General features: G+C 67.7%; 52 protein-coding genes and 1 tRNA gene (1 of these 53 running past the window's edge). 32 read left to right on the top strand and 21 right to left on the bottom strand.

Going from position 1 to position 56,441, the window contains the following annotated elements:
- The 3 genes in view from ACZY1G_RS09555 to ACZY1G_RS09545 are tightly spaced (each overlapping or abutting the next) and all read right to left on the bottom strand, a layout consistent with a single transcriptional unit that may run on beyond the window.
- A protein-coding gene (locus ACZY1G_RS09555; protein WP_463814051.1) for a sulfurtransferase crosses the window boundary here: on the bottom strand, positions 1-664 show its 5' portion. The gene continues 155 nt to the left of window position 1, outside the view; 664 of the gene's 819 nt are visible here — the first part of the coding sequence; the start codon lies at positions 662-664; its stop codon lies beyond the left edge, outside the window.
- Complete coding sequence (locus ACZY1G_RS09550) at positions 661-3,795, bottom strand: helicase HerA domain-containing protein (RefSeq protein ID WP_463822278.1); 3,135 nt, start codon at positions 3,793-3,795, stop codon at positions 661-663. Before ACZY1G_RS09550 ends, ACZY1G_RS09555 begins: the two co-directional genes overlap by 4 nt.
- The gene (locus ACZY1G_RS09545; RefSeq protein WP_463822277.1) at positions 3,795-4,421 is read right to left on the bottom strand and encodes a hypothetical protein; all 627 of its coding nucleotides are present in this window, start codon (positions 4,419-4,421) and stop codon (positions 3,795-3,797) included. Before ACZY1G_RS09545 ends, ACZY1G_RS09550 begins: the two co-directional genes overlap by 1 nt.
- 38 nt (positions 4,422-4,459) lie before the next feature.
- Between ACZY1G_RS09545 and ACZY1G_RS09540 the strand changes: the two genes are divergently transcribed.
- From ACZY1G_RS09540 to ACZY1G_RS09530, 3 genes are read left to right on the top strand one after another with little or no spacing between them, the layout of a single operon-like run.
- Positions 4,460-5,143: a TVP38/TMEM64 family protein gene (locus ACZY1G_RS09540; RefSeq protein WP_463822276.1), complete on the top strand. Its 684-nt coding sequence runs from the start codon at positions 4,460-4,462 to the stop codon at positions 5,141-5,143.
- Positions 5,143-7,479 (top strand): AAA family ATPase, encoded by a 2,337-nt coding sequence (locus ACZY1G_RS09535; protein WP_463822607.1) that lies wholly within the window; start codon positions 5,143-5,145, stop codon positions 7,477-7,479. The genes ACZY1G_RS09540 and ACZY1G_RS09535 overlap by 1 nt, the downstream gene beginning before the upstream one ends.
- 11 nt (positions 7,480-7,490) lie before the next feature.
- Positions 7,491-8,540 carry a threonine aldolase family protein gene (locus tag ACZY1G_RS09530; RefSeq protein WP_463814047.1) on the top strand — a complete coding sequence of 350 codons (1,050 nt, stop codon included), beginning with the start codon at positions 7,491-7,493 and terminating at the stop codon, positions 8,538-8,540.
- Here the strand turns inward: ACZY1G_RS09530 and ACZY1G_RS09525 are convergent.
- Positions 8,506-9,393, bottom strand: coding sequence for an Lrp/AsnC family transcriptional regulator (locus tag ACZY1G_RS09525; protein ID WP_463814046.1), 888 nt, complete (start codon positions 9,391-9,393; stop codon positions 8,506-8,508). The genes ACZY1G_RS09530 and ACZY1G_RS09525 overlap by 35 nt on opposite strands.
- Before the next feature lie 185 nt (positions 9,394-9,578).
- Here ACZY1G_RS09525 and ACZY1G_RS09520 point away from each other — a divergent pair, with 185 nt between their 5' ends.
- From ACZY1G_RS09520 to ACZY1G_RS09505, 4 genes are all read left to right on the top strand, one after another.
- Positions 9,579-11,102: a purine-cytosine permease family protein gene (locus ACZY1G_RS09520; RefSeq protein ID WP_463814045.1), complete on the top strand. Its 1,524-nt coding sequence runs from the start codon at positions 9,579-9,581 to the stop codon at positions 11,100-11,102.
- Positions 11,103-11,105: 3 nt separating this feature from the next.
- Positions 11,106-12,053, top strand: coding sequence for an agmatinase (speB, locus tag ACZY1G_RS09515; RefSeq protein WP_463822275.1), 948 nt, complete (start codon positions 11,106-11,108; stop codon positions 12,051-12,053).
- Positions 12,054-12,425: 372 nt separating this feature from the next.
- Entirely contained in the window at positions 12,426-13,727 is a 1,302-nt protein-coding gene (locus ACZY1G_RS09510; protein ID WP_463814043.1) for a DEAD/DEAH box helicase, read from the top strand.
- 51 nt (positions 13,728-13,778) lie between these two features.
- Positions 13,779-14,924: an NAD(P)/FAD-dependent oxidoreductase gene (locus ACZY1G_RS09505; protein ID WP_463822274.1), complete on the top strand. Its 1,146-nt coding sequence runs from the start codon at positions 13,779-13,781 to the stop codon at positions 14,922-14,924.
- 11 nt (positions 14,925-14,935) lie between these two features.
- Here ACZY1G_RS09505 and ACZY1G_RS09500 read toward each other — a convergent pair whose 3' ends face one another.
- Genes ACZY1G_RS09500 through fdh form a run of 4 tightly spaced genes read right to left on the bottom strand, consistent with a single transcriptional unit; the run spans position 14,936 to position 20,689 of the window.
- On the bottom strand, positions 14,936-15,478 hold the full coding sequence (locus tag ACZY1G_RS09500) for a YceI family protein (RefSeq protein ID WP_463822273.1): 543 nt from the start codon (positions 15,476-15,478) through the stop codon (positions 14,936-14,938).
- A gap of 47 nt (positions 15,479-15,525) precedes the next feature.
- The gene (nrfD, locus tag ACZY1G_RS09495; protein WP_463822272.1) at positions 15,526-16,530 is read right to left on the bottom strand and encodes an NrfD/PsrC family molybdoenzyme membrane anchor subunit; all 1,005 of its coding nucleotides are present in this window, start codon (positions 16,528-16,530) and stop codon (positions 15,526-15,528) included.
- A complete protein-coding gene (locus ACZY1G_RS09490; RefSeq protein ID WP_463822271.1) occupies positions 16,530-17,429 on the bottom strand; it encodes a 4Fe-4S dicluster domain-containing protein in 900 nt (299 codons plus the stop codon). The genes nrfD and ACZY1G_RS09490 overlap by 1 nt, the downstream gene beginning before the upstream one ends.
- The gene (fdh, locus tag ACZY1G_RS09485; RefSeq protein ID WP_463822270.1) at positions 17,426-20,689 is read right to left on the bottom strand and encodes a formate dehydrogenase; all 3,264 of its coding nucleotides are present in this window, start codon (positions 20,687-20,689) and stop codon (positions 17,426-17,428) included. The genes ACZY1G_RS09490 and fdh overlap by 4 nt, the downstream gene beginning before the upstream one ends.
- 117 nt (positions 20,690-20,806) lie before the next feature.
- Between fdh and ACZY1G_RS09480 the strand changes: the two genes are divergently transcribed.
- Positions 20,807-21,844, top strand: coding sequence for a TerC family protein (locus ACZY1G_RS09480; protein WP_463822269.1), 1,038 nt, complete (start codon positions 20,807-20,809; stop codon positions 21,842-21,844).
- Here ACZY1G_RS09480 and selB read toward each other — a convergent pair.
- The 3 genes from selB to ACZY1G_RS09465 all read right to left on the bottom strand — a co-directional run bounded on the left by selB (position 21,801) and on the right by ACZY1G_RS09465 (position 24,938).
- A complete protein-coding gene (gene selB, locus ACZY1G_RS09475; protein ID WP_463822268.1) occupies positions 21,801-23,483 on the bottom strand; it encodes a selenocysteine-specific translation elongation factor in 1,683 nt (560 codons plus the stop codon). The two genes, ACZY1G_RS09480 and selB, sit on opposite strands and share 44 nt — an antisense overlap.
- Entirely contained in the window at positions 23,471-24,781 is a 1,311-nt protein-coding gene (gene selA / locus ACZY1G_RS09470) for an L-seryl-tRNA(Sec) selenium transferase (protein WP_463822267.1), read from the bottom strand. Before selA ends, selB begins: the two co-directional genes overlap by 13 nt.
- Positions 24,782-24,843: 62 nt before the next feature.
- A tRNA-Sec gene (locus ACZY1G_RS09465) sits at positions 24,844-24,938 on the bottom strand.
- Between the two features lie 40 nt (positions 24,939-24,978).
- Here ACZY1G_RS09465 and selD point away from each other — a divergent pair.
- Positions 24,979-25,968, top strand: coding sequence for a selenide, water dikinase SelD (gene selD, locus ACZY1G_RS09460; RefSeq protein ID WP_463814034.1), 990 nt, complete (start codon positions 24,979-24,981; stop codon positions 25,966-25,968).
- Positions 25,969-26,056: 88 nt separating this feature from the next.
- Here selD and ACZY1G_RS09455 read toward each other — a convergent pair whose 3' ends face one another.
- The gene (locus ACZY1G_RS09455) at positions 26,057-26,629 is read right to left on the bottom strand and encodes a TetR-like C-terminal domain-containing protein (protein WP_463822266.1); all 573 of its coding nucleotides are present in this window, start codon (positions 26,627-26,629) and stop codon (positions 26,057-26,059) included.
- Between the two features lie 39 nt (positions 26,630-26,668).
- On the opposite strand from ACZY1G_RS09455, the gene ACZY1G_RS09450 reads away from it, so the two are divergent.
- Positions 26,669-27,124 carry a nuclear transport factor 2 family protein gene (locus ACZY1G_RS09450; protein ID WP_463822265.1) on the top strand — a complete coding sequence of 152 codons (456 nt, stop codon included), beginning with the start codon at positions 26,669-26,671 and terminating at the stop codon, positions 27,122-27,124.
- Positions 27,117-27,947, top strand: a complete 831-nt coding sequence (locus ACZY1G_RS09445) for an NAD(P)H-binding protein (RefSeq protein WP_463822264.1) — start codon at positions 27,117-27,119, stop codon at positions 27,945-27,947. The genes ACZY1G_RS09450 and ACZY1G_RS09445 overlap by 8 nt, the downstream gene beginning before the upstream one ends.
- A gap of 20 nt (positions 27,948-27,967) precedes the next feature.
- Here ACZY1G_RS09445 and ACZY1G_RS09440 read toward each other — a convergent pair whose 3' ends face one another.
- Positions 27,968-28,603 carry an NADPH-dependent F420 reductase gene (locus ACZY1G_RS09440; protein WP_463822263.1) on the bottom strand — a complete coding sequence of 212 codons (636 nt, stop codon included), beginning with the start codon at positions 28,601-28,603 and terminating at the stop codon, positions 27,968-27,970.
- A gap of 81 nt (positions 28,604-28,684) precedes the next feature.
- Between ACZY1G_RS09440 and ACZY1G_RS09435 the strand changes: the two genes are divergently transcribed.
- Positions 28,685-29,239, top strand: coding sequence for a TetR/AcrR family transcriptional regulator (locus ACZY1G_RS09435; protein ID WP_463814029.1), 555 nt, complete (start codon positions 28,685-28,687; stop codon positions 29,237-29,239).
- On the opposite strand, the gene ACZY1G_RS09430 is transcribed toward ACZY1G_RS09435, so the two are convergent.
- Complete coding sequence (locus ACZY1G_RS09430) at positions 29,205-29,582, bottom strand: nuclear transport factor 2 family protein (protein WP_463822262.1); 378 nt, start codon at positions 29,580-29,582, stop codon at positions 29,205-29,207. The genes ACZY1G_RS09435 and ACZY1G_RS09430 overlap by 35 nt on opposite strands.
- A gap of 117 nt (positions 29,583-29,699) precedes the next feature.
- Here ACZY1G_RS09430 and ACZY1G_RS09425 point away from each other — a divergent pair, with 117 nt between their 5' ends.
- From ACZY1G_RS09425 to ACZY1G_RS09410, 4 genes are all read left to right on the top strand, one after another.
- Positions 29,700-30,593, top strand: coding sequence for an NAD(P)H-dependent flavin oxidoreductase (locus tag ACZY1G_RS09425; RefSeq protein ID WP_463822261.1), 894 nt, complete (start codon positions 29,700-29,702; stop codon positions 30,591-30,593).
- 242 nt (positions 30,594-30,835) lie between these two features.
- Complete coding sequence (locus ACZY1G_RS09420) at positions 30,836-31,399, top strand: hypothetical protein (RefSeq protein ID WP_463822260.1); 564 nt, start codon at positions 30,836-30,838, stop codon at positions 31,397-31,399.
- A gap of 93 nt (positions 31,400-31,492) precedes the next feature.
- Entirely contained in the window at positions 31,493-32,050 is a 558-nt protein-coding gene (locus tag ACZY1G_RS09415; protein ID WP_463814025.1) for a CsbD family protein, read from the top strand.
- Positions 32,051-32,076: 26 nt separating this feature from the next.
- A complete protein-coding gene (locus tag ACZY1G_RS09410) occupies positions 32,077-32,748 on the top strand; it encodes an IF2 family translation initiation factor (protein ID WP_463822259.1) in 672 nt (223 codons plus the stop codon).
- 18 nt (positions 32,749-32,766) lie between these two features.
- Here ACZY1G_RS09410 and ACZY1G_RS09405 read toward each other — a convergent pair whose 3' ends face one another.
- Positions 32,767-33,513 carry an alpha/beta fold hydrolase gene (locus tag ACZY1G_RS09405; RefSeq protein ID WP_463822258.1) on the bottom strand — a complete coding sequence of 249 codons (747 nt, stop codon included), beginning with the start codon at positions 33,511-33,513 and terminating at the stop codon, positions 32,767-32,769.
- Positions 33,514-33,576: 63 nt separating this feature from the next.
- Between ACZY1G_RS09405 and ACZY1G_RS09400 the strand changes: the two genes are divergently transcribed.
- Positions 33,577-34,320 (top strand): SDR family oxidoreductase, encoded by a 744-nt coding sequence (locus ACZY1G_RS09400; protein ID WP_463814022.1) that lies wholly within the window; start codon positions 33,577-33,579, stop codon positions 34,318-34,320.
- Positions 34,317-35,246 (top strand): NAD-dependent epimerase/dehydratase family protein, encoded by a 930-nt coding sequence (locus tag ACZY1G_RS09395; RefSeq protein ID WP_463814021.1) that lies wholly within the window; start codon positions 34,317-34,319, stop codon positions 35,244-35,246. The genes ACZY1G_RS09400 and ACZY1G_RS09395 overlap by 4 nt, the downstream gene beginning before the upstream one ends.
- Before the next feature lies 1 nt (position 35,247).
- Here the strand turns inward: ACZY1G_RS09395 and ACZY1G_RS09390 are convergent, their stop codons facing one another.
- Entirely contained in the window at positions 35,248-35,955 is a 708-nt protein-coding gene (locus ACZY1G_RS09390) for a DUF1345 domain-containing protein (protein WP_463822257.1), read from the bottom strand.
- A 110-nt stretch (positions 35,956-36,065) separates the two neighbouring features.
- Between ACZY1G_RS09390 and ACZY1G_RS09385 the strand changes: the two genes are divergently transcribed.
- Genes ACZY1G_RS09385 through ACZY1G_RS09375 form a run of 3 tightly spaced genes read left to right on the top strand, consistent with a single transcriptional unit; the run spans position 36,066 to position 41,543 of the window.
- Positions 36,066-37,499 (top strand): DUF3375 domain-containing protein, encoded by a 1,434-nt coding sequence (locus ACZY1G_RS09385; RefSeq protein ID WP_463822256.1) that lies wholly within the window; start codon positions 36,066-36,068, stop codon positions 37,497-37,499.
- A complete protein-coding gene (locus ACZY1G_RS09380) occupies positions 37,496-38,191 on the top strand; it encodes a DUF4194 domain-containing protein (RefSeq protein ID WP_463822255.1) in 696 nt (231 codons plus the stop codon). The genes ACZY1G_RS09385 and ACZY1G_RS09380 overlap by 4 nt, the downstream gene beginning before the upstream one ends.
- Positions 38,184-41,543: an ATP-binding protein gene (locus ACZY1G_RS09375; RefSeq protein WP_463822254.1), complete on the top strand. Its 3,360-nt coding sequence runs from the start codon at positions 38,184-38,186 to the stop codon at positions 41,541-41,543. Before ACZY1G_RS09380 ends, ACZY1G_RS09375 begins: the two co-directional genes overlap by 8 nt.
- Here the strand turns inward: ACZY1G_RS09375 and ACZY1G_RS09370 are convergent.
- Positions 41,491-42,219, bottom strand: coding sequence for an aspartate/glutamate racemase family protein (locus ACZY1G_RS09370; RefSeq protein ID WP_463822253.1), 729 nt, complete (start codon positions 42,217-42,219; stop codon positions 41,491-41,493). The two genes, ACZY1G_RS09375 and ACZY1G_RS09370, sit on opposite strands and share 53 nt — an antisense overlap.
- 293 nt (positions 42,220-42,512) lie before the next feature.
- Here ACZY1G_RS09370 and ACZY1G_RS09365 point away from each other — a divergent pair, with 293 nt between their 5' ends.
- The 3 genes from ACZY1G_RS09365 to ACZY1G_RS09355 are packed head-to-tail and all read left to right on the top strand — an operon-like array spanning position 42,513 to position 45,255.
- The gene (locus tag ACZY1G_RS09365; RefSeq protein ID WP_463822252.1) at positions 42,513-43,106 is read left to right on the top strand and encodes a TetR/AcrR family transcriptional regulator; all 594 of its coding nucleotides are present in this window, start codon (positions 42,513-42,515) and stop codon (positions 43,104-43,106) included.
- The gene (locus ACZY1G_RS09360) at positions 43,103-43,678 is read left to right on the top strand and encodes a TetR/AcrR family transcriptional regulator (protein ID WP_463822251.1); all 576 of its coding nucleotides are present in this window, start codon (positions 43,103-43,105) and stop codon (positions 43,676-43,678) included. The genes ACZY1G_RS09365 and ACZY1G_RS09360 overlap by 4 nt, the downstream gene beginning before the upstream one ends.
- Complete coding sequence (locus ACZY1G_RS09355) at positions 43,666-45,255, top strand: MFS transporter (RefSeq protein ID WP_463814848.1); 1,590 nt, start codon at positions 43,666-43,668, stop codon at positions 45,253-45,255. The genes ACZY1G_RS09360 and ACZY1G_RS09355 overlap by 13 nt, the downstream gene beginning before the upstream one ends.
- On the opposite strand, the gene ACZY1G_RS09350 is transcribed toward ACZY1G_RS09355, so the two are convergent.
- Complete coding sequence (locus ACZY1G_RS09350; RefSeq protein ID WP_463822250.1) at positions 45,247-45,780, bottom strand: TetR/AcrR family transcriptional regulator; 534 nt, start codon at positions 45,778-45,780, stop codon at positions 45,247-45,249. The two genes, ACZY1G_RS09355 and ACZY1G_RS09350, sit on opposite strands and share 9 nt — an antisense overlap.
- Before the next feature lie 95 nt (positions 45,781-45,875).
- Between ACZY1G_RS09350 and ACZY1G_RS09345 the strand changes: the two genes are divergently transcribed.
- Positions 45,876-46,145, top strand: a complete 270-nt coding sequence (locus tag ACZY1G_RS09345; protein WP_463814013.1) for a hypothetical protein — start codon at positions 45,876-45,878, stop codon at positions 46,143-46,145.
- A gap of 10 nt (positions 46,146-46,155) precedes the next feature.
- Positions 46,156-47,181, top strand: coding sequence for a TIGR03617 family F420-dependent LLM class oxidoreductase (locus ACZY1G_RS09340; protein WP_463822249.1), 1,026 nt, complete (start codon positions 46,156-46,158; stop codon positions 47,179-47,181).
- Here ACZY1G_RS09340 and ACZY1G_RS09335 read toward each other — a convergent pair.
- Positions 47,168-48,100 (bottom strand): mechanosensitive ion channel family protein, encoded by a 933-nt coding sequence (locus ACZY1G_RS09335; protein ID WP_463822248.1) that lies wholly within the window; start codon positions 48,098-48,100, stop codon positions 47,168-47,170. The two genes, ACZY1G_RS09340 and ACZY1G_RS09335, sit on opposite strands and share 14 nt — an antisense overlap.
- A 229-nt stretch (positions 48,101-48,329) precedes the next feature.
- The gene (locus tag ACZY1G_RS09330; protein ID WP_463822247.1) at positions 48,330-49,475 is read right to left on the bottom strand and encodes a PE-PPE domain-containing protein; all 1,146 of its coding nucleotides are present in this window, start codon (positions 49,473-49,475) and stop codon (positions 48,330-48,332) included.
- A gap of 224 nt (positions 49,476-49,699) precedes the next feature.
- On the opposite strand from ACZY1G_RS09330, the gene ACZY1G_RS09325 reads away from it, so the two are divergent.
- The 6 genes from ACZY1G_RS09325 (at position 49,700) to ACZY1G_RS09300 (ending at position 54,167) form a co-directional block, all read left to right on the top strand.
- On the top strand, positions 49,700-50,002 hold the full coding sequence (locus ACZY1G_RS09325; protein WP_463814010.1) for a WXG100 family type VII secretion target: 303 nt from the start codon (positions 49,700-49,702) through the stop codon (positions 50,000-50,002).
- Complete coding sequence (locus tag ACZY1G_RS09320) at positions 50,002-50,289, top strand: WXG100 family type VII secretion target (RefSeq protein WP_463814009.1); 288 nt, start codon at positions 50,002-50,004, stop codon at positions 50,287-50,289. The genes ACZY1G_RS09325 and ACZY1G_RS09320 overlap by 1 nt, the downstream gene beginning before the upstream one ends.
- Before the next feature lie 3 nt (positions 50,290-50,292).
- Positions 50,293-52,773 carry a WXG100-like domain-containing protein gene (locus tag ACZY1G_RS09315; protein WP_463822246.1) on the top strand — a complete coding sequence of 827 codons (2,481 nt, stop codon included), beginning with the start codon at positions 50,293-50,295 and terminating at the stop codon, positions 52,771-52,773.
- Positions 52,773-53,036, top strand: coding sequence for a hypothetical protein (locus tag ACZY1G_RS09310; RefSeq protein ID WP_463822245.1), 264 nt, complete (start codon positions 52,773-52,775; stop codon positions 53,034-53,036). Before ACZY1G_RS09315 ends, ACZY1G_RS09310 begins: the two co-directional genes overlap by 1 nt.
- Positions 53,037-53,169: 133 nt before the next feature.
- Positions 53,170-53,607 carry a hypothetical protein gene (locus tag ACZY1G_RS09305; RefSeq protein WP_463822244.1) on the top strand — a complete coding sequence of 146 codons (438 nt, stop codon included), beginning with the start codon at positions 53,170-53,172 and terminating at the stop codon, positions 53,605-53,607.
- Entirely contained in the window at positions 53,604-54,167 is a 564-nt protein-coding gene (locus tag ACZY1G_RS09300; RefSeq protein WP_463822243.1) for a hypothetical protein, read from the top strand. The genes ACZY1G_RS09305 and ACZY1G_RS09300 overlap by 4 nt, the downstream gene beginning before the upstream one ends.
- Positions 54,168-54,393: 226 nt before the next feature.
- Here the strand turns inward: ACZY1G_RS09300 and ACZY1G_RS09295 are convergent, their stop codons facing one another.
- Entirely contained in the window at positions 54,394-55,290 is an 897-nt protein-coding gene (locus tag ACZY1G_RS09295; protein ID WP_463822242.1) for a hypothetical protein, read from the bottom strand.
- Positions 55,291-56,441 lie beyond the last annotated feature (1,151 nt).

Raw genomic sequence — 56,441 nt, 5'->3', positions numbered from 1 at the left:
CGGACCCGAACCGAGAGGTGAGATCGTCGGCCAGCGTCCCGTCGGCGGCGAGCAGGCTGGTGCTGGGGACGTTGCGTGCGCCGGGGATGTGTCCGGCCACCGGGTCGACGGGCTCGCTGTCGCCGCGGAACCGCTCGGGCGCGCGGGCATCGATCAGCACCGGCGCCGCGGCCGCCTCGTCGGCGGTGACCGTCGGCAACGCACCGTCGTACAGGTCGTCGTGGGCTACGGTGACGTCACCGGGCTCGACGACCTCGGTGCCCGAACGTAATTCACCGCGCCAGGCGGACAGGCCGCCGTCGAGGATGCGGACGTTCGGGATACCGGCGGCGGTCAGCACCCACCAGGCCCGCGCCGATCCGGCCCGGTTCCAGTCGTCGTAGACCACCACCGGAACGCCGGTGCGGACGCCCCAGCGCCGCGCGGCGGCCTGCAGCGCCGCGCCCGACGGCAGCGGGTGCCTGCCTCGCCCGGTGACGCTGTGGTCGGACAGCTCGTCGTCGAGCGACACGTATACCGCGCCCGGCAGGTGAGCGTGCCCATAGGCCTCGGTCCCGTCGGGTTCGGGCAGCGACCACCGGACGTCGAGCAGCGTGACGGGCTCGCCGCGCTCGAGCATCCCGGCCAGTTCCGCGGTACTGATGAAGACGTCCGTGCCGCTCATCGCTGCGCCGCCAGAGCGAGGACCTCGTCGGCCGACGGCGGGCTCGACGGATGGTAGGACAGGCACCACGGTTCGACGACGCGGTGGAACGACTCTCCTTCGGTCGCGACGTAGAAGTTGCCCGCCCGCAGCCGGCTGATGTCGTCGACGAGTCCACCCTTGGCCCTGGCCATCTCGCGCGCCGTCTCGATCTGCGCGGGCGCGTTGAGCAGCCCGTAGAACTGGGTGGCCGCGTTGCCGGGGATGTTCAGGTTCAGCCCCTTGGGCGCCTGCGTGGCGAACACCAGCCCCAGACCGTATTTACGGGCCTGGGACGAGAGAGCCAACGTGCTGCGGGTGCAAGCCGTGAAACCCCGTGCGGGAGCGAAGTTCTGCGCCTCGTCCATCACGAGCAGGCCACCGAGCGGCCGGTCGCCGGCGGGGTTGCGTTTGATCCACGCGAACAGCGCCATCTGCAGCTGGTTGACGAAGCTCTGCCGCTGCTCGTCGGACGGCAACCCGATCATGCTGATCACCGATACCCGCGCGCGGTAACCGTCGGAGGGGGTGAGCAGAATCCCCGGGTCCACAGGGGTGCCCGCGCCGCCGAACAGCGGGTCGTTGACCATCGCGGCGCGCAGATTCTGGGAGAGGTCGTCGGCGATCTCGTGCGCGCCGGCCATGTTGCTGACGTCCTCCGGCAGATCGGCCAGCAGACTGACGAATCCGGCCAAGGTCGGATCGGTCGTTCTGCCGTAGTGCTGCAAGGCTTCTCGCAACACTGCCCGGGCGCGGGTGGCCTTCGGGGTCTTGCCGGTGATCAGCGCCTGCGGTTCCAGCGCCGAGCACGCAGCTTCGACGGCTTCGTAGAATTCGTCGTGGTCGTCGACGACGCTGGCGAAGTCGGGCAGCGGCTGGAAGCTCAGCGGACGACCGCTGGTGCGTCGCGGCGTCCAGATCGTGACCTCGGTGGAGCGCAGGTAGTCCTCGGCGCGGTCGTCGTCGGAACGGTGCCACCCGTCGGGCTTCTGCGGCCACGCGGTGCCCAGTCGGGAGAGGTCGTTGTTCGGGTCCAGCACGATCGAGGACACGCCGCGCAGCGCGCACTCCTCGACCAACCTGCGGATCAGGACGGTCTTGCCCGATCCTGATCCGGCGAAGATCGCGACGTGTGTGCGCAGCGCCGACATCGGGATCGACACCGGTTCGCCGCTGTGGAGGTCGCGGCCCAGCGGCACCTCGCTGTCGGGGACGTCGACGGCGGGCGTCTCGTCGACCGGCTCGTCCACAGGCTCACTCCCGGTATCGATCTCGGGCTCGTCCTCGACCACCCCCTCACCGAGGGTGTCCGCCAGCAGCGTCATCCGGTGCGCCGGCCGACGCGTCCGTAACCACCCCGCCAGTCCGGGATCGTCCTCGGCGAACAGGTCGCGCAGCGCGGCCATCGTCCGCACGTCGTCCTCGGACACCGGAACCGTCGCGCCACCCCACGCGTGGAACGCCGCGAGCTCCTCGGCGGTCTTCTTCCCCGTCGGCCAGGGCGTGTTCCGGATCAGAAACAGCTGGCGCCGGCCGGCTCCAGGCCCGAAACCCGCTGCGGTGACGGCTTTTCGAACCCGGCTCAGCGCGGCGCTGGCATTGTCGGCCGCGACGGCGCGAAAGGCCCAGTGCCGTTCGTCCTCGGTCGTGCTGTCCAGCGTCTCGCGCAGCCGGGCGTGCAGCGTGACATGCGTTCCTGGCGGCGGGTCGCAGGCGAAGGTCTGTTCACCGTCGCGTTCGGCGATCCACGCGGTCAGTGCCGCGCCGAGCAGCTCGGGCATCGTGATGTCCTCGCCGTCGGAGGCGGTCGCCGCCGACGGCACCGCACGCCGCCGGTACTCGGCGAACCGGCGATCGAGGACCGCGCCCTCCTGACCAGACCCACTGTCCGACAACGTCTCCCACACCACGTCATCGCCCGCGAGGTGGTGCAGTTCGGCGACGTCGCCGTGCTTGAGGCACTCGCGGACGTGGGTGTCCGCGCGGATCAGCAGCTGTCGAGGCGTGTAGGACGGCGCGTCGTCGAACGCTTCGGGCGCGATCGGCCAGCTCGGGTACGGCGGCGTGAAGCCGACCGCCCGATAGCTGGCGGTGAAGCGGCGCTCCAGGATCGCCCGCCCGATGTCGGCGGTCGGCAGTGGCGTGAGCACCCCGGTGACCCGGAAGCGGTCGGCCACACTGGCGGTCGCCGTGTCCCGGATGTGTTCCCACACCGCGGGCAGGCACGCCACCACCGGCACGGTCCGCCGCATCGTCTGCCGCACCGCCATCAACCCGTGGGCGACCTGCTCGAGAACGATGTCCCCGCCGGTGTCACCGTCGTCGGAGGCGGATTGTCCTGTGGCGGCCAGTGATTGCGCGATCAGCGTGTCGATCTGGTCGACGGCCAGCACCGCAGGGCCGGCCAGCGCGACCAGCCTGGCGATGTCGCGCACGCATTCCTGCGCCGAGGCGGGCGCGGTCCGCAATCCCCAGGGGCCACGCTCCTCGGCGGTGAACTCCTCACTGCCCTGCAGGAATCCCTCGCCGATGTCGTGGGCGATGAAGTCGTTGGACGCCAGCAGAACCAATGCGCGCAGCGCCTGATGGCATTGCCGCACCGTCTCTTTCGCCGACGGCTCCTTGGCCAGGGCCATCACGAAGCGGTACAGCGTCTCGGCGTCCAGGTCGTCGTCGCCGACCAGCGCCCGCCGATCGGCACGGGAGACATGCGCCAGCGAGGCCAGCTCCCAGAGCACGTCCTTGAGTTGGGTCTCCAGTCGATGTCCCGGTCTGCCGAGGCTCTCCAGCACGCCGCTGCGCACCGACTCCCAGAAGCTGGCCGCGTCGAGCAGTTCGACGACGAAGAAGAAGCCGCCGTCGGTCTGCACGCGCTCACGGATCTGGCCCAGCAGATGCGTCTTGCCCGAGCCGGCGGGGCCGCGGATCACTACACCCAGGGGGCTGGATTCCGGGTCGGCCTGCGCGTCGCCGAACGCCGCCATCACGTCGTCGACCGCGGCGTCGTTGAGCCCGCTGACGTGAGTGGCGGCCTGCGGACGCCACAGGTCGTCGCTGGTGGGCGCCCAGGTCAGGCGCAGCGCGGTCAGCGCTTCTCGCTGTGATGCGTCCATCAGCCCTCGATCGCGATCAGATGCTTGGGCCGGTCACCGATCAGCACGGCGGCGGCACGGTCTTCGTCGGTCAGCTGTTTCTGGTTCTCCTCGGGGATCACACTCACCCCCGGCCTGCGGTGCAGCGCGGCCAGCGCGGCGTCGACGGCGTCGCGCGGGGCGTCGAGCTCGGCGCGCAGCCGGCGCAGCGGCACCCAGCCGCCGGGCCGCGGTGCCAGCTCGGTGTAGACCGCGCGGATGCGGTCCTCGACAGTCGGCGTGTGCGCTGGCGCGTCCCCAGGGCCGAACACGTCCGCCAGACTCAGGTGCGCGGTCTCGAGGTAGCGGCCCAACCCCGCGAGGATCGTCTGCAATGCCTTCGCCGGACTGGTGGCTCGCGCTGGTGGTGGCGCATCGAGCAGTTCGCGGCACAGTCGCCAGCCGCGGTCGGTCAACTCGTGGACGTACCGATTGCCGACCCGCTCGGAATCGATCAACCCCGAACGGTTCAGCTTCTCCCGTCCCGCCTTGTCCAGCGCGGGGCCCAGAGCTGCCAGCTCGGAATTCGGCACGGGCTTGGCCCGGGCCATCAAGACCAGCAGCACCGCGCGTTCGGTTCCCGTCAGCTCCCCCGGCGTCGCAGTCACCCTGCCAACTTAAGCGCTACGGCAGGATGGCTCTCGGCATGGTTGACCCCGAACACACTCCGGAGACGTCGCGACGCCGCCACATCGTGCGGCTCGCGCTGTTCGTCGCGGTCTTGGCCGTGCTGTTCTTCCTGACCGCGATACGCCAGGTCATCGACGTCGCCGAGGTGCGCTCGTTCATCGAGTCCGCCGGCCCGCTGGCGCCGCTGGTCTACGTGGCGGTGTCCTCGGTCCTGGGCGCGGTGCTGGTGCCCGGCCCGCTGCTGGCGGCCGGCAGCGGCTTCCTGTTCGGCCCTGTGCTCGGCACGTTCGTCACGCTGGGTGCCACGGTGGGTTCGGCGGTGCTGACGTCCGTGGCGGGGCGGCGCGCGGGGCGGGAGAGCGCTCACGCGCTGCTGGGGCCCGAGCGCTCCGCGAAAGTGGACGCGCTGATCCGCCGCGGCGGGCTGTGGGCAGTGGTCGGCCAGCGCTTCGTGCCGGGCATCAACGATGCACTGGCGTCCTACACGTTCGGCGCCTTCGGCGTGCCGGTGTGGCAGATGGCGGCCGGCGCGGTGATCGGTTCGGCGCCCAAGGCGTTCGCCTACACAGCGCTGGGCTCGACCTTCGGTTCGTTCTCGGCGCCGCTGCTGATCGCCGCGATCGTCGTGTGGTGCCTGACCGCCGGCGCCGGGGCGTACGCCGCGCACCGCGGCTGGCGGGCCTGGCGGTCCAAGCCGTGATCGTCCTGACCGACGAGTTCCGCCACGCACTCGACCGACTCGGCGCCGGCGGGCACGTGTTCCTGACCGGCAAGGCCGGCACCGGCAAGTCGACGCTGATCCGCCGGTTCCTGGCCGACACCGATCGCAGCGTCGTGGTGGTGGCGCCGACCGGTATCGCCGCGCTCAATGTCGACGGGTACACCATTCACCGGCTGTTCGGCTTCCGGGCGACGACGACGCTGGCCGACGTGCGCGGCGGCGACTACCGGCCCGGCCGATTCACCAGGACGTTGGCGTCGTTGCAGACGCTGGTCATCGACGAGGCGTCGATGGTGCGGGCCGACATCTTCGACATGATCGCGGCGGCGCTCTCCCGGTTCGGTCCCGCGCCAGGCACCCCGTTCGGGGGCGTGCAGATCGTGCTGGTCGGTGACCTGTATCAGCTGCCGCCGGTGGTCAGCGAGCACGAAACCGGGTACTTCAGTTCCACCTACGAGACGCCGTACTTCTTCTCGGCTCAGTCGTTCCGCCGTGAGGACTTCCCGACCGTCTCGCTGACCACCGTGTTCCGCCAGCTCGGCGATGACCGAATGACGGCCATTCTCAACGAGATCCGCGAGGGTGTGCTCCTCGGGCACGCCCAGGAGCAGCTCAACGCCCGCGCCGACAAGGACTTCGTCCCGCCGGACGATGAGTTCTGGCTGACCCTGGCCCCCACGAACCGTCTGGTGACGGCGCGCAACCGGCAGCAGCTCGAGAGGCTTTCCGGTGACGAGTTCGTCCATCAGGCAAAGGTTTCCGGCGATCTGAGCCTTTTCGATCCACCGGTCGAGGAGACGCTGCGGTTCAAGGTGGGCGCGCAGATCATGATGGGCAACAACGATCAGGCCGACCGCTGGGTCAACGGCAGCATCGGTCGCGTCGTCGGGGTCGGCTACGACCGGTACGGCGCCGTGGTCGAGGTGGAGTTCCCGGACGGCTCGTGCGTCGACGTGGCCCCGTTCAGCTGGGAGGCCACCCGGCCGGTGCTCGACGGCGGCACGCTGAGCCGCGAGGTGATCGGCTCCTATACGCAGCTGCCGTTCAAGCTGGCGTGGGCGATCACGATCCACAAAAGCCAGGGGCAGACCCTGGACCGCGTGGTGGTCGACCTGACCGGCGGCATGTTCTCCACCGGGCAGCTCTACGTGGCGCTGAGCCGCTGTACCTCACTGTCCGGTCTGGTGCTGAAAAGGCCTGTGCTGCCGAAGGATCTGAAGACCGATCGGCGGATCGCGCGGTTCCTGCGGGGCGGCGACGACGGCGCAAGGACGCGCCGATTCTGCGCGTTGGGGATGCTGACGGTGGGTGACGAGGGCCGGATGTCGCGGCCGCGGCCAGTGGAGTTCGCGGTCGCGTTCGACGACGGCACGGCGGTCTCGACGCTGATCAACCCCCAGCGTGATCTGGCCGACGCGCGCACGGCGTACGGCATCTCGGTGGCCGACGTACTACTGGCCCCCACGCTGCGCGAGGCGTGGGCGGTGATCGCGCCGATGCTCGCGGGCTTCACGCCGGTCGGGCCCGAGGTCGACGAGCAGCTGGGCCTGATCGACTTCGAGCTCAAGCGGCTCGGCTATGTCACCGCGATGCCGTTGGGCGTCGACCTCCGGGGCGAGCGCGCGACCGGACGCACCGCGCTGGAGCGGGCGCGCGCCGCGATGCACGCCCACCGCGATCTGGAGATCAGCGACGGGTCGACGGCGTTCGACGAGCCCGATGCGGTCGAGTCCGCGGGGCTGCTGGTCAGCCGGGATCCGTCGGCGCCGACACCGGCGCCCGAGCACCTGCCCGGGCTCTCAGCCCTGCTACGGATCAACCGCGACGTCGGGGCGGTGCTGCTCGGCACGCAGCCGGCGCCGGGCGCGGTGTCCGGGACGAGGTCGACGTGGGACGCAGCGGCGCGACAGACGGTGGCCGACCAGCTGAGCCGTGCTGCATCGGCGGTGCGCCTGCCTGCCGACGTCCGCGCACGCCTGCATTCCGCGTCGGTTCTGCTCGGGGTCGACCTTGTCGCGGACATCGCCGACGCCGCCGACGACCCCGACATCGACGCCGTACTCGCTGCGGGCACGCGCATCTGTTTCACGGGGACCGCGCAGGATCCCGCGGGACGCATCGTCGAGCGCCCGGAGATGGAGGCGCTGGCGGCAGCAGCCGGTTTGGTGCCGGTCAAGACGGTGTCGAAGACGCGCTGCGACGTGCTAGTCACGGCGGAGGCCGGCACGCAGTCGGGTAAGGCGCGCAAGGCCTCCGAGTACGGCAAGCCCGTGTTCGAGGCCGAGGAGTTCTTCGCCTGGCTCGCCGGCCGCTGACCGGGGGCACAATGGCAAGCGTGCCTGTCTCCGCCGCCTTCGCGTCCGACAACGCCGCACCCGCACACCCCGCGGTCCTCGAGGCGCTGGTCCGCGCCAACACCGGACCCGCGCCGTCCTACGGGGACGACGCCGTCACCGCCGAGGCGGCCGCCGCGCTGCGAGAGGCGTTCGACTCCCCCGGTGCCGAGGTGCTCTACGCGTTCACCGGCACGGCGGCGAACATCATCGCGCTGAGCTCGGCGGTGCAGCCGTGGCACGAGATCCTGTGCAGCGACGTCGCACACGTACTGCTCGACGAGGCGGGCGGCCCGGTAAGACTCTCGGGTGCGCAGTTGACGCGGCTCCCGAGCAGCGACGGCATCATCGCGACCGACGAGTTGGACCGCCGTGTGACCCGCCGTGGCCCGGTGCACCACTCGCAGCCACGGATCGTGACCATCACGCAGTCGACCGAGAACGGGCGCGTCTGGTCGGCGCCGGCGATCAAGGGCTTCGTCGATCACGCCCACGACCTCGGTCTGCTCGTCCACGTCGACGGCGCCCGAGTGGCCAATGCCATTGCCAGCCAACAGGTGTCACCGATCGACGCGGTCGGCGACGCGGACATCGTGACCGTGGGCGGCACCAAGAACGGCCTGCTGTTCGGCGACGCGATCCTGGTTCGCCGGCCCGAACACTTCCCCGGAATCAGCTTCGTGCAGAAGCAGATCGGCCATCTGGCCAGCAAGCACCGGTATGTGGCGGCTCAGTTCCTGGCGCTGCTGTCCGACGAGCTGTGGCTGCGCGCCGCCGCTCATGCGAACGCGATGGCGAGCGCGCTCGGCGCCGGCCTCGAGGGTCTCGGCCTCAGCTTGGCCTCGCCTGTCGAGGCGAACGAGGTGTTCGTGCGGCTGAGTCCGCTTGCCTCCGAACGGGTGTCGCGGTCCTATCAGGTGCACCAGCCCGATCTCGGGGAGCCGGTGTGGCGGCTGGTGTGCTCCTGGGCGACGACGGCCGCGGAGGTCGACGACGTGCTGGCCACACTCACTCCGGAAAACCCGACGCGTAGTTCTCCTTGACCACGTCGAGGTGCACCCAGCTCTCGACGGCGGTGACACCGGCCAGACCCCTGATCTCGTCGACGACGTCCACCAGCTGAGCCGCAGAGAAGGCCCGTACCGTGGCCAGCACGTCACACCGACCCAGCACCCGCGCGACGAAGATCGCCGCGGGCATCGCGCGCAGCGCGGCGACCACCGGCTCGGGCGCCCCGGCCAGCCGGATTCCCAGCCCCAGCGCGCTCTGCCGATCCTGCCCCGAATGCCGCACCACGGCACCGACCCGCACGACGTTGTTCGCCACCAACCGAACCACCCGCCGTCGCGCACCGGCGGCCGAAAGGCCTACGGCCGCAGCAAGATCGACATAGGAGGCACGGCCGTCGTCCTGCAGCGCACGCAGCAGCCGGCGGTCCACGTCGTCGACCGTGACACCGACCTCCCCGACCGGGCCGACCACGTCGCGGACCACCTCCACATACGACAACGTGTCGACGCCGACCACTCCCGTCACTGCCCGCACCTCTCCGATGGCCCGGTCGATATCGGCCATCGACCCTGCCCGGAACTCGGCGACCATCCCGTGGGGCCCGCTGGTCAACGACAGGAACGCGACATCGCTGCGCGTGGCGAGCGCATGCGCGATAGGCGCAGCCCGACCCGACACGACGATGCCGAGGTGCGCGAGCGCGCCGCGGCCGAGCACCGTCGGATGCACGACGCCCCGGACCACGACCTGACCCGTGCTGAGCAGTCGGTGGACCCGGGTCGCGGCCGCCGACCGGGACAGTCCGACCGCCGCGGCGATCTCGAGATGGGTCAGTCGGCCGTCCTGCTCCAGCAGGCCGACGATCGCGCCGTCAATTTCGTCCACGAATTTTCCGCCTCACCCTGCCACCAGATCGTGCGTACGCCTGGCGTGATTCTGTCATCAAAGACGGTAGTGGCACCTGCAGTCGGCATTTCACGATCACATGAGGTCCGAGCGTGATCGTATCGATTGCGCCACACCGGGAGTGGTTTTAACGTTGTCCCGATCACACTCCCCAGGAGCCGCTCATGACCTCGACTGCCGCCACCGGCCGCACCGCTCCACCGAAGGCCACCGAGGTCGAGGTCCACGGTGTCGAGCCCATCCCCGACGCCGAGCGCACCGCCGGCCCCCTCGACCTGTTCCGATTGGTCTTCGGCGGCGCGAACACCATCGCCACCGTCGTCCTGGGCACGTTCCCGATCATCTTCGGACTCTCGTTCCGCGACGCCGTGCTCGCGACGCTGGCCGGCCTGCTGCTGGGGGCAGCGATCCTCGCGCCGATGTCGCTGTTCGGCCCACGGAACGGCACCAACAACGCCGTGTCGTCGTCGGCTCACCTGGGCGTGCACGGCCGCGTGGTCGGTTCGTTCCTGTCACTGCTGACCGCGATCGCGTTCTTCTCGATCTCGGTGTGGACGTCGGGAGACGTGCTCGTCGGTGGCGCCAACCGCGCAATGGGGTTGCCGGACAACGACATCGCCGTCGGCGTGGCCTACGGCGTGTTCGCGCTCCTGGTGCTCGTCGTCTGCATCTACGGGTTCCGATTCATGCTGCTGGTCAACAAGATCGCCGTCGTCGCCGCCACCCTGCTGTTCCTGGCAGGCATCTTCGCGTTCGGCGGCGTCTTCGACCCGGCCTACGCCGGCACCCTGACCGCAGGCGATCCGCTGTACTGGCCGTCATTCGTCGGCGCCGCGCTGATCGTGATGTCGAACCCGGTGAGTTTCGGTGCGTTCCTGGGTGACTGGGCCCGCTACATCCCCCGCGACACCCCGTCGTGGCAACCGATGCTCGCCGCGTTCGGTGCGCAGATCGCCACGCTGGTGCCGTTCCTCTTCGGACTCGTCACCGCGACCGTCGTGGCCACCACCGCACCGGAATTCATCGACGGCGGTGACTACGTCGGCGGCCTGCTCGCCGTCTCCCCCGGGTGGTACTTCGTCCCGGTGTGCCTGATCGCGCTGATCGGCGGCATGTCGACGGGCACCACCGCGCTCTACGGGACGGGCCTGGACTTCTCCAGCGTCTTTCCCCGCTTCAGCCGAGTGCAGGCCACCGTCTTCATCGGCACGCTGGCGATCGTGTTCATCTTCGTCGGGCGCTTCGCTTTCAATGTGGTGCAGAGCATCTCGACGTTCGCGGTGCTGATCGTCACGTGCACGGCGCCCTGGATGGTGGTGATGATGCTGGGCTGGTTCACCCGTCGCGGGTGGTATGACTCGGATGCCCTGCAGGTGTTCAACCGGCGTCAGCGGGGCGGTCGCTACTGGTTCAGCCACGGCTGGAACTGGCGGGGGCTCGGGGCGTGGCTGATCGCGGCGGCGCTGTCGATCTGTTTCGTCAATCTGCCGGGCCAGTTCGTCGGACCGCTCGGCGATCTCGCCGCCGGAGTGGATCTGAGCATCCCCGTCGGTCTCGGCCTGGCCGCGGTGTTGTATCCGCTTGCGCTGCGGCTGTTTCCGGAGCCGGCCGACGTGTTCGGGCCTGAAGGCCCCCGGTTGGCACCCGCCGGGCCCGCCGCCAACATCCCTATCGTCTCGGAGGATTGAGCCATGCCTGTCGGACCCGTCGACGCTTCTGTCACCCCACGCTTTGCCGGACCGGCCACGTTCGCGAAGGTGCCCCGCCTGGATCAGGTGACGCGCGCGGACATCGTCGTCGCCGGTGTCCCGTTCGATTCCGGGGTGTCCTATCGTCCCGGCGCGCGCTTCGGCCCGACCTACGTGCGTGAGGCGTCGCGGCTGCTGCGGCCGTATCACCCCGCGATGGACGTGTCGCCGTTCGAGCTCGTGCAGGTCGCCGACGCCGGGGACATCTCGGCCAACCCGTTCAACATCGACGAGGCGATCGAGACCATCGAGGGTGCCGCCGCGCAGCTCACGGCCGACAACACCAAGCTGGTGACCATCGGCGGCGACCACACGATCGCGCTGCCGCTGTTGCGCGCCGCGGCGGCCACGCACGGGCCCGTCGCGCTCGTGCACTTCGACGCGCACCTCGATACGTGGGACACCTACTTCGGGGCGGCCTACACCCACGGCACCCCGTTCCGCCGCGCCGTCGAGGAGGGCATCCTCGACACCGAGGCGCTGTGCCACGTGGGTACCCGCGGCCCGCTGTACGGGAAGAAGGACCTCGAGGACGACCGCCGCTTCGGCTTCGGGATCGTGACGTCGGCCGACGTGTACTACCAGGGGGTGCGGGAGGTCATCGACCGGCTGCGCACCCGGGTGGGCACGCGCCCGGTGTACGTGTCGATCGACATCGACGTCCTCGACCCCGCCCATGCACCCGGCACCGGCACACCGGAGGCCGGCGGCATCACCAGCCGTGAGCTGCTGGAGATCCTGCGCGGGTTCCGCGGCCTGAACCTGGTGGGGGCCGACGTCGTGGAGGTCGCACCTGCCTATGACCACGCCGAGATGACCGGGGTGGCGGCTGCGCATGTGGCCTACGACCTGGTGTCGCTGCTGGCGCTGGGAGCTGCAGGCCAGGATTGACCGTGGTGTCGGCCCACTGTCAGCGACAGTGTCGGCGGTTGGTGAGGTGAGCTCGATTTCCGCCGACAAAGTCGCTCAGGGTGGGCGGGTGGCCCTTGTCACATCCTTCGCAACATTCGGCTCGCCTGATCACGTGCGGTAGGGTGGAGTCACACCGGCCGGTTCACACCAGGCCGGTGCGTCGTGAAACGCAAGCCATCGACAGTGGCGCCGGCACCCTTGCCAGGCCGCCCCGGCCTGATGGCTCGCGGACCTACACAGATAAGTCACGGCGATCGATGGTGCCCACCGGCACTCTCGCCACCCTGTGTTGAGGACCGCGCCCGACGTTGCGCCGCCTTGGCACACCAATGCCTGAAAGGCACTCGAAAGTTGAACAGCGACAAGAACTTCGCCGATCTCGGCGTGTCCCAACCCCTGATCGACGCGCTCACTGCGCGTGGGATCACCTCCCCGTTCCCCATCCAGCAGGAGACCCTGCCCGACACCCTGGCCGGCCGAGACGTGCTCGGCCGCGGCAAGACCGGCAGCGGCAAGACGCTGGCATTCTCCCTGCCCCTGGTCAGCCGCCTCGCCGGCAGCAAGCGCCGCCCGTCGCATCCGACAGGCCTCGTCCTGGCGCCGACGCGCGAATTGGCCACCCAGATCTCGGCCGCCCTCGCACCGCTGGCCGCTGTGAACAACCTCACTGTCACCACCATCTTCGGTGGCGTCTCACAGCACCGGCAGGTCACGGCGCTGCGTGCCGGCGTCGACATCGTGGTGGCCTGCCCGGGCCGTCTCGAAGACCTGATGAAGCAGAAGCTGGTCAGCCTCGACAGCGTGGCTGTCACGGTCATCGACGAAGCCGACCACATGGCCGATCTCGGCTTCCTGCCTGGTGTCACCCGCATCCTTGCCGCCACCCCGGCCGGCGGGCAGCGGATGCTGTTCTCCGCGACGCTGGACAACGGCGTCGACAAGCTGGTCAAGCGCTTCCTGCGCAACGAGGTGCTGCATTCGGTCGACACCCCGGAATCGCATGTGCCGGCCATGACGCACCACGTCTTCCACGTCGCCGGCCCTCAGGACAAGAAGGATCTGGTGCACCGGCTGGCGTCGGGCACCGGGCGCCGAATCCTGTTCATGCGCACCAAGCATCACGCCCGCAAGATGGCCAAGCAGCTCACCGATGCCGGTATTCCGTCAGTTGACCTGCACGGCAACCTGTCTCAGCCGGCTCGCGATCGCAACCTGGCCGCATTCAGCTCGGGCGAGGTCCGCGTGCTGGTCGCCACCGACATCGCCGCCCGCGGCGTACACGTCGACGACATCGAACTCGTCGTGCACATCGATCCGCCCGCCGAGCACAAGGCGTATCTGCACCGGTCCGGCCGCACCGCTCGTGCCGGCAGCGCAGGCGACGTCGTCACGGTGGTTCTGCCCGAACAGCGCAGGGAGACACAGGCTTTGCTGCGTCGCGCCGGGATTCAGGTGGCTCCTCAGCAGGTGACCGCCCATTCCGAGGCTGTGCACAAGGTGGCCGGTGAGGTCGCGCCGTACCGGGCTCCGGTCGAGCGTGCGGTCGCGCCGTCGCGCCCCTCGGCTTCGGCCGCACCGCGGCGCTCGCCGGGTTCTGCGCGTCGGCGGTCCCGCCGTCCCGCGACGTCCGGAGGCCGGTCGCACCAGCGCTAAGCGCCCCCGCGGCACAGGCGTGAGCCGAGGTTCAGTGGGTATGCCGGACCGATGTCTGATCCCGGCTTGCTCGTCATTGGCAGCGGCCCGGCGGGTCTGGGTGCCGCCGAGGCCTACCGCGCTCGACGTCCCGACAGTCCGATCCGCATTCTCACCGCCGACGGCCGGCACCCGTACAGCCGACCACCGCTGAGCAAGGAATTCTTGCGCGGTGAGACCGACGACGTCGAGATGCATCCGCAGCAGTGGTTCGACGAGCACGCCGTCAAGGTCACCCATGGCGCCGCCGTGGAACGCATTGACGTCGATGAGCGCGTGGTGGTCGCCGACGGGCAGCGATACGGCTACGACGCGCTGGTCATCGCGTGCGGGGCGAGTCCCGGTCCGCTTCCGGTGCCCGGCGGAGAACGTGCACTGCAGTTGCGGTCGCTCGACGATGCGGAGAAGCTGCGTGCCGCCGTCGGTGCAGCGCAGACGGCGGTGGTGATCGGTGCGGGCTTCATCGGCTGTGAAGCCGCGGCCTCGATGGCGATGCGGGGGCTCTCGGTGACCCTCGTCGCCCCCGATGAGGTGCCTCAGCAGAAGCGTCTCGGCGACGAGGCCGGGCAACGCCTTCGGCAATTGGTCGAGCAGGCAGGAGCCCGGTATGTCGGCGGCGCGAAGGTGACCTCACTGGACGATCGGTCAGTCCATCTCGACAACGGCGACGTATTGATCGCCGATGTCGTGCTGGCGGCCACCGGTGTGACACCCAACAGTGCGGTGGCCGAGACGGCGGGCCTGGCCATGCAGGACGGTCGCATCCTCGTCGACGAGCACATGCGCTCGAGTGTGTCCGGGGTGTACGCCGCCGGTGACGTCGCCGTTGCGGTCAACGCGGGCGCCGGCCGGGCGTTGCCGATCGAACACTGGCAGGACGCAGCTGACCAGGGTGAGGTCGCCGGAGCGGCGGCAGCCGGCGACGACGAGCCGACGTGGTCGGGTGTGCCGGGTTTCTGGACGTCGATCGGCGACGCCGACGTCAAGTACCACGCCTGGGGTGACGGGTACGACGACAGCCGATTCGTCGAGCACGACGACGGCTTCACCGTCTGGTACTCATCCGACGGCGCCACTGTGGGAGTGCTCACGTTCAACGCCGACGACGACTACGACCGCGGCGAGAAGCTCATCACGGAACGCAAGCCCGCGCCGTAGGTCACTCGTCGTCAGTCCTTTGGGTACTCCGCGCGGAACGACACGGTCACGGGGTCGGCGACCTTCACGGCGCCCATCATCAACGAGTACGGCGTGAGACCGTAGTCGGCGTGGCTCACCGCGGCGTCGCACGTCATGCGCCACGCCGAGCCCAGATCGTTGACGCGAAGGTCCACTGACCGCGGGCGGGTCTTGCCGTGGATCTCGAGCGTGCCGGTCAGCTGGTAGCCCCCGTCGATAGCGGTGACGATCTGGTCTGCAGAGAACCGGATCTGCGGAAAGCGCTTGGCGTCCAACGTCTTCAGCGCATTGGAGCGAGCGAGTGACTTCTCCACGCCGGAGAGGCCTTTGACTCCGCCCTCGCCGCGCAGCACCTGCAGGGAGTCGACGTCGACAGTCACGTCGACCCCGGCTGGTTCGTCGCCGGACCACGTCACCGTCGCGTGCCATGCCGTCATCGCGAGGACCAGCCGATGCCCCATCGCGGCGGCAGGGCCGGTGACGCCGGTGGTCACCAGCAGCTCGCCGTGCGAAGGGTCCAGCGTCCAGGTCATCAGTCGACGCTACCGAGCCCGTATCAGGACGCACACTCGCGACACGGCTACGCCTCTCGGCGCGCCAATCTCTCCCGCTGCGGCACCACCACGTATTTCGGGTCCTGTGTCGAGGCCACACCCGCCTCGAACACGCCGAAGCGTTGCAACGCACTGCCCGCCAGAAGCGCGGCGCCCGAGGCTGCGACGGCCCAGCGCCGACGACCGGCGATGACGGCGCCCACAGCTCCGCCGACGGTGAGCAGTTCCGACGCCCGGCGCAACCGGTGCGGTCGGCCGGTGGTGTACGCCTCGCCGACCAACCCGAGTTTGCGTTCCATGGCGCGCGACGCGACCACTTCCAACGCTGCCCCCGCGACTGCCATCCGCCGCGCAGGTCCGCTCTCCGACACCGGGGCAGCCAGCATGCCCAAGCCTGCCCCGCTCGCAGCGGCCGAGCCGGTGAACACGAACGGCAGGTAGGGGTGCGCCTCGTTCCACGCGGGAACCGCCGTCTGCGACAACAGCACCGCGGTGTAGGACGCCACCCCCGGGGCGACAGCGGCAGCCTCCAGGCCCGCGGGCCGCGCCGCCCACATCAGCAGCCGCCCCGGAAGCGAGCGCCGCAACCGGGACGGCAACAGCTCGGCGACGGCGGCCAATCCGGCACCCGGGCCGTAGGCGCCGAGAATCCACGTTCCCATGCTCATCGGTGAACTCGGCTTGGCCACCCTCAGCATGTGGTGAAACCGCTCGGGCCGGCCGAGATCCCCGATGAGGAAGTACATGCTTGCCAGCAGGCTCGCCAGCGCCCCGAGCCGCGACACCCGACGCAGCTGCGTGCGGCCCGTCAGGTCGGCCCCGGCGGCCAGCAGTGCCGAGCCCGCCGAGAGACCGCCGCTGAACAGATACGCCGCGATCATCCAGTTCCACACGGGCGTCTTGAGGATCTGCCTGCCGTAATAAGACCGGAACTCTGCCGTCGGTACCGCCATGTCCTCTCGCCCGCCGCGACGGTGTCGAGTCTGGGCGTTGCGGTCCGATGCGTCAGTGTCGCTGAGCTTTTCGCGCATCAGGTCCGCTTCCCGACGAACGCCGACACTGCGATACCCGCCAGCGCCGAGGCGGCCATGCCGGCGTAGCGCCACATCGCCCCGGCGTCGCGCGTGGGTACCACCGGATCGGGTGGCAGCCCGTACACCTCGGGTTCGTCGAGCAGCAGGAAGAACGCCCCGTCGCCACCCACGCCGTCGTCGGGCGATTCGCCATAGAGCCGCGCCTCGGTGATGCCGCGCTCGTGCAGCGCATCCAGGCGTTGCGCGGCACGCTCCCGCAGCTCGTCGAGAACCCCGAACTGGATGGAGTCGGTCGGGCACGCCTTGGCGCAGGCAGGCTCGAGCCCGTCGTGCAGCCGGTCGTAGCAGAGCGTGCACTTCCACGCCCGGCCGTCACCCTCCCGCCGCTCGATCACGCCGTAGGGGCAACCGGAGACGCAGTACCCGCAGCCGTTGCAGATGTCCTGCTGCACAACGACGGTCGAGTACTCGGTGCGGAACAGCGCACCCGTCGGGCAGACGTCCAGGCAGCCGGCGTGCGTGCAGTGCTTGCAGACGTCCGAGGCCATCAACCAGCGGAAGTCCGGCAATTCGCCCACCATCTCGATGGCCTTCTGGGTCACCTCGGGCATCCCGAGGTCGACGGGCGCTTTACCGGGCTGCTCGATGAACGCCACGTGCCGCCACGAGTTGGCCCCCAGATTGCCGGTGTTGTCGAACGACATACCGAGCAGGTTGAATCCGTCGCCCTCACCGGAGACGGGCACGTCATTCCACTCCTTGCACGCCACCTCACACGCCTTGCAGCCGATGCACACCGACGTGTCGGTGAAGAAGCCGACCCGCGGCGGATGCTCGTCATAGCCCGCGTCGCCCGCCGGATCGGGCAGGGGGCCGTAGAAGCTGTTGCCGCTCATGGCGTTTCCTCCGTGTGATCGGGCGACACCCGAGTGGTGTCCAGATCGGTGCCGGTGGCCTTGGTGATCCCGGCCCGCTCGCGATAGACCGCCAGATACTCCAGCAGTGCAGGCCCGCGCGGCCGCCGTCCCGGTCGGATGTCGCACGTGGCGACCTTGCTCTCCTGGATGAACACGTTCGGATCGGCGACCACACCCAGGAGGTCGTTGACCACGTCACCGTCGATCAGCCCCGAGCCGCCCCAGTGGTAGGGCATCCAGACCTGATGCACCACATGATCATCCACGCGCAGCGGCCGCATGCGTTCGGTGACGAACACCCGAGCGTCGACCGCCGCGCGGCTGGTCACCACGTGCGCCCACTCCATGTGCGTCAGCCCGCGCTCGGCCGCCAGCGCGGCCGACACCTCCACGAACAGCGCGGGTTGCAGCTCGGCCAGATACGGCAGCTGACGGCTCATTCCGCCCGCCGTGTGATGTTCGGTCAGTCGGGCTGCGGTGAACACGAACGGGAACACGTCGCCGTGCGCGTCAGGCCATGACGGATTCGATGGATTGTCCTCTCGCCCATACACTTTGCGCGCCGGATTACCCTGCTGCGGGTACAGCGGGTTGCGCACCGGCGATTCATGCGGTTCGTAGTGGGTGGGCAGCGGGCCGTCCAGCACCCCGTTGGGGGCGAACAGCCAGGCCTTGCCGTCGGCCTGCATGACGAACGGGTCGTCACCCCGCAGCGCCGCCACCCCTACCGCGTCGTCGGGGGGACGGTAATCCGGCGGCTTGGTCTTCTCGAAATCCGGTACGTCGTAACCGGTCCATTCACCCTTGTCCGGATCCCACCAGACCAACTTCTTGCGCTCGCTCCAGGGCTTGCCTGCCGGATCGGCCGACGCCCGGTTGTACAGCACCCGCCGATTCAACGGCCAAGTCCAGCCCCATTCGTTGTCGTAGGGCCCCTGCTCGGTGTGCGGCTTCCGGCGGGCGGCCTGATTCACCTCGTCGGCGTACACGCCGCTGTAGATCCAACAGCCGCACATCGTCGACCCGTCGGCCTTCAGTTCCGTGTAGCCGCTGACGGCGCGGTCGGTGGTGACGTCGATGCCGCTGATGCGTCGCAGCACGTCCTCCCCCGAGGGTTCGTCGCCGTCCATCCGGTAGTTCCACGACAGATCGAGCAGTGGACGGTCGCGCTCATCGGTTGAGCCGGCGAGCTTTTCGCGCAGGATGCGGCCGAGGTGATAGAAGAACCACAGCTCCGAACGGGCGTCACCCGGGGGCTCGACGGCCTTCTCACGCCACTGCAGCATGCGCTGGGTCTGGGTGAAGGTACCCGCCTTCTCGACGTGCGACGCCGCCGGGAACAGGAACACTTCGGTGCGGCACGTCTCGGGCGAGATCTCCCCGGTCTCGATCTCCGGCCCGTCCTTCCAGAACGTCGCGCTCTCGATCTCGACGAGATCGCGCACCACGAGCCAATCCAGATTCGCCATGCCGAGACGCTGTAACTTTCCGTGCGCGGACCCCACGGCCGGATTCTGCCCGAGCAGGAAGTAGCCGAACACCTTGCCGTCCACCATGTCCATCACGGTGCGGTAGGTGCCGTGGTCGCCGTTGATGCGCGGCATGTAATCGAAGCAGAAGTCGTTCTCCGGCGTCGCCGCGTCGCCCCAGTACTCCTTGAGCAGCGACACCATGTAGGTATCGGCGTTGTGCCAGAAGCCTTTTTGATTGCGACTGGTGATCGCGTCCAAGTAGTCGGCCAGTGTCTCCTGTCCGGCCCGCGGCATCGCGAGGTAGCCCGGCAGCAGGTTGAACAACGTCGGCACGTCGGTGGAGCCCTGGATGCTCGCGTGGCCGCGCAGTGCGAACACGCCACCGCCGGGCCTGCCGATGTTGCCCAACAGCAGCTGGATGATCGCTCCGGCGCGGATGTACTGCGCGCCCAGCGTGTGCTGGGTCCAGCCGACGCTGTACACCAGTGCGGCAGTCTTGTCGCGGCCCGACGCCGACGTCCACTGGCGTGCGATGTCCAGGAACTGCTCGGACGGCACCCCGCACACCCGCTCGACCATCTCGGGGGTGTAGCGCGCATAGTGCCGCTTGAGGATCTGGTAGACACAGCGCGGGTCCTGCAGCGTCGGGTCGCTCGGGATGTCGGCCGCACCCTGGATCGGAGCCCCGCCGGAGCCCTGCTGATCCGGTGCGGCGTGCTCCTTGGCGCTCGACCCGCCGCCCTCGGCGTCGGTGTTCTGGTACTGCCAGGTCTCCGGATCGTAGGACGCGGTCGCCTCGTCGTACCCGGAGAACAACCCATCGAGATCCTCGGCGTCCTGGTAGCCCTCGTCGACGAGGAACGACGCGTTGGTGTACGCGGTGACGTACTCCCGGAAGTCGAGCTCGTTGGACAGGATGTAGTTGATCACCCCACCGAGGAACGCGATGTCGCTACCGGCGCGCAGCGGAACGTGCCGGTCGGCCAACGCGCTGGTGCGGGTGAACCGCGGGTCGATGTGGACGACCTCGACCCCGCGCGCCTTGGCCTCCATCACCCACTGGAAGCCGACCGGGTGCGCCTCGGCCATGTTCGACCCCATGATGACAATGAAGTCCGAATTGACGAGATCCTGCTGGTAGTGCGTCGCCCCGCCGCGACCGAAGGAGGCCCCCAGACCGGGAACCGTGGCGCTGTGTCAAATACGCGCCTGGTTCTCGATCTGTAGGGCGCCCAGCGCGGTGAACAGCTTCTTGATCAGGTAGTTCTCTTCGTTGTCGAGCGTGGCGCCGCCGAGGCTGGCCAGCCCCATCGTGCGGCGCAGCGTGTTGCGGTCGGCATCGAACTGTTGCCAGCCCTTCTCGCGGGCGTCGAGCACGCGGTCGGCGACCATGTCCATCGCGGTCTCGAGATCGAGGTCCTGCCACTCGGTGGCGTACGGCGCGCGATAGCGGATTTTCGTGAGCCGCTGCGGCCCGGTCACCAGCTGCTTGCTGGCCGAGCCTTTCGGGCACAGCCGGCCGCGCGAGATCGGGCTGTCGGGGTTGCCCTCGATCTGGACGACCTTGTCGTCTTTGACGTACACCTTCTGCGCGCAGCCGACGGCGCAGAAGGGGCACACCGAGTGCGCGACGTGGTCGGCTTCGGCCGTGCGCGGGGTCAGGGTCAGCGAACGCCGCGACTGGGCGGCATGGCCGCGGCCGAGCTTGTCATCGCCGGTGAGTTGTCGGTACACAGGCCAGGATTCGATCAACTTCTTGAAATCCACCCACCGCCTCCTTCACCCGCGACACCACCGATCCAACCGAAGGTTGTGCGCGTTGGCAAGGCCGGGACTACCCGGTGAACAGCAGGTTAACCTTCGAACCTCCTGTACAAAGGGTGCATGCTCGAGATCAGCCTTCTGACCTGGGGGGTGACGATCGGTCTGATCGTCGCTCTGCTCGCCGTCGACTTGATCATTGCCGCGGTTCGCCCCCACCGCGTCGGATTCCGGGAAGCCACTGCGTGGTCGGTGTTCTACATCGCCGTCGCGATCGCGTTCGGGGTGTGGTTCATGGCCACCTACGGCACCGACTTCGGCACGCAGTACTTCGCCGGCTACATCGTCGAGAAGAGCCTGTCGGTCGACAACCTGTTCGTGTTCGTGATCATCATGGCGACGTTCGCGGTGCCCGAGGAACATCAGCACAAGGTGCTGACGTTCGGCATCATCCTGGCGCTGATCATGCGCGCGATCTTCATCGCGGTCGGCGCCACGCTGCTGTCGCTGTTCTCGTTCATGTTCCTGATCTTCGGCATCCTGCTGATCCTGACGGCGGTGCAGCTCTTCCGGCACCGTGACGAGGACCCCGACGTCGAGAACAACGTCATGATCAAGGCGACGCGCAAGTTCCTGCCTCTGAGCGACGACTACGACGGCGGGAAGCTGACCACCCGCATCCAGGGCCGCAAGATGGCCACGCCGTTGCTCGCGGTGCTGATCGCGATCGGCAGTGTGGATCTGCTGTTCGCGCTGGACTCGATCCCCGCGGTTTTCGGTGTCACGTCCGAGCCCTACATCGTGTTCGCCGCGAACGCGTTCGCACTGCTGGGCCTGCGCGCCCTGTTCTTCCTGGTCAAGGGCCTGCTGGACCGGCTCGTGTACCTGTCGACAGGGCTATCGATCATCCTGGCGTTCATCGGCGTGAAGCTGGTGCTGCACTGGGCCCACGTCGACATCAACCCGAACATCCCCGAGGTGAACACCTACCTGAGCCTGGTGGTGATCATCGTGATCCTCGCCATCACCACGATCGCCAGCCTCGCCAAGACCCGCAAGGACCCGAGCGCGAAGGCCCATCCGGGCTCGCTGCGCGCCACTCCCAAGAACACTGCGGTCACGGAGCCAGAACGCGCGTCCCGTCGGGACGGCGTCGGCTGACCCCGCGCGCGTCGAGCGCCTCGAGAAGGGGCACGGCGACCCGACGGGTGGTGTCCAGCGCCCGTTTGGCGTCGGCGACGGTGAACGGCTGCGGCACGCCGGCGAGGACCTCGGCGGCGCGCTGGTAGGCCTGCGGACCGAGCACCACGCCGTCGGCGATCTTGACCAGCCGGCCTGCCCGCACCGCCGCCGCCAGCTCCCTCGGCCCTAGGTGCAGCTCGGCCAGCTCGTCGGCGTCCGGCGCGCGAAACGGCTCGGCGGCCAGCCACTCCTCGAGCGTGGACACCGCTTTCTCCACGCGATCGGGCAGCGCGGCACCGGGCCGCCGGACCCGGCCGTCGGCGACTTCGAGACCGGTGCCGGCGGCCAATGCGGTGACGAGCTCGATGGCGGGCAACTCGAGATCGCGCCGCAGCTCCTCGGTCGGCATGCCCGCGGCGATGTCATGCCCGGCTGACCAGCGCGCCACCGCGCTCACCAGGTCCTCGCGTCGTTGCGCCCACCACTTCGCGTCGACCACCCACTCCCCCACGCGCTCGCCCACAGGCTCGAAACCCCTGGCGCGCAGATCTTTCACGCGTGCACACACCGGTGGCGAGACCCGCCCGGTGGCGAGTTCGGCTGCCCGGGTACGGGCATCGCCGCGCCGCCGCAAGGCCGGCGGCGCGACGTCGAGCACCTCGATTCCGGCGGCAATGCGGTGTTCGCCGGGATCGCGGAGCAGCCCGATGTCGCCGATGCGCAGGGGCAGCGCGCGCGGCAGTCGCAGCCGTGCCGCTGCATCGCCCAGCGGTCGCACGTGGACGGGCATCGACGCGGATCCGATGTGCAGCACCAACTCCTGCTGCAGTTTTCCGGCTGCCCGCAGCGCGACGTCGATCTCGCAGGTACCGCGCCAGGCTTCGGGCGTACAGAGGGTGTCGCCGCGCGTGATGTCGTGGTGGTCGACGCCGCGGAGGTTGACGGCGACGCGTGCCACCGCAGCGACCTTCTGGTGATCTCGGCCGAGGGACTGCACGCCGCGCACGGTCACGCGACGGCCGTTGTGTACCAGCTCGTCACCGACGCGGATGGTGCCGGCCGCCAACGTGCCCGTGACGACGGTGCCGGCGCCACGAACCGTGAACGACCGGTCCACCCACAGCCGCACATCGGCATCTCGATCCGGCGCCGGTAGACGGTCCGTGAGCGCCACGAGTTCGCTTCGCACGGAATCGATGTCGGTGCCGAGCACGATCCTTGCGTCGGGGAGCTGCTGACGCACATCAGCGATGGCCGATGCCGGGTCGGCGAGGTCGGCCTTGCTGATGACGACCAGCAGGTGGCGCACGCCGAGGGCGCGCAGTGCGGCGGCGTGCTCGTCGGACTGCGGCATCCAGCCCTCGGTGGCGGCGACGACGAACATGATGGCCGGGACGGGCCCCACGCCGGCGAGCATGTTCCCGACGAAGCGTTCGTGGCCAGGGACGTCGACGAATGCGATCTCCCGACCGGCGATGTCGGCCCACGCGAAGCCGAGGTCGATGGTCAGGCCACGACGCCGCTCCTCGGCGAGCCGGTCCGGCCCCATACCCGTGAGCCGTTCCACCAGAGTCGATTTGCCGTGGTCGACGTGTCCTGCCGTCGCTACGACATACATGACCGCACTGCCTCGAGCATCGCCTCATCGTCTTCTGGCGCAACGGTGCGCAGGTCGAGCAGGCAGCGACCGTCCTCGATACGTCCGACCACCGCACGCTCACCGGTCCTCAGCGCGGCGGCGTACTGCACAGGGAGAGCGATTGCGACACTGGGTAATTCGACGTCCGGAGCGCCGCCGCCGCCCACCGCGGACATGCAGTCGACGACCTCGGCGCCGGGCACCTGAACCGCCAACCTCGAGGCTCGAGTCCTCAGCTCGGCCACGTCGGCCATCAGCGCCTGCGCGACCGGCGTCGGCGGTCCGACCAGGGTGGCCTCCAGCGCGGCCAGCGTCAGCTTGTCCACGCGCAGTGCGCGGGCCGCGGGATGTCGGCGCAGTCGTTCGATGAGCTCAGCCGCACCGAGCAGCAACCCGGCCTGCGGACCGCCGAGCAGCTTGTCACCGCTGGCGGTGACCAGGTCGGCGCCGTGGCGCAGCACGGTTGCCGCGTCGGGCTCGTCGGGCAGCAGCGGGTGCGGGCTCAGCAGGCCCGAGCCGATGTCGACCACCAGCGTCACCGAATTTCCCCCGTCGCTTCGCTCGCCCCGGCAGAGCGTCGCGAGGTCGCGCACCGAGACCGTCGAGGTGAAACCGCTGACGTGGTAGTTCGACGGGTGCACTTTGAGGATGAAGCCGGTGTCGGGCCCGATCGCGTCGGCGTAGTCGCGCAGGTGCGTGCGATTGGTGGTCCCGACCTCGCGGATGCGGGCGCCGGTGGACGTCATCAGCTCGGGCAGCCGGAATCCGTCGCCGATCTCGATGAGCTCGCCGCGGCTGACGATCATCTCCTGGCCGGGCGCGAGCGTCATCGCGGTCAGCAGCAGCGCGGCCGCGTTGTTGTTCACGACGTGCACAGCCTCGGCGGCGGGCACCGCGGCGGCCAGGGCGGCCAGCGCACCCCTGCCGCGGCGGGCCCGGCGCCCGGTCGCGAGGTCGAACTCGACGTCGGTGGCGCCGCTGGCGGTGGTCACCGCATCGATCGCCGCCTGCGACAGCGGGGCGCGGCCCAAATTGGTGTGCACGACGACGCCGGTCGCGTTGATGACAGGCCGCAGCGTGGCCGCGCTCGTGGGTAGCGATGCGACCGCGTGATCGGCGACCTGCTCGGGGTCGATCTCCCCGGCGCGAGCCCGCTGCTGTGCGTCTGCCACCACACCCTTGACCAGCACGCGGCCCAGCGTGTCAGCCGCGGCGACCAGCCGCGGATCGGCGAGCACGGCGTCAGTGCGCGGCACCCGACGGCGCGGGTCACTCATGGCGATTTCGGCGTGGTTGTCTGCGCTCCGCGACGTCGATCACGCCGAAATCGCGGGGGAAATGGCGGAGGCGGACGGGAATCGAACCCGCCAGCGACAGGAACTGCCGCTCAGCGATTTTGAAGATCGGGCCGGTCACCAGACCGGATACGCCTCCCTGAGCCACCTCCCCATCATGGCAGGGCAGCATGGACGCCATGACGCACCGGCTCACGCAGTACGCCCACGGCGGCGGCTGTGCCTGCAAGATCCCGCCCGGCGAGCTCGAAGAGGTGGTTCGCGGGCTCCGGCACCGGACGCCGGTGAATGCTCTCGGCGAGTTGCTCGTCGGCCTGGACGACGGCGACGACGCTGCCGCGGTCCGGATCGAGGGCGGCACCGCGCTCATCGCGACGACGGACTTCTTCACTCCCGTCGTCGACGACGCCTACGACTGGGGCCGGATCGCGGCGACCAATGCGTTGTCCGACGTGTACGCGATGGGTGGGCGGCCGGTGGTGGCGGTGAACCTGCTGGGCTGGCCGCGCGACGTGCTGCCGTTCGACCTGGCCGCCGAGACGCTGCGTGGCGGCATGGACGTCTGCGTGCAGGCGGGCTGCCACCTCGCCGGCGGACACAGCGTCGACGATCCCGAACCGAAGTACGGCCTGGCGGTCACGGGCATCGCCGATCCGGACCGGTTGCTGCGCAACGACGCCGGCGTGGCCGGTGTGCCGCTGTCGTTGACGAAGCCACTGGGCATCGGTGTGCTCAACAGCCGGCACAAGAACACCGGGGAACGCTTCGAGCAGGCGATCGATGCGATGACGACGTTGAACGCCGAGGCATCTCAGGCAGCCTTGACGGCCGGTGTCCGCTGCGCCACCGATGTCACGGGCTTCGGTCTGCTCGGGCACCTGCACAAGCTGGCACGCGCGAGCGGGGTGACAGCCGTGCTCGATGCGGGCGCCGTGCCCTATCTCGACGGCGCCCGGGAGGCGCTGCGGGACGGGTACGTCAGCGGCGGCACGCGGCGCAACCTGGAGTGGGTCCGTCCGCACATCGAGCTGTCGGTCGACGAGGACGAGGCGCTGCTGCTGGCCGACGCGCAGACCTCGGGCGGGCTGCTGATCGCCGGCGAGATCCCCGGCGCGCCGGTCATCGGCGAGCTGGTCCCCCGCACCGACCACACGATCGTCGTGCGGTAGCCCTCGTTCCGCGAGCGCGCGTGTCTGTACATCCCCGCGCGGCGTGTCGCGTGCCTCTGCGCGCGCTCACCGGCCACCGAGCGCGCGTTCAATGCGCACGGAACCCCATGGCGTGCAGCACCGAGTCGACCACCCGGTCGAGGAACTCCGGGCTGGTCTGCTGTCGGCGCCCGCAGATCCGCCAGAACACCGGCGCGGCAACCAGATCCAACACGTACTCGCTGTCGGCGTCCGGTGCCACCTCGCCGCGGGCGATCGCCGCGTCGATCACGGCCTGTCCGTAGCCGCGGCGGGCCGTTCCGATGCGGTCGGTCAGCGCTGCCGCCAGCGCGGGATTGCGCATGGCTTCGGCAAGCAGGTCGGGCAGTATGCGCGACATCCGGGAGTCGTTCAGCCACTCGTCGACCCCGGTGACGAGCGCTGCGACGTCGGACCGCAGATCGTCTGACGGCACCGTGGCCGCGGCGGGAACGCTGAGCCCGGCGACGACGTCGAGCACCATCTCCTGTTTCGACGGCCACCGCCGATACAGCGCGGCCTTGCCGGCCCGCGCCCGCCGCGCCACCGCGTCCATCGACAGCCGCCCGAAACCGACCGCGGCCAGCTCGTCGAGCACCGCTTCCACGATTCCATCGGTGACCTGGGCTCGCAGATTCGTCATCACAGGAATAGTAAACGAGACGACACCGTTCCGTCTCGTATGACTCAGCCAACTGATGAAGACCGCCGGGCCCACGCCGACGAGGTGATCGACGCCCTGCTCGACAGCCTGCGCCGCAACGACATGTCCGCCTTCGCCGCGCAATGGGCGCCTGACGGGTCGATGGAGTTCCCGTTCGCCGCGGCCGACTATCCGGTGCTGCGCAGCCGCGCAGACGTCCAGGACTACCTCAAGGACTACAGCACCATCCTGCACATCGACACCGTGACCGAGCTGCGGCGCCACCACACCCTCGACCCGGAGACCGTGATCCTGGAATTCTCCGCCGACGGTGTTGTCCTGCAATCGAACTCGCCGTACCACATGGACTACGTCGGCGTGATCACCGTCGGCCCCGACGGAGTGCGGCACTACCGCGACTATTGGAGCCCGGCTGCAGCCGCCGCGGCGCTCGGTGACGGAGACGTCCTGGCGAAGGGCGTCAGGAATGACTGATCCCGTCCTGGTCCTCGGGGCGACCGGCAACACCGGCACGCCCGTTGTCGCCCGCCTGCGCGCCCTGGGGTACCGGGCGCGAGCGGCCAGCCGTCACCCGGATCGCACCGATCCTGACGCGGTCGCCTTCGACTGGGCCGACGACACGACCTTCCCCGCTGCGCTCAACGGTGCGCACGCCATCTATCTGGTCGCTCCGACGAGCACGGCCGATCCGGCGCCGATGGTGCGCCGCTTCGTCGCACAGGCTGCGGCGCAGGGCGTGCAGCGGGTCGTGGCGTTGAGTTCGTCGGCGATCGAGCGCGGCGAGCCGGGATTGGGCGAGATCCACGCGATGGTCGCCGACACCTTCGCCGAAGCCACTGTGCTCAGGCCCTCGTGGTTCATGCAGAACTTCGTGGGCCCTCACCCGCTGTCGCAGAGCATTCGGCAGACGCACGAGATCGTCACGGCCACCGGCGCGGGCCGGCTCGGCTTCATCGACGCCGACGACATCGCCGCCGTCGCCGTCGAAGCTCTGGTCGCCTCCGAGCACTTCGGTGAAGAATTGCTCCTGACCGGCCCGGAGTCGCTGTCCTACACCGATGCCGCGGCGATCGCGTCCGACGTGCTCGGTGAGCAGATCCGCCATGTCGACGTCTCGGTGGCCGAACTCGCAACCCGCCTGGCCACTGCCGGCTATCCGCAGGCTTTCGCGGATGTGCTGGCCGGGCTCGACGAATGCATCCGCGCCGTCGAGCAGGACTTCGTGACGACAACCGTCCGCGACATCACCGGGCGCCCCCCGACCTCGCTCCGCACCTTCCTCGCCGCGCACTGGTGACGGCCCGCTCCGCGGGCGCGCTACACCAGGTCCATCTCCCCTGGCGACGCTCCCCCGATCGCCTGCGAGATGAAACTGCGGGTGGTCAACGGTCCGCCGAACTGTTGCAGCAACCCGCCGGCGTCGTTGCGGCCGAGATCGACCGACTCGAAACCGAAGCGTTCCATCAGTGCCGCGACCTCGCCATTGGCAGAGGGGTCGTTGCCCGAGACGAACAGCACCCGCCGCCCGCCGCGGCCGTCCCCGGGCTCGCGAGCGAGCACCTTGGCCCACGTGTGTCCGAAGGCTTTCACCACGCGGGCTCCGCTCGCCCACTCCTCCACCAGATCCGACGACGCGCGCCCGCCGAGGTCCGCTGGCGAGAAGTCTTTGTAGTCAATGGCATTCGTGGCATCGACGATGATCCTGCCGGACCAGTCCGGCACCTGGCCGACGAGCGCCTGCACCGCGTCGAACGGGACGGCCAGAATCACCACCCCGGCCTGAAGCGCGTCGGAGACGTCGGACGGGGTGACGTTCGGCCCGAGGCGCTGCGCCAACGGGGCGACGGTGTCGGGGCCGCGTGACGCAGCGACGGCGACGTCGATGCCGGTGCGGGCGAAGTGTCCCGCCACCGCAGAGCCGATGTTCCCCGAACCGATGATCGCGTAGCTCATGGCGGCCTCTCGATTTTTTTGTAGTGGTCGTTCAAGCGACGACGCTAGCAGAGGCCCCGCGAAGGTGCATAGGATCAGACGGTGGGCCGGCCGCCGAAGTTCGATCGCGCAGAAGCGCTGCAGGCGGCGATGCATCTGTTCTGGGACAGAGGTTTTGACCGCACCTCGATCAACGATCTGACCGCAGCCATGGGCATCTCCCCACCGAGTCTGTATGCCGCTTTCGGCGACAAGCAGGCGCTGTTCGACGCCACAGTCGAGCTCTACGAGCGGTCCGCGGTCGTGCCGCCGGCGCTCGAGGCGCCCACCGCGCACGAGGTGTTCGCGACGATGCTCGACCGGGCCGTCGAGCTGTACACCCGTCCGGCGCACCCTCCGGGCTGCTTCGTCATCTCCGACCCGACGCTGCGCGCACGCCGCGATTCCGGCCGCGATGCGATCGCCCGCCGCCTACGCCGGTCCCAGCGAGCTGGTGATCTGCCCGCAACCGTCGACGTGACCGCGCTGACCGACTACATCGACCTGGTGCTGCGGGGATTGTCGGCCAAGGCACGCGACGGGGCGTCCCGCCGGCAGTTGCGCGCCGCGGCCGATATCGCGCTCATGGCGTGGCCGGCTCCTGGGTCAGAACGGTGAACAACTGCGCGATCACGCCGTTCTCGATGAGCGCGACGTCGAACCCCGCGACCAGCACATCGCGGGTGCCCGGCACGTAGACCTCGAAGTTCAGGTAGCCCATGTTGGCCACCTGATGCACCGGTCCGGCCTGGGTGAACGACAACCCGGCCAGCGGCCCGTCCAGCAGCACCTGCGCCTTCGCGTGCAATGGATCCTGGCCGACCACGGTCTCCTCGGCGTCTGACCACCGAACGTCGGCAGCGTAGTTGCGGCGCACCACCGCGAGCCGGGCATCGGCATCACGTACGTTGAACACCGCAAGCAGGTTCTCTTCCATCAGCCGAACGATGTCGTCGCTCACAGGACCTCACTCTCGAGACGGGGAGTTTTATAGTGCCCATGCAAGTTACCGCTTTTCCCGCGAGCATGCGTGCGCTCGCCACACACCGAGCGCAGCACATCTGCCTACGATCACTTCATGCTCGATCTCGTGGTCCCGATCCTCAACGCACCGATGGGTGGGGTCGCCGGCGGGAAGCTGGCCGCAGCGGTCTCGCGCGCCGGCGGCCTGGGCATGATCGGAATGGGCAGCAGCGCAACACCATCCACTCTGCTCACAGAACTGCCACACGTCCTCGACATCCCGTTCGGCATCGGCCTGATCGGCTGGCGGGTGCGCAATGACCCCCGCCTGCTGGAGACCGCCCTCGCGGCACATCCGACCCTGCTGTCCGTCAGCTTCTGCGACGACTTCTCGTGGGTCGACACCGCCCACGATGCCCGTGCGCTGATTGCCACCCAGGTCGCTGACCTCGACCAGGCGCGACGAGCCGAAGACGCCGGCGTCGACGTGCTGGTCGCGCGGGGCGCCGAGGGCGGCGGCCATGGTCAGCCCCGCATGGCACTCTCGGCGCTGCTTGCGCAGATCCTGGACCACACGGAATTGCCCGTGCTGGCCGCTGGCGGCATCGCGTCCCGGAGTTCGCTGGCCGACGTGCTCGCCGCCGGAGCGGTAGGTGCGTGGATCGGCACGGCGTTCGCAGCCTGCCGAGAGTCTCTGCTCCCGGACGGGGCACGTCAGGCAATGATCACCGCGAGTGCCGACGACACTGTCATCTCTCGCGTCTTCGACGTCGCACTCGGCTACCCGTGGCCGGAAGACACGCCGGAACGATTGCTACGCAACGCTTTCACTGACCGCTGGAGCGGCCGCGAGCAGGACATCGACAGCGCAGCGACAGATGCTCTCCACAAGGCGGTCGCCCTCCACGACTACCGGCTGGCGCCCGTCAACGCCGGGCTGGGCGTCGGGGAATTGACTGCGGTCGAATCCGTCGCCGGCGTCATCGACCGACTGTGGGAGCGAAACTGATCCGCTCTTCGGCGCAGAGGCGTACCCGATAGCGCGCTCGGAGAAACATCGCCGGAGTGGCAGCAGGCAAGGCGTACACTCAAGAGAGTCAGCCAGGTCAAGATCGAATCTCATTCGACCCGAATGTGATTCGTCGCAGACACACCATGTGAGCTTGTGTAGTCGCGTCGAGTCCCGACGTTGCCAACTGACCGGGACAGCCACTCGGCATCCACGACGTACTCACGATCTCAAAGGTTTTCATGTCATCACGCAATACGCTCGTTCGATCCCTGCACGACCTCGGCGCCGCAGCGTGGTTCGGCGGTTCACTGATGGGGGCTGTCGGGGTCAACGGCGCTGCTGCCTCTGTTCGCGATTCTCATGACCGCGTCCGCGTTGCCGCCGTGGGTTGGGCCAAATGGGCACCTGTCAGCGCCGTGGCCATCGGAGCGCACCTGTTGGGTGGCGCCGCGATCCTCTATGCCAATCGCGATCGAGCCAGGCACCAGTCGGGCGTCACGTCCAACACCATCGCGAAGACCCTCCTCACCGGTGCAGCGCTGGGCGCCACCGCGTACAGCGGACTACTCGGCGCCAAAACTACTGATGGCGATGGGACTCCGGCAGAAGGGGCGACAGATCCAACGGCAGCCACTCCAGACGAGGTGGCAGACGCACAACGTCAGCTGCGCTACTTGCAGTGGGCATTACCCGTACTCACGGGCACGATCCTGATCCTGAGCGCACAGCAAGGCGAGCAGCAACGGCCCACGCAGATCCTCACCGGCGTCGGTAATTCGCTGGCACGACGAGTGCGGGACTGATTTCCCGCTCGCAAGCGATCAGAGTTCCGATTTCCAACGACACCGAGGTCGCCTCACGACGACGCCGATCGTGTTGTCACACAAGGAGAAACAATGACAGAGCATGATGATGCCGGCCGAGCCCGCAAAGGTCTGATCGACATGGTGAAAGGCAAGGCCAAAGAATTCGTCGGGGCGGTGACTGGCAACGACTCGATGACCGCCGAGGGCCAACTCGAGCAGATGGCGGCCCGAGAGCACAAACACGCCAACACCGTGGAGGCGGTCGCCGACGCCGAAGCAGTGCAGGCCCGCGCGGAGGCAGCGGAAGCACAGCGGCGGGGTGCGCAGGAGCGCAGCGCGGTCAACGCCGAAGCCGCGGCCACCGAGCGGGCGGTGCACGAGCAGCAGCAGGATCAGAAGCGCGAGGCCGAACGCGCCGCCGCTGCACAGGCCGCCGAGAAAAAGGTGCAGGCCGATGTCGACGCGCAGCACGATGTGCAACAGGCGAAGGCCGAAGAGCAGGCCCAGATGTCGGCGGCCGCGCAGGATGTCGCGCATGCCGTCGACGAGCGGGAGACCGTGGAGCACGTCACCACCAACGCCCACGAAGAAGCCGACCGCATCAGGGCACGCGCCGCGCGCCTCACCCACGAAGCCGATCTGCCATGAGCACCGGCCAGCCGCAGGAGTCATCGATGAGAATCACCACTATCCCCTTCGCCGTCTTGGGTCTGCAGTACAAGATCGCCCGGTTCCCGCTCCAGGTGATCGAGGACAGGCTGTTCGCGCGCATGGACGCGGAAACTCCCGCACGTCTGTTGTACGAGCGCTCACTCGGCCTGATCGACGCGGCCGTCGGCAACGCGCTGGGCGACTCGGAGCTCCAGATGCGCGGTGAGGCTCTTGCCGAGCGCAGTGCCGCACTCAGTCGTGCCGCCCGCATCGATGCAGCCGCCGCGCGCAAGGAAGCGCATGCGGCAGCGGACTTGAGATCCACAGTCGACAACGTTGCCGAGAAGAGCAAGCAGGCGCGCGCATCGGCCAACCGCGACATCAGGCGCGCGTGGTCCGACGCCGAGGAGCGCAAGAACGGGGCCACACAGACTGCCCGCGAGCGTGCAGAAGCGGACAAGCACCAGGCAGACGAAGTCGCGCAACGCCGGAAGAACTCAGTCGATGAGGCCAAACGCGCAGCGCAGGAGAACATCCGCGTCAACGAAGGCAAGGCCACTGCAGCTGCGCAGTCCCAGCTGAACAGCGCACACGCCAAGCAGTCCGAAGCCGACGAAAGTCGGGCTCAGGCAGAACGACTCGAGCAGCTGGCCGACACCAAGAAGCAGAGGGCAGCCACTGCACGCAAGTCATGACACAGCACCCCGCAGGGCTCAGGAGAGCGTCGCCCAGAACGCGTTCAGAGCCTCGGCGCCGCGGTGCGGGTCCTGCACCATCCACCAGTGCCCCAGCCCCTCGAGCACCTCGATGTGCGCACCGGCGCGCTCGGAGGCCCGACGCCGGTTGTCGTGGGCGCCGATGAAGGCGTCGTCGGTGGCCAGCAGCGACAGACCGGGCCGCACGGCAGCCCGCTCGAGGTCCCGCCCCGCCTCGGCCATTGCGGGCTGCGCAGCCGACCGGTAGAGCGCCAGGATCGCCCGGCCCATGTCGGCGTTCTGGTGTTCGGCGATCGCCGCGGCGACGTCGGCCGGGATGCCGAACGACATCATCAGGTCGGTGCGCGCGGTCAGGTCACCGCCGAGCATGGCGTCCAGTGACTCCTCGCCCGCCCCGGGCGTCTGCCACACCTGCGCCATGTCGTGCCACACGTACTCCGGGTCGAACAATCCGACGACGTCGCTGGCCCAGCTGCGCACCAATTCGGGCCGGTGCATGACCAGGTTGACGACGTGCCCACCACCCCAGTCGTGGCCGACGAGGTCGATGGGACCCTCGATCGACGACAGCTCGTCTTCCAACCAGTCGCGGTACTCCAGGAAGGTCGCACCGAACCCGTCGGGCAGCGGCGCCCCGAAACCCGGCGGCGTCAGCAGCACCACGTCGTCGCGGCCGAGGACCGCGAGCAGCGGACCCCAGATCGCGGGGGTCTCCGGGTTACCATGTACGAACACCGCCGTCATGGCGCTCAAGACTACGGACTTTCCGGGGGTTGTTTCTCGCGCCCCGACTGTCAGAGTGGAGTCATGAGGATTTCAGTGGTGGGCGCGTCGGGAATGATCGGCACTCAAGTAGTCGAAATTCTGACCGCAGCCGGGCATGACGTCGTCGGGGCATCGCTGCGCACGGGCGCAAACGTGCTGACCGGGGAGGGGCTCGACGACGCGCTCGCCGGGGCGGCGGTACTGGTCGATGTCGCCAATTCGCCTCAGCTGGAGGGTGATCCAGCGCTCGAGTTCTTCACCAAGGCATCGGCGAACCTCGTCAAGGCCGCCGCGGGTGCCGGGGTCGAGCACTACGTCGCGCTGTCGATCGTCGGCACGGACGGCATCACCGACAGCGGTTACATGCGGGCCAAGGTCGTCCAGGAACGCACGATCGCCGACTCCGGGCTGCCGTTCACGATCGTGCGTGCGACGCAGTTCCATGAGTTCGCCGAGCTCATCGTCGGATCGCTGGCTGTGAGCGGTGAGTACCGCGTCCCGGTGGCCCGAATCCAGCCGATCGCATCGGCGGAGGTGGCGGCCGCGGTCGCCGACGCAGCGCAGGGCGCTCCTGCCAACGGCATCGTCGAGGTGGGCGGTCCGGAGAAGATGACGTTCGCCGACCTGGCGCGCGCAGTACTGGCCCACCGGGGTGAGGATGCAGCCGTGGTCGACGACGACGCAGCCACCTACTTCGGCGCGCACCTCGACACCGACAGCCTGGTCACGGGCGACGGTGCCCGGCTGGGCACGCTCCGCTTCGCCGACTGGCTGGCCGCGACGTGAGCGACCTGGTCCTGGTAACCGGCGCGGCCGGGTACGTCGGCAGTCATCTCGTCAATCAGCTTCTCGCAGAGGGCTATGGGGTGCGCGCCGCGGTCCGGGCTCCGACTCGCGCCGACAACGTCCGCGAGACCGTGGCCGCGGGCGGATTCGACTCCGACACCGTCGAATTCGCGTACGCCGATCTCGGTTCCGATGACGGCTGGGCGGACGCCGTCGCCGGCGCCGACGTCGTCATGCACGTCGCGTCCCCGTTCCCGGCACAGAACCCGCGCACCGACGACGAGGTCATCGCGCCGGCGCGTGACGGCACGTTGCGAGTGCTGCGCCATGCACGTGATGCAGGGTGCACGCGGGTGGTGATGACGTCGTCGTTCGCCGCGGTGGGGTACTCACCGAGTACCGAACAGCTTTGGTCGGAAAAGGATTGGACCGATCCGGCCGACGAGAACACCGCCTACATCAGGTCGAAGGCGATTGCCGAGCGGGCTGGGTGGGACTTCATCGACAGCGAGGGCGGCGCGCTGGAGCTGACGACGATCGTCCCGGTCGGGATCTTCGGACCGACGCTGGGTCCGCATCTCTCGACGTCGGTACAGATCGTGCGTTCGATGCTCACCGGTGGCGAGTTCCCGCCGTCGCAGTACTTCGGCGTCGTGGACGTCCGCGATGTCGCCGACGCACATGTACGCGCCATGACCACGAACGACGCTGCAGGCGAACGTTTCCTGGTGGTGGCCGACGAGCCGGCGGTGACATTCGGTGAGCTGGCGCGTCTGATCGGGGTCGACCGTGCCGACGAGGCGTCGGGCACACGGCCGCAGATCAGCAACGCGAAGGCCAAGGCCACGCTCGGTTGGCAGCCGCGCCCGCTGGCGGAGACGATGCGCGACACCGTGGCCTCGCTGCGGGATCTCGGGCTGGTGTGAGCTACAGCCCGCCGGCGATCAGGTTCACGACGGAGGCGACGATCACGGAGCCGAAAAGGTAGGACAGCAGACCGTGTTTGAGTGCGGTCGCCCGCATCCGCGATGACGTCAGATTGGTGTCCGAGATCGCGAAGCTCATGCCGACGGCGTAGGCCACGTAGGCGAAGTCGCTGTAGCGTGGCGGCTCCGAGGTGTTGAAATCGATTCCACCGATGGGTTTTTCGCGGAAGTAGATCTTCGCGTACGTCAGCGCGAAGAGCGTGTGCACGGCGAACCAGGAGATCACCACGCTGGCCACCGCGATGAACGGCGCAACCGCACCCATGTACTCGGGCCGCGCGTTGGCCAGCAGCAGGCCCACACCGACCAGGCTCGCAAGCGCGCCGACGAGGATCAGTACGAAGACGGTGCTGCGGCCCGGCTCCTCGACCTCGGCATGCGACGCGGTCTGGTCGGCGTCGAATCGCCACAGCACCGACCACGTCCACACCAGGTAGGTGAGCGCGAGCACGTCCCAGCCGATCAGGATCGCGAACCACCCGAACTCGACGGACGCCACAGCGCCGGCTGCCAGGCCCAGGATCGCGGCGCCCAGCAGCCTGACGGCAGGGGTGTGCCACCGCGCCGAGGTCATCCGAGCAGTCAACCAGGCCAGCCTGCCGAGGGCCTGGACGACACCCTCACCAGACCCGACAATCCCGCTGGTCACACCCGTCACACGACGCGCCGGAAACATCGCGACACTCCCCCGCGGACGGCGGTGGTGTCCCCGCCGTGGCCTATGTTGGGGCCTCCGGCCAGAGACCAGAAGGAGGGTGCGTGGACGACCAGCTGTCGGCGACCGAGCTGCTCGAGCGCAACCGCGAGCTGCAGGCCTCCCCGACGGTGCGGCTGCTGTCGGCCACCAACCTGAACCTCTACGCCACGCTGATGGACCGGCACCTGAGCGGCGGCGTGGTCGCCGAGACCGATCTCGTGGTCCGTATCGAGCGCGATCTGACCGACCTCGGAGACGATCAGCCCGGCCTCGCGCTGGTCAAGTCCTGGGCCAGCCAGGGGTGGCTGCACCGGATCGTCGATGAGAGAAGCGACCAGAACGTCTGCTACCTCACCCAGGACGCGCGGCGTGCGCTGGACTTCCTGCGCAGCATGCGGCGCCAGGACACGATCGCCACCGGCGGGTCGATCACCGGCATCGCCGGCCGGCTCAAGCAGGTCGCGATCCGGGTCGGCAACGATCCGGCCCGTATCCGCAAGAGCATCGAAGCCGAGATCGACGCGCTGCGCCGCGAGCTCGAGGAACTCGACTCCGGGGAACGGCCCGCCCCCGATGTCACGGACGCCTACGACGAGGCCCGCGCGATCGCCCTGCAGATGGAACGCCTGATCACCGACATCGGCCAGTACGGCACGATGATCGAGCAGGCGACCGCGGCGCTCGACGAGCCGATCGACAGCAACGTCGCCTACCGCGATCGGCAGCGGCAGATGTACGCCGACTACCAGGCCGCGTGGGATTCACAGGGCCGCGACAGCCACCGCGCCTTTCTGCGCATGATCAACGACCCCGACCAGCGCGCCGAGTTCGAGGCCGACGTGGCCGCGGTCGCCGGGGCGCTACCGGATCTGGACCCGGCGTTGCGGTCGGTGATGGCCGGCTTCTTCGAACTGGTGGGCCATCAGATCGACGAGGTCGAACGCATCCAGCAGCGCTGCGCGCAGCGGGTGAAGCGGTTCACCGCATTCGGCACTCTCGAGCAGAGCCGCGGCATCGCCCGCCAGCTCAACGAGGCGATCGGTGCCGCGCGGGCGCTGCTCAAGACCTCGCTGACCGATTCGCGCCTCGATCTCGAACTGCCGCTGGCCCGGCACGCGATCAGCTCCGTCGGTGCGCTCAGCTTCAAGATCGGCGACCTGTCCAACCCCAAGCCGGCCGCGCCCGCCGAGGGTGATGTCGACCTCACCAGCTTCGCGGCGCTCACCACGCAGGTCGACGCGGCCGCGATGGCGGAGATGATCAACAGCACGTTGCCGGTGTCGCTGCCGGACGCCGTGGCGAAACTGGACACGTCCGGGCAAGGGGCCTACCTCGGTCACGTCATCGTCCTGTGGTCGTGGGCGCTCAAGCAACCCCAGGAGTCCAGCCGAGCGTCGACGACGGTCCGGTTCCGATCCCTGGACGGCCGTGACCGCGAGATCGCCGTTCCCGACGTGACTTTCACCGAACCGATTGCCGTGGGAGTAACCCCGTGAGTACCGACGCAACCACCGACTTCGCCGCGTTTTCCGACCTACCGCAGGTCGACCAGACCGCCCGTCCGCCGCATCAGCGCCGGCCGCGGTTCGACGGCGACGTTTCCGAACTCCCCGACCGTGCCTGCTGGGCTCTGCAGCACCTTCTGACGCGCCGCTACATCAGCGCCGAATCGGACGCCGACATCTACGCGTGGGTGCTCGAGTACCGCCATCAACTCTCGGTGCGGCTCTCGGAACTGGATCTGCTGCTGCGCATCGTGGACGGGACCGACGTCGCGTTCGTCGAGCAGGCCCGTTACGAATCGGCCAAGGGCATCAAGCTCTTACGCCGCGAACCGCTCGGCACGTACGACTCGATCCTGGCTCTGCATCTGGCACAGATGATGCGCGCCGCGGGCGGGCAGAGCGTGCTGATCTCGCGGGAGGAGATGCACGGCTTGTTCTCCGGTGTGCTCAACGACGTGGACCGGGACGCGGTCACGTTCACGGGCCGCATCGACGCGGCGATCGCCCGGCTCACGGGTCTGGAGATCCTGCGCCGCAGCCGCGACGACGAGGACAGCTACACGATCAGCCCGGTGATCACCGCGGTGATGACGGCCAGCGTCATCACCGAGCTGCAGCAGCAGTTCGAGATGCTGACCACCGGCGTACACACCGCGCAGGACCAGGAGACCGACCTTGACTGAGCAGTTCCACCTCGCGCGGCTGCAGGTCATCAACTGGGGCGTGTTCGACGGATACCACTCGATTCCTTTCAGCGAGGGCGGCGCGCTGATCGCCGGCGCCTCTGGTAGTGGCAAATCCTCACTGCTGGATGCCATTTCTCTGGGCTTCCTGCCGTTCAACCGACGCAACTTCAACGCCTCGGGTGACAACACCGCGGCCGGCTCGAGCGCGGGCCGACGCACGGTGGACAAGTACGTGCGTGGCGCGTGGGGCCAGCGCAGCGACGGCGGCACCAGCCGGGTGATGTATCTGCGCGGCGACGGGACGGCGTGGTCGGCGGTCGCGGTCACCTATGCCAGCGACTCCGGCCGCACGGTGACGGGCCTGGTGTTGAAGTGGCTGACGGGCGAGTCGCGCAATGACTCGTCGAGCCGGTTCGTCCTCGGCGACGGCGACCTCGGCATCGAGGACGTCTGTAACCGTTGGGCGGCAGGGCGTTTCGACACCGGTGTGTTCAAGGAAGACGGCTGGCGGTTCACCACGAAGGTGGAATCGCAGTACCTGGCGCAGCTCTACGCGACCATCGGCATCCGCGCGTCCGACGCGGCCCAGCAGCTGCTCGGAAAAGCCAAGTCGCTCAAGAGCGTCGGCGGCCTCGAGCAGTTCGTGCGCGAGTTCATGCTCGACGAGCCGGGCAGCCTGGCCCGTCTTCCCGAGGCACTCAAGCAGATCGACCCGCTGGTGGAGGCCCGCGAGCTGCTGGCCGTCGCGCAGCGCAAACGCAAGATCCTCGGTGACATCGAGAAGATCCAGCAGCGCTACGCGTCGGAATCCAGCGATCTCGGCATCATCGACCTCGTCGACCTTCCGATGGTGCGCGCGTACACCGACCACGTCCGTCTCGCGCAGTGCCCGGCGCAGATCGGCCAGCTCGACACCACGATCGACCAGCTCGACAACGAGTACGAAGACGTCACCCGAGCGCTGAATCTCGCCAAGGCCGAGGCGGATTCGCTCAACGCACAGATCAGCGGCACCAGCGCGAACATCGGTCCGCTGCAGAGCCAGGTGACCGCCGCGGAGACCGAGGCAGAGCAGGTCTCGCGCCGCCGCGCCGCCTACGAGGACATGCTGACCGCGCAGGACCTCGACGTCCCCGACACCGCGGACGAGTTCTGGAACCTTCGCGAAGAGCTCCTGCAGCAGGCCATAGAACTGCTCGCCAAGGTGGAACGCCACCGGGAGGCGTCCACCGACGCCGAGTACGCGCAGAAGGCCGCCCGCATGGCCCGCGACGACGCCGCCAAGGAACTCAGACGCGTCGAACACGTCGGATCGGCACTGCCCGAGTTCGCGCTGCTGATGCGCGAACAGATCTGCGCGGCCGTCGGTGTCGACGCCGCCGAATTGCCCTATGTCGCAGAGCTGATGGATCTGCGGGCCGATCAGACCCGCTGGCGCACGGCGGTCGAGAAGGTGCTGCGCGGGGTCGGGTTGCGTCTGATGGTGCCCGATCAGCACTGGACCGCGGTGCTGGCATTCGTCAACGAGACCAACATGCGCGGCCGGCTGTCGCTGCACCATGTGCGGGCCAAGATGCTGGGTGCTGATCCGGTCGAGCCGGAGCTGAACACGTTGGCGGGCAAGCTGTTCGCGGTCGACCCCTCACATCCGTGTGCGGCCGAGGCCGTCGACGTCGTCGCAGCCGCGGGCGATCACGTCTGCGTGGACACCCCTGAGGTGTTCGCACGGTTCCGCCGCGCCGTCACCGACACGGGCCTGTACAAGGATTCCGATCGGCTCGCGATTAAGGACGACCGGCGCCCGCTCAAGCAGTCGGAGTACCTGTACCAGGGTGACGTGTCGGCGAAGATCAACGCGCTCACCGTCGATCTGGCGGCCGCCGAGGAGGCGTACCAGAATGCGCGCCGCACCGCCGACGACATCGCCGCGCAGCGTCAGCAGTGGCGGGACCGCGCGGCGGCGTGCAAGGCGATCTGCGAGCAGTTCCCGCAGTGGAGCCAGATCGACGCCGAGACCGCCGACGGGCACGCCGACCGGTTGCGCGAACAGTACGAGCTGCTGCTGGCCGACAACCCCGACATCGAGGCTCTCAACGCACGCGCCGACGAATGTTGGTCGCAGATCCAGAAATTGATGACGCGTCGCGGCGCGATCCAGACCCGCCGCGACGATTTGGACGCCCGGCGGACGCGGCTGCTCGAATTGGAGGAGCGGCTGTCGCCGGCGTTCGTCAGTGAGCCGCTGACGGAGTTGCTCACTCGCTACTGCGCGCAGCTTCCCGTCAGCCTCGAGCTGCTGGACCCAGAGCCCTTCCGCGATGCACTGTTTGGCGCGATCAAGAAGGAACGGGAGCAGCTGCGGGAGAGCCGGCGCCGCTCCTACGACGAGCTCGCCCGCATCCTGAACACGTTCGACACGGCGTTCCCCGACGCGATCCCGAACGACTCGGAGAATTTCGACGAGCGCGTGCACGACTATGTGGCGCTATGCCGGCACATTGACGAGCGTGAGCTGCCCGAGGCTTACGAGCGGATGATGCGGCTGGTCACCGAGCAGGCGCCGGATGCGATCCTAACGCTGCACCGGGTGGCCGAGCAGGAAGCACGCCGCATCGCCGAGCAGATCGAGCGGGTCAACACTGGTTTGGGGGCAGTCGAATTCAACCGCGGCACCCGTCTGACGCTGCGCGCCACCCCGCGCAGCCTGACCGCGGCATCCGAGCTGACGGAGATCGTGCGGGCGATCAGCAGGCGCATCGCCGAGGTCGGGCTCGGGGACAAGCAGGCGATCCTCGACCAGTACGCCGACATCCTGCGGTTGCGGAACCGGCTGGCGTCGACGGCGCCGGAGGACAAGGCGTGGACGCGCGATGCGCTCGATGTGCGCAACCGGTTCACGTTCGACTGCGCCGAGTGGGATGTCGCGTCCGACGAGCTGATCCGCACGCACAGCAACGCCGGCGACAACTCGGGCGGCGAGCAGGAGAAGCTGATGGCGTTCTGTCTCGCCGGCGCGCTGAGCTTCAACCTGGCGAGCCCCGAAAGTACCGACAACAAGCCGGTGTTCGCGCAGCTGATGCTCGACGAGGCGTTCTCCAAGTCCGATCCGCAGTTCGCTCAGCAGGCGCTGCAGGCGTTCCGCAAGTTCGGCTTCCAGCTGGTGATCGTCGCGACGGTGCAGAACGCGACGACGATCCAGCCCTACATCGACAGCGTGGTGATGGTCAGCAAGACCGAGGCGACGGGCCGCAACGCCCGGCCGGTGGCCACGGTGGCGACCCGTTCGATCGCGGAGTTCACGGAGTTGCGCCACCAGATGCGGGCGAAGGTTCCGGCGCTGGCCCACTGAGCGCGAAGTCGACCGCGGCCTGCGCATGCAGCAGCGTCGTGGGGAACACGGGCACGGCCACGTCGTCGGGGCCGAGCAGCAGTTCGACTTCGGTGCAACCGAGGATCACGCCCTGCACCCCGGCCATCCGCGCGACGACGTCGCGGTAGAAAGCCCGCGACTCAGAGCGAACGACGTTGTGGCACAACTCGTCATAGATGATCCGGCTCACCAGAGCACGGTCGTCGGCGTCGGGCGTCACCACCTCCACCCCGAAGGACGCGAACCGCGACACGTAGAACGACTGCTCCATCGTGAAGGCGGTGGCCAGCAAGCCGACTCGGGTCAGCCCGGCGGCCTTCACGGCCCGCGCAGTCGTGTCAGCGATGTGCAGGAACGGCACCGTGACGGCAGCCTCGATGGCCGGGGCGACGTAATGCATGGTGTTGGTACACAACACGAGCGCATCGGCACCGGCGTCCTCCAGGCGCCGTCCCTCGTCGACCAGGCGCGCGGCAACTCCATCCCAGTCCCCCGCGAGTTTGAGTGCCTCGATCTCGCCGAAATCGACCGAAGACGCAACGATGCGCGCCGAGTGCAGTCCGCCGAGTCGGTCGGCGACGAGTTCGTTGATCACCCGGTAGTAGTGCGCGGTGCTGACCCAGCTCATCCCGCCGATCAGACCCAGAGTGCGCACTGCGTCATCGTACGAAAAACAGCGACGGCGCCGGCCCCGATGGCCACTGCTCCCCCATCCACGGACATCAGGGCCGGCGCGTCACTGCAGAAGGCTTCGCTCAACCCCTCACTGCGCGCGCCTCGACAGTCCCGACGAGAGAAACCAAGAGCATCGTACATAAACATCGCCGTTTCTGAGAAACTTAAGGGATTGCTCGTGCCGGGCTCCAGGTCAGCCCCACCTATACTGCGAAGGCCCTCGCATCCGCAAAACCCATGCCGATGGGGCAACCGTTCACAAGGGAGCGACCAGTGTCCGAGCGGCTGGCCGCCGGCCGGCATCACCTCAGTCGAGCAGAGGTGGCGGCCAACCAGAAGCACCGTCTGTACAAGGCGCTGGCGACGGTGATGACGGCCAACGGGTACAGCAACACGACGGTCGACGACGTGATCAAGGAAGCCAAGGTCTCTCGCGCCACGTTCTACGAACACTTCGATTCCAAGCAGGACCTCTTCATGTCCGGCTACGGCCGGATGCAGCGCCACGTCATCGACGCGATCCGCTCGGTGCCGGTCGAGGGCACACCGATGGAGCGGTTCGCGGTGATGCTGGACCGCTACCTGGGCTTCATCGCTCTCGACCCGGCGACCGCCCGGCTGTACCTCCTCGAGGTCTATGCAGCAGGCCCGGAGGCGATGCGCACCCGGGTGGGGCTGCAGCAGGAGTTCGTCGGCGGCGTCGCGCAGATCTTCGACGCTCGCGACGACTCGACGCAGTTCGCCTGTCAGGCGCTGGTCGCGGCGGTGTCGACGCTGGTGACCAACGCCCTGACCCGCGGCGACGACGTCACCGCGCTGCGTGAGCCGATCCTCGAGTACACCGCGCGCGTCATGGACCGCGAATGACCGAAGAGCCACTCGGGCTGAGGGCACGCAAGAAGACTCAGACCCGCCGGACGATCCGGCGTGCGGCGTTCGCGCTGTTCAGCACACAGGGTTTCGGCGCGACGACCGTCGAGCAGATCGCCGACGCCGCTGAGGTCTCCCCGCGAACCTTTTACCGCTACTTCGGGGTCAAGGAAGCGGTACTCATCTCGACCGACCACTCCCCGCTGATCGTCGCGGCGTTTCGCGCGGCCCCGCGGCACCTCACGCCGATCGCCGCCTACAAACACGCCGTCTCCGAGGTGTTCGGCGGAATGTCCCCGGAGGATCGGGAGGACGACCTGGTCGGGCAGAAGCTGCTCTATCAGGTGCCCGAAGCGCACGGGTTGATCTACGCCGAGTTCATCAAGCTCATCAACCTCATCACCGACGCCCTGCAGGACCGGCTCGAGGAGCCCACCCCCGAGGACGAGCGGCGGGTGCTTGCCGGCGCGATGGTCGGCGTGATCTTCGGAGCCGCCCACAACACGCCGCTGCCCGAGCACGCAGTCCCGCACGCGCTGAAGCTTCTCGACGCAAAATTGTCGACGTGACGAGCTCGACCTGGGCGCCGCTGCGCTCGCCGGTCTTTCGTGCGCTGTGGATCGCGCAGTTGGTCTCCAATCTGGGGACGTGGATGCAGACCGTCGGCGCTCAGTGGATGCTCGTCGGCGATCCGCGCGCGGATGTGCTGGTGCCGCTGGTGCAGACCGCGACGACGCTGCCGGTGATGCTGCTGGCGCTGCCCTCCGGGGTGCTGGCCGACCTGGTGGATCGGCGGCGTCTGCTGCTTGCGACGCAGGGCGCGATGGCGGCCGGGGTGGCGTTCCTGGCAGCGCTGACCGGGTTCGGGTTGACGACGCCGGCGGTGTTGCTGATCGTCCTGTTCGTGATCGGCTGCGGGCAGGCGCTGACGATGCCCGCCTGGCAGGCGATCCAGCCGGATCTGGTTCCACCACAACAGATTCCCGCGGCTGCCGCGCTGGGCAGCATGAGCATGAACGGCGCCAGGGCGATCGGGCCCGCAATCGCGGGCGCGCTCGTGTCGTTGGCCGGTCCGACGCTGGTGTTCGGGCTCAACGCCGTGTCGTTCATCGGGATCGTCGCGGTGCTGCTGTGGTGGCGCCGCCCGCCGGTGCAGCACGACTATCCGCCCGAGCGGGCGATGGCGGCCCTGAGCGCCGGCGGTCGCTTCATCCGCAGCTCGCCGATCGTGCGGCGCATCCTGTTGCGCACCGCGCTGTTCATCGCCCCCGCGAGCGCGCTGTGGGGACTGCTGCCGGTGATCGCCGCCGACCAACTGCAGTTGTCCTCGGCGGGGTACGGGCTGCTGCTCGGAGCGCTCGGAGTCGGCGCCCTGCTCGGTGCCCTGGTGCTCTCGCGGCTACGGTCGCGCTTCGGCGCGAACATCCTGCTGACGCTCGGCGCGGTGGGCTTCGCCGCGGCGACGGCGGTGCTGGCATTGGTGCCGGTGTTCGGGATCGTGATCGCGGCGCTGGTGGTGGGCGGCGCGTCGTGGCTGCTGTCGTTGTCGACGCTCAACGCGTCGATGCAGCTGAGCCTGCCGGCGTGGGTGCGGGCGCGCGGTCTGTCGGTCTACCAGCTGATCTTCATGGGCGGACAGGCCCTGGGTTCGGTCGTCTGGGGCGTGCTCGCGGGCGCGACCACCAGCGTCACCAGCTTGCTGGTCAGCGTGGGCTTGCTGCTGGTCTGCGGGCTGTCGTCACTGTGGTGGCCGCTGCACGCGAAGACAGGGAACCTGGACCTCACCCCGTCGTCGCACTGGCCCGAACCCTCGTTGGTGTTCGAGCCCGAACCGCTGGACGGCCCGGTTCTCGTGCTCACGTCGTATCGGGTGCTTCCCGAGAACGAGGAGCGCTTCATCGCCGCGATGACGGTGCTGGGCCGCTCGCGGCAGCGCACGGGCGCCTCGCAGTGGCGGCTGTTCCGCAGTGTGGAAGAGGAGTCGACGTTCGTGGAGACGTTCGTCGTGCGCTCGTGGGGCGAGCACATGCACCAGCACTACACCCGGCTCACCAACCAGGATCAGGCGGTCGAGGCCAGGGTCGAGGACCTCGTCGAGGGCGCGGCGACCTCGCACCACTATCTGGCGGTGCGGGACTCAGCCTGAGCTGCCCGCGGGCCAGAACACCGCGAACAGGCGGTCCTGCCAGCCGTCGGCGACCGCCCCGGTGCGGGCCCGCTCGGCGGTGTAGGCGCCGACGATCGCATCGATCAGCGTCGCCGCGTCGACACCGGGCCAGGTGTGCGTGACCACCGATTCCAGCGTCGCGCGCTGTTCGGCCAGGATGCGCCGGAACACCTCGGCGAATTCGGGGTCGTCGTCGGTGAGCAGCGCGGCAAAACCACCGAAGCCGATGCCGCCCTCGACGGCGTCGACGGCGTGGTCGATCACCCAGCGCAGGCGGTCGCGCGGGTCGGTCTGTGCGCCGAGTGGGGTCGTTGTGCTGATCGAGGACAGCGCGGCGGCCAGCATGTCACGGCGGTCGCTGTATCGGCGGTAGATCGTCGTCTTCGCCACGCCGGAGCGTGCGGTCACGGCCTCGACCGTCACCGCCCGTGGGCCCCTGGTCCGGAGCACCTCGAGAGTCGCCGCGGCGATCTTTACGTCCACGTCGGCTCTCGTCGTCGCCATCATCGCTCCCCTCGCCCGGAATACACCCGTCGGACAAAACGCTACACTGAACGTAGCGCTACGGTGAGCGTAGCGCTTCTGGCGAAAGGAGAACCATGGCGATGTTCGCCTACCTCAGTTTCCTGTTGACCTTCGTTGCGCTCGGCCTCTTCGTGCACGCGATCGCCACCGGCAGTGCCGCTGCCGTTGCGTACGGCACGGCCTTGGTGGTGTTCATCGTGGCGATGATCGCCGGCTCACGGCGCGGCAAGAACGCCTGGTCGAAGCCGGTTGGTAACGCGCAGGTCCAGCGCTATCTGCAGCGCTACCGCCCCGCCGAGGACGTGCCCGAGGAGCACGACGTGCCGGAGAAGCTCGCGGCGTAGGGTTCGGCCCGTGCAGGTCGACGCGATGACGATGCCGCAGCCGTTGCGCGAGGTCGCCGCCCTGGCGTCACGCACCCAGGACGCCGGCTTCTCGGGTCTGTTGTTCACCGAGACGGGACGCACCGCGTACCTCAGTGCGGCAGTCGTCGCGCAGGCCGCGCCGGGCCTGGACGTGTCCACGGGCGTCGCGGTGGCATTCCCGCGCAGCCCGTTCGTGACGGCGGCGACGGCGTGGGAACTGCAGGAAGCCGCCGGTGGCACGTTCCGGCTGGGTCTCGGCACGCAGGTCCGCACCCACATCATCCGGCGCTACGGCGCCGAGTTCGAGCACCCCGGACCACGGCTGCGGGACTACGTGCTGGCGGTGAAAGCCTGCTTCTCGGCGTTCCGGACCGGACAGCTGGATCATCACGGCGAGTTCTACGACCTGGACTTCATCACGCCGCAGTGGAGTCCGGGCCCAATCGGCGTTCCGGATCCCAAGGTCGACGTCGCGGCGGTCAGTCCGTGGATGCTGCGCATGGCCGGCGAGGTCGCCGATGGCATCCACGTCCACCCGCTCGGTGAGCCGGGCTATCTCGCCCGGCACGTGCTGCCGAACCGGGCTGCGGGGGCGCAGAAGGCGGGCCGCTCCCCCGACGACGTCGCCGTCATCGTTCCGGTGCTGACGATCGTCGGAGACACCGACGAGGAGCGCGATCGCGAACGCGAGCTGGTGCGGGCGAGCCTGAGCTTCTACGGCAGCACCCCCAACTACGCGTTCATCTTCGACGAGGCAGGGTTCGAGGGCACGACGGCGCGCATCCGCGAACGGCAGAAGGCCGGTGACTTCGCCGGCATGGCCGCGCAGATCACCGACGAGCACATCGCGGCGTTCGCGACGGAGTCGACATGGGACGGCCTGGCGGACGCGTTGGCCGCGACCTACGAGGGAATCGCGACGCGCCTCGTGTTGTACAACGCACTGGCCGACCCGGAGAAGTTCCAGCGGTACGGAGCAGTGGCTCAGCGCCTGTCCGACGTCACTCCGCGTTGACGGCCGCGGCGTAGCGCGAGGGCGGGTACGGCAGTTCGATGCCGCTCTCGTCGTAGGCGCGCAGGATCTCGCGACGCAGCCGGCGCTGCACCGACCACTGGACACCGGGACGGGTCTTCACCGTCATCCTCAGCGTGACCTGGTCGGGACGCAGCTCTTGGACCCCGAGCATCTCCGGTTCGCCGAGCACCTTGGCAGCGATTTTGGGGTCCTCAAGGGCAGTGTGCGCGGCGTCGAGGGCGACCTGTTCGGCGCGCTCGACGTCGGCGCCGAGCGCGACCGGGACCTCGATGCGGGCGACGGCGTAGTCCTGGCTCATGTTGCCGACGCGGGCGATCTCGCCGTTGCGCACGTACCAGAGGGTGCCGTCGATGTCGCGGACCGTGGTCACGCGCAGGCCCACGCTCTCCACCTCGCCGACGGCGTCACCGAGGTCGACGGTGTCCCCGACGCCGTACTGATCCTCGAGCAGCATGAACACGCCGGTCACGAAGTCGCGCACCAGGTTCTGCGCACCGAATCCGATCGCAAGGCCGACGACGCCGGCGGACGCGATGAACGGGGCGATGTTCACGCCGAGCACGTTGAGAATGCCGAGCACGACCCAGATCAGCAGCACGATCGACACGCTGGACTTCAGCACCGAGGCGATGGTCTGAGCCCGTTGCTGCCGACGTTCGGCGGTGCGGGCGTTCGAGGGTGCGCGGTCCCGCAGACCACGCAGCAAGGGCGGTTTCTTGCCCGCCGCGTCGTCGTGGGTTTTGTTGTGTCGACCGGTGGCGGCGCGGTCGATCATCCGGTGCAGCAGCAAGCGCGCGATCAGCACGACCAGGATGTAGGCAACGATCCGGATGGGAACTTCGAGCAGCCAGTGCCGGTTGGTCTCGGTCCATTCGAAGGCGAGGTTGTATACGTCCATCATCTCGAACGTACAGTTACCCACTCGGCCTGACGCAAATCGCGTTGCGGTTGAATCACTTTGGAGTGCAGGGCCGCAGCGGTACCCATGTGCGGCGAAAGCCCAGCTGTAGCGACATTGTCGGCGTCCGGTCAGTCATCCTGACTTTTGTGCGCGAACTTTGTCGGTGCTCACTCGTATCGTCTGCGCATGGCGGCGCGACGGGAGTCAGGGGGCGGCGTGACTGTCGTTACTCGGCGTCACTCGACGATGACGTCGCCGCGGCGTGCTCGGGCTTGTCAGCAGGCTTGGTCGTGTCGCGATCGTTTGTAGACGTGGTGTCCTTGTCCTCGGACTCACGAGGCCGGGTGACGGACGGCGTATCGTCCGAATCCTCTTTGACTGCCTGCTTTTCAGCCCGCGCCTCAGCGCGGAGACGCTTACGCTCCTCGCGACGCTCGGCGGCCGCGTCCTTCCATGACGTTGCGGAACTCTTCTTGGTGGCCTTGGTGGTGGACTCGGTGACCGCGTCCTGTTCGTCGGCGGCATCTTGGCGGGCGACCGTCGGCGTCTCTCCGGGCGGTCCGTTGAGGGTGTCCGGGATGCCGTACTCCATCGGCGTCCGCTTGTAGGCCTTGTCGATCTTCGGACGCAGCTTGGCGTCCAGCGCCGCGACGAAGTCGGGGTCGAAGTTGAACGCGACCATCGGCTGCAGGATCGGCAGAACCGCGGTCGGGATGAGGATGGTGGTGGTGCCGCCGGCCTCGTTCGTCTCCACGGTGTAGTAGGTGTCGTTGTTGCGGATGTCGAATTCGGACTGCTTCACATGCAGGATCGCGGCGCCCATGATCGCGTTGGAGACGGCGAGCATGTTCCACGGGTTGTCGGGGAAGTCGGCGATGCCGTCGTACTGGGCCGTGACGATGATGATGTTGTAGGGCGTGACGGGCATCGGGAGGTTCGCCAGCTTGCCCATCCAGTGGCCACTGGGCGATCCGTAGACGGCGACGTTCAGTTCCGACGGCGGCGGTGGTTCCTTACCATCCGTGGTGTTTTCGCGGTCGGCTTCGAGGCGGCGCAGGACCTCCATGACAGCGGGCGCGCCTTCGGAGACGCCGCCGATGGTCTTGGGTCCGGCGTACTGCGGGTCGTAGACGGCGTTGTAGAGATTCTCGGTGCCGATCTTGACCGAGGAGTAGAACTCCTTGCCCGGGAAGGGGACGTTGATGCGGCGGTCGTAGGTGGAGAAGTAGCCGCCGAACGCGTTGGCCATCTGCTCTTCACTGAGCTCGGCGTAGATCCCCTTACCGCCGAGAAGCAGTGCCGTCGACGCGTTCGCCACACCTGCCGACGGCGCGATGAGAAGTGCTCCGAGCAAAACGGCGATGCGTTTCATTGCCCACCCTGGATTCTGCAGCGACGAGTCCTGATCTGACCATTTTGACGGTACTGACGTATTGGGGATGAGGAATCGGGGAATCCCCCCGTCATCAAGATCGACGGCACGATTCTTTGCTGTCAATCACCAATCTGAACAGCACGAATTGGTGTTCAGACCCCCCTCGCGGCAGTCATAGGCTGGTCGGCGGGATTCCGCTCGACTGCAAAGGAGTCGTGGACGTGTCGCGTCTGCAGGTATCGACGTCGGAGCTGGTCGCCGTATCGGGTGAGCTCGACCTTCTCGCGCAGACGCTGCGTTCGGACATCGGCTCCCTCGATACCGACATCTCAGAACTGCTGGGCGGAGGCTGGTCCGGGCAAGCGGCCGCTGCCTACACCGGGGTCTGGCGCGAGTGGCATGACGGCGCGGCTGCGGTGGCCGAGGGGCTGAGTCGGATGTCAAGCTTGTTGCAGGAGGCGGCCGAACGGTACTCATTCACCGATGAGGCATCTGGCGACGAGGTGTCCGGAGCTGGTCTCTGATGAGTGCGTTCAGCGCCGACCCGGCCGCACTGCTCGCTGCGGTGGATCGCATGGCCGCGTTCGACTCGGAGCTGGCGGCGCACCTGGCGCAGGCCGAGAGCAGCGTGGCCCGGCTGGGTACGTCGTGGCATGGGGATGCCGGCGAGGCTGAGCAGGCAGCCCAGGCACGGTGGAACGAGGGCGCCCGAGAGATGCGTGATGCGTTGGCGCGCCTCCGGTCGATCGCCGAGACCGCGCACGGCAACTATTCGTCGGCGGCTCAGACGAATCTGCGTATGTGGGGCTAGCCCGTGACGGCTCCCATCACCGTCGACCCCGTCACGCTCGCCGGAACCGGCGCGGCCGTTGCCAGTGACGGCGTCACCGTCGCCACCGCGGTACACACCCTGTCGACCGCGCTGTCAGGAGCCGGGGCACTATTCGGGCACGACGCTGCGGGCCTCCTCTTCCGGCAGACCTACACACAGGCAGGTGCGTCACTTCTCGACGCCGCGGCGTCGGCGGTGAATGCCTGCCGCAAAGTGGGCTTCGGCGTGCAGATGTCGGCGTTCAATTACGAGCGAGCCAACGCCGCGTCGACGGTGGGCGGTGGCGAGACATCTGTGCATCAGCCCACCGCGCCTGATGCGTTCACGGCACCGTCGATGCCGCCACCAATGGGCAGCGGGGTCGTGGCGCCGCTGGCATGGACGGTCGTCGAATCGTTGGTGGGCGACGTCTGGCCCGATGGAAATCCCGGAGAGATGCGGGCGGCTGCAGCGGCCTGGCGATCGTTCGGCACCGCGGTCGGCGCGGTGGCGGAACCCGTGGCTGCAGCTGGTGCGGCGTTCGCGGGACAACAGATTCCCGAGGCTGGTCACATGGGTGACGCCACAGGGCAGATCAGCCGCGGTCTGACTGACATCGCCGCGCAAGCAAACGAATTGGCTGCGCAAGTAGAAGCTTTCGCAGCGAACGTCGAAGCGACGCAGAATGCGATCCGGGCACTGCTGCACCAGCTGAGCATCAGTGGAGTCCTCGACGCGCTGGGCGACTTCTTCAGCGGCGAGAACCCGTGGCAGAAGGTCCAGGAGGTCGCCGACGAGATCAAGACGGTGATGGCCAACATGAAGCGGCAGGCCGATGCCTCCCGAACGTTGTTCAGCCAGAGCATGAATGCGCTCGATTCAGCGACGACATCGCTGCAGAGCTGGGCCTCCAGGGAATTCGTGGAAGCGTTCGGCGAGGACGTCGGTACCGCGCTGTCGCAGGACTTCAAGGCGTTGACCAGTCTGCCTGCAGGCGGACTGAAGTTCCTCGGGGTCACGGCTGAGGGGCTGCAGGCTCTCGACCCGGGACGCTTTGCCTACGACCCGCAAGGTGCGCTCGAGACATGGAAGAGTCTCGCGGATTCGACTGCGATGCTGACCAATCCGGCGCTACTGACGGAGAAGGTGATCTCGGATCCGCAGGGCAGTCTTGACGCCGCGAAAGAGATGGTCGACTGGAAGGATGTCGAGAACGGCGACCCATTCCGCGCGCTGGGGTACAACGTGGCGCAGGTCGGGACGATGTTCCTGCCGGGTGCGGGTGAGGCAGGGCCGGCAGCTAGTGCCGCGTCGGCAGAAGCACGAGTGGCTGGCGCCGAGGCGCGGGCGGCCGGAGCGGGCACACGGGATGCAGCGGCGGCCGCCGGTGGTCGCGCAGCGTCCGCGACCGAAGGGATCACCACCAAGGCCGGCGAGGTGGGCACGAAGCTCGACGGCATCAAAGTGCAGGAGGCACAGGGTGTTCCGGGAGTGGGCGGGAAGGCGCCAGTGGAGGCTGCGCGTGCCAACCCTCCACTAGATAACTCCACGCCAAGGGCCACCGAGCCGACGGTGCCGGGCGGTAGAGCAGCGCCCGACGGGTCGCATGCTGGTGGATCGTCGCCGACATACTCCGATGGATCCCAGTCTTCCACCGGACCCAAAATGCAGGCCGGTTCTACCGATTCCGCGCCGAGTACTGCAGTGGACAGCACTCCCCCCGGAACCAATCGGCCCCACCAAGAGGCGCCACACATTCAGCCGCCCGATCGATCGTTAACGCACGAGGTAACAAGCCAGGCCGCTCCTCATCAGGCACCGTCTGCGCACGACCAAGGTGGGGCTTCTCCTCATGAACGCCTGGGCAGCACCTCAAACCATGAGAGTACTGAGCTACCTGATCATCCACCCGATCACGCTCAGCAAGACTTCTTCGGTGACGGCGCCATCGATGACCACGCCCACGGCCAGGACGGTCTTGATGGTCCAGACGTGCTGTCCGATCAGGTGCGCAACGAGATCCTCGCTATGGAGAAGGGGAGCCGCCCCGATCCTTCGGAGTACCTATCTCAGGCATACATTGACCAGCACATGGCGAAGTTTGACGATGGCGCCACCAGGCTTATGCCCGAGGACAACTTCAACAAGTACGGTATCGCGCAACGGGATGGATCATCGTTTGTCATGGCCACGAGCGAAGTTGAAGAACTGCTAGCATCGACGCACGGCGATCCGCGCGCGCTCGAGCAGGCATTGGGTATGCCCGAAGGATTCTTGGAGAAGCACCGTATTTTGAGAATCGACATACCCCAGCCGCAAAACCACGATGCGAGAATTCCGTCCGGGAACGAAGCAGGTGCGAACGATCAATGGCTACCAGGTGGCCTGCTGCCTGATGGGTTGGCTGAGGCTGTAATAGATGGCTCGTCGGTGCAGCCCAAAGATTATTACATCTCAGACCTTTCAGACTTCGGGAGCGAGTGATGGCCTACGTCGACACCTTCTTCTCCAGAGAAGATCGTTACTCAATCGGAATCGAGGACGACACGCAGAAGCGGTACCTGTCCATACCGGTCAGCAACGGGGTCTTCGACTACGAGGAGTACTACGAACTGAGTCCTCGCGAATACGAATCACTTCTTGCGGATCCTGTTGCTGCGCGGCTCTTTGCCGAGTCATGTCGCAAACGGGAAAGTGACGAGCGCCTGATCGAAAAACCGGGTTGGAATCGCGGAACGCCCGTCTAGTTCAAATCTCGAGTAAACGGGCGGAGCATGCGAGCCGATCGCTGTTAACAATGCACGGCTACTCCAGTGCTCTGGAGGTCGTAGATGCGCCAATTCTGATCTACCAACCTGGAGGACGAAGAGGAACGCCGATATGACTAAAGCGCGCGAAAATCTGCTCCTAATAGGTCTTTACGACTGGGTGGCGCTTGACCACGTCCACCGGGAGGTAGCCCGTGACATGGCGACATCTCCGACGATTGAGATTCAACGAGCGGCCGTGGAGCTGATTCGCGACGTGGTCGAGCAAGGGTTGTTCGAAATCGGCGACGTGACTGCCGAGCACGGATTCGTCCGCTGGCCGGAACCAATCGACCATGTGATCTCACGGATGGAGCGCTACTACATTGATGCATTCAACGACACCACCGTGTGGCCGTGGTGCTGTTGGCTCAATCTGACACTGCGCGGGAAACAGACTGCGAACCGGCTACCGCATTCGCCTGGCCCTGGGGAAAGCAACACCGGTGAAAATGCATCGTCAGGCTCAAGATTCCCCGAGGTCGAGTTCACAGGAGATGACCACAAGTGACGGAAAGCGACCCACGCGTAGTCCAGATCCTCGAGTCACTGCGTGCGCGTATACGGGTAGGTGAGGGACTCACGGTCCCCTACGCACGCAAATGGGACGTCGGCGGTTGCACATCCAAACACTCGCTGTGGAGATACCCGCATGACGCGCTCAAGACCTTCTGCACCGGGTTAATTGCTGTAGACCGGCCACTGATCTGGATCGCAAGTGGCCTGCAAGTTGGCCACGATTCCAACGCTTTGTGGGTCGCCATCGACCGAAGCCTGCCAGGGGACGGCCCGCCAACCGCCTATCTCGTCGGCCGCCCCGATTCAGATAGGGCCATCTATGTCGGCAATTCGCCCGAGGTGATACTAGAGATGCTCGACGCCTGGTCTGACCATCCCGCCATCAACGACTACTCGAATGAGCTGCAGATCGGCTTCCCCGCTATGGAGGACAGGCGGCCGAAGTACGTCGGCAGTTGGCAATGGAACATCCACGGGGAAGCAAGCGACGATGACGTCATCCGGAGAGCCGCCGCGGCGACCCTCGCAGCAATACGAAAAGCGCGCGCCTGATCGTTCCGCTCGAATGGTCGAAGAGTGCAAGCCAGCAGAGCCTCGTCGACTTCGATCGCCTGTCCGGCGCGGTCGCGCGGTCACTTGCCACCTAACACCCCGCGATAGCTGCCACATGACAAACATGCATCAGCACCGCTCGTGGCTTGACGCCACGCCCCCGTCGTGGCCCCATACAGCGTTTTCTGTCTCTACCTCCCAGGTCACCTCGACCTGTGTAGATAGATCAGGGGCGAGCGACCTCGACGAGGGTTCCCTTGATGGCCCACCTTGCATCTACCGATCCAGCGGAAACAAGTTCTCCTGCAACGCAATCGTGGTCTGCAGGGTTCCACTTGACACCTGAACGGTAGGGAGCGACAAGGCGCGGTACAGCTCCGAGCACTGCGCATCGCTGCTCCGCCAGACGCTCGATGATTTCTGCCTGATTGGCAGGAAGCTGGAGGGCAAGCCGATCGGCGACTTCCTCTAGCGAGCTATCATCTATCTGCGCCTGAAAGGCGCAGATCACGCCGTCGAAAATTCCCTTTAAGAGCCCACCCCAAATTGGTGAAACCCCAACGGGTGGCCGGATCTGTAAACGGACCGCGAATGGCGTGCCCGGCAACAACGGCTCGCCTGCCGAAATTGCGCATTGGGCACACGCTTTCGTCAGAGCCCACCACACCTGCGCCAGCTTCTTCTCACCTTTGAACACGCCCAGGTCGATCCATTCGAACGACGCGAGCGTGCGAACCTCTCGCCAAGCGTCGAAACTGCCAGACCTTGCCGCAAGTGCATAGCGATATCCAACCGAGTAAGTGTCACCGGCTGGGGTGAGCGCGGGGCCCACACCATGCTCGAAGCGAATGCCATTACGGCCGGGAATCTTGAACGTGTCGATGTTGTAGAGCAGGAGATTCTCGACATCTGAATTGGCTAGCTTGGTACCAACAAAAACCGCGTGCAGCACCTGATCAGCCGCCGGGTAAAGATCGCCGCAACGCGTCCGGATCGCGGTCCGCAAGTGCTTCTGCCACAACGGAAGACGCTCAAACCGTATGTAGTCCTGAGCCCAGGCTTCAACAACCGGTCGATCGGAAATGGGCCCGTGAATCTGATAGCTGGGAGCGGTTTCAGACATGACCGGTCTCGTCTTCAGACCGCGTGCAGACGGAGCGCTTCTTTCGCGCTGACCGCGGGTGACAGCTTCCGCACGACTGGATCGAGGCGTCAAACTTCTCCGCCGCCCATTGCTCGAGTTCACTCATGTGGTCCGCGCACACTTTGACGTACGGACCGGTCCAGCGTCGACCCCTAGGGATAGCACCGGAAATTGTGCGGCAATCAGCACGATGGAGTCGCGCCGTCGCCAAGCTGAATCCCCTCGGGACGTTGACAACATATCCGTCGGAGTGCGCCGCAACCCACGACAAGTAGCCGCCGTCGTCATCTCGGAACACCCATAAGCGCTTTTCGGCGGCAGCCCTGTTGCTTCTCGACCCAGCCTTATCCATCGTCCCCTCCCGCTGAGAAGATAGCTCGCCGGTGCGACACCCTCAACGAACGGCCGGCGCATCCTTTACCTCGAGAAGCCACCGGCGACCTTTCATTGCATGCGCCTATGCCTGCCCCAACCTCGGCCGGTAACCATCCGCGTCAGTTTCGGCAGCAATCAACGCAGACAAGTCGCCCTCTTGCTGGGCAACAAAAACCCCGATCACTTGACGGCACACCTCCGGCACAGTGACTCCCTGCCTATCAGCGATGCGTTTCAGCCCGACGAGCATTGATGTCGTCACGTGAAACTGCACTGCGTACTGACCACACGAACCATCTTCAGGCGCTGGCCCTGGACCCACGACCACAGGACCGTCGACGCCGAACTCGTCCACGTCAGCGGCTCGGACCCTCTGAACACGGCCCCTACTGCCGTCGTCGGCCGAGTCCCGAACTTCCTCATGACTGAACAAACCCATTCCGACCACGCTAGACCTCCCAGAGTTCCTCGGCAGTCGACTGAGCAGCGTCGCTTTGCGAACAACCTGGGCGAGCGAAGCTGCACGGTCGGGGTTAAGGGCAGCTCGACCGGTCCGCTGATCGCGGTGCTGCCTATCGAGTCGTGTCGCTGCCGGTGCATAAGCTGCGAGGAGGCCATTGGAGCGAAGGTTCGTGATGAACGACGATAGACAATCGCCTTGAGGCTGCTAAGACGGATGGGACTGCCCCCAGTTTGGTTGACTCCTGACCTGTGAGGATTCGTCCTTGCTGGAAGGATCAATCTCGTGCCGAAGC

It is taken from the genome of Mycobacterium sp. IDUB_5 (genome assembly GCF_055419565.1).
This window is presented reverse-complemented; position numbering and strand designations above follow the sequence as displayed.

What these genes read in the sequence shown, in the direction of transcription:
- selA (WP_463822267.1), bottom strand. Translation starts at nt 24,781, where the DNA reads ATGAGTGACCCGCGCCGTCGGGTGCCGCGCACTGACGCCGTGCTCGCC.
- ACZY1G_RS09530 (WP_463814047.1), top strand. Translation starts at nt 7,491, where the DNA reads ATGGCAAGCGTGCCTGTCTCCGCCGCCTTCGCGTCCGACAACGCCGCA.
- ACZY1G_RS09415 (WP_463814025.1), top strand. Translation starts at nt 31,493, where the DNA reads ATGACAGAGCATGATGATGCCGGCCGAGCCCGCAAAGGTCTGATCGAC.
- ACZY1G_RS09295 (WP_463822242.1), bottom strand. Translation starts at nt 55,290, where the DNA reads ATGTCTGAAACCGCTCCCAGCTATCAGATTCACGGGCCCATTTCCGAT.
- ACZY1G_RS09490 (WP_463822271.1), bottom strand. Translation starts at nt 17,429, where the DNA reads ATGAGCGGCAACAGCTTCTACGGCCCCCTGCCCGATCCGGCGGGCGAC.
- ACZY1G_RS09320 (WP_463814009.1), top strand. Translation starts at nt 50,002, where the DNA reads ATGAGTGCGTTCAGCGCCGACCCGGCCGCACTGCTCGCTGCGGTGGAT.
- selD (WP_463814034.1), top strand. Translation starts at nt 24,979, where the DNA reads ATGACGCACCGGCTCACGCAGTACGCCCACGGCGGCGGCTGTGCCTGC.
- ACZY1G_RS09500 (WP_463822273.1), bottom strand. Translation starts at nt 15,478, where the DNA reads ATGACCTGGACGCTGGACCCTTCGCACGGCGAGCTGCTGGTGACCACC.
- ACZY1G_RS09345 (WP_463814013.1), top strand. Translation starts at nt 45,876, where the DNA reads ATGGCGATGTTCGCCTACCTCAGTTTCCTGTTGACCTTCGTTGCGCTC.
- ACZY1G_RS09550 (WP_463822278.1), bottom strand. Translation starts at nt 3,795, where the DNA reads ATGGACGCATCACAGCGAGAAGCGCTGACCGCGCTGCGCCTGACCTGG.
- ACZY1G_RS09310 (WP_463822245.1), top strand. Translation starts at nt 52,773, where the DNA reads ATGGCCTACGTCGACACCTTCTTCTCCAGAGAAGATCGTTACTCAATC.
- ACZY1G_RS09450 (WP_463822265.1), top strand. Translation starts at nt 26,669, where the DNA reads ATGACTCAGCCAACTGATGAAGACCGCCGGGCCCACGCCGACGAGGTG.
- ACZY1G_RS09480 (WP_463822269.1), top strand. Translation starts at nt 20,807, where the DNA reads ATGCTCGAGATCAGCCTTCTGACCTGGGGGGTGACGATCGGTCTGATC.
- ACZY1G_RS09330 (WP_463822247.1), bottom strand. Translation starts at nt 49,475, where the DNA reads ATGAAACGCATCGCCGTTTTGCTCGGAGCACTTCTCATCGCGCCGTCG.
- selB (WP_463822268.1), bottom strand. Translation starts at nt 23,483, where the DNA reads ATGTATGTCGTAGCGACGGCAGGACACGTCGACCACGGCAAATCGACT.
- ACZY1G_RS09445 (WP_463822264.1), top strand. Translation starts at nt 27,117, where the DNA reads ATGACTGATCCCGTCCTGGTCCTCGGGGCGACCGGCAACACCGGCACG.
- ACZY1G_RS09360 (WP_463822251.1), top strand. Translation starts at nt 43,103, where the DNA reads ATGACCGAAGAGCCACTCGGGCTGAGGGCACGCAAGAAGACTCAGACC.
- ACZY1G_RS09425 (WP_463822261.1), top strand. Translation starts at nt 29,700, where the DNA reads ATGCTCGATCTCGTGGTCCCGATCCTCAACGCACCGATGGGTGGGGTC.
- ACZY1G_RS09405 (WP_463822258.1), bottom strand. Translation starts at nt 33,513, where the DNA reads ATGACGGCGGTGTTCGTACATGGTAACCCGGAGACCCCCGCGATCTGG.
- ACZY1G_RS09420 (WP_463822260.1), top strand. Translation starts at nt 30,836, where the DNA reads ATGTCATCACGCAATACGCTCGTTCGATCCCTGCACGACCTCGGCGCC.
- ACZY1G_RS09520 (WP_463814045.1), top strand. Translation starts at nt 9,579, where the DNA reads ATGACCTCGACTGCCGCCACCGGCCGCACCGCTCCACCGAAGGCCACC.
- ACZY1G_RS09540 (WP_463822276.1), top strand. Translation starts at nt 4,460, where the DNA reads ATGGTTGACCCCGAACACACTCCGGAGACGTCGCGACGCCGCCACATC.
- ACZY1G_RS09410 (WP_463822259.1), top strand. Translation starts at nt 32,077, where the DNA reads ATGAGAATCACCACTATCCCCTTCGCCGTCTTGGGTCTGCAGTACAAG.
- speB (WP_463822275.1), top strand. Translation starts at nt 11,106, where the DNA reads ATGCCTGTCGGACCCGTCGACGCTTCTGTCACCCCACGCTTTGCCGGA.
- nrfD (WP_463822272.1), bottom strand. Translation starts at nt 16,530, where the DNA reads ATGCGCGAAAAGCTCAGCGACACTGACGCATCGGACCGCAACGCCCAG.
- ACZY1G_RS09350 (WP_463822250.1), bottom strand. Translation starts at nt 45,780, where the DNA reads ATGGCGACGACGAGAGCCGACGTGGACGTAAAGATCGCCGCGGCGACT.
- ACZY1G_RS09505 (WP_463822274.1), top strand. Translation starts at nt 13,779, where the DNA reads ATGTCTGATCCCGGCTTGCTCGTCATTGGCAGCGGCCCGGCGGGTCTG.
- ACZY1G_RS09305 (WP_463822244.1), top strand. Translation starts at nt 53,170, where the DNA reads ATGACTAAAGCGCGCGAAAATCTGCTCCTAATAGGTCTTTACGACTGG.
- ACZY1G_RS09455 (WP_463822266.1), bottom strand. Translation starts at nt 26,629, where the DNA reads ATGACGAATCTGCGAGCCCAGGTCACCGATGGAATCGTGGAAGCGGTG.
- ACZY1G_RS09440 (WP_463822263.1), bottom strand. Translation starts at nt 28,603, where the DNA reads ATGAGCTACGCGATCATCGGTTCGGGGAACATCGGCTCTGCGGTGGCG.
- ACZY1G_RS09400 (WP_463814022.1), top strand. Translation starts at nt 33,577, where the DNA reads ATGAGGATTTCAGTGGTGGGCGCGTCGGGAATGATCGGCACTCAAGTA.
- ACZY1G_RS09335 (WP_463822248.1), bottom strand. Translation starts at nt 48,100, where the DNA reads ATGGACGTATACAACCTCGCCTTCGAATGGACCGAGACCAACCGGCAC.